The organism is Pantoea rwandensis (assembly GCF_002095475.1).
Classification (GTDB): Bacteria; Pseudomonadota; Gammaproteobacteria; order Enterobacterales; family Enterobacteriaceae; genus Pantoea; species Pantoea rwandensis.
In genome coordinates this window covers 57,672-112,506 of the sequence record NZ_MLFR01000018.1, presented here as the reverse complement: position 1 = coordinate 112,506, position 54,835 = coordinate 57,672, and the positions used below count along the sequence as shown (strand labels likewise).

Genomic DNA, 54,835 nt, shown 5'->3' with positions numbered 1-54,835 from the left:
CTCAGGGGCTGATGTTCAGGTGATAACGCAGTCTGGTGCCGCTCTGGGGCTGGTGTTCAGGTGATAACGCAGTCTAGTGCCGCTCTGGGGCTGGCTGTCCTCGCGCCGCTGACGCGGTACCTTCACTTCACTCGTCCGCCTGACGGACCGGTGCAGACGGGACTTTCCCTGTCCCGGCTGCACCTTTCGCCAGCATCCATGCTGGCTCTCCTGGCCTCCTCATTCCGTTCAGCGCTGCGAAATGCCATCCCCAGAGCGGCACCAGCCTGCTTACTAACATCTGTTTACGCTGTTGGAGAGGGCACGATGGTGAAGAGTTTAGCGCTTTTACTGCTACAAAGCGCACTGTGTCTGAGGCCACATCGCCCTTGCTTCTGCAAAGGGCAGAATGTCTGAGGCCACAGCGCCTCTGCTGCTGCCACGGGCTATTCGCAGCGCTGAGGCGGAGACGTTGTGCCAGGAGCCTGTCGCAGGGATGCGACAGGCAGTTCGGGTTGGCCTGGATGGCCTTACCCGAACGGTCGTCCGGCACGACGTTGCCGCCGAAGGCACCGCGCAGCGGCGCGAGGACGGCCCGTGGTGGCAGCAGAGGTGCTGCGGCCCGCACTCATACGAGCATGAAAAAAGGCTGCCATTCTCAAAAATGGCAGCCTCTCAATGATGGTCTTAACTATCAGGCACTAAGCACTCACTGCGCCCTAATCACAACGTGATTATTTCAAACGGAATGCAACTACGCTGTCACCGGCTTGGGTGCCAAGCGAACCGTGTCCACCTGCGGCAATCACCACATACTGCTTACCATCTTTACCCATAAAGGTGGATGGTGTGGCTTGCGCGCCTGCGCTCAGTTCGGTCTGCCACAGCAGTTCACCAGTGGTGCTGTCATAGGCACGGAAGAAGTTATCTGCCGTCGCGCCATGGAACACCAGGTCACCCGCCGTTAACAATGGACCACCGTGCGCCACCATGCCCATCGGGAAGCCAATCGGGAAACGGCCCGGCAGGAAGCTGGTTTTCAAGTTTTAGTCACACCCACACGACGTAACCACTCGGTTTTGCCGGTTTTCAAATCGACGCCCACCATACGCCCCCACGGCGGTGCGATACACGGAATACCCAGGCCAGACGCCAGCTGCTGGATATGAATCGCGTAGTCCCCCTGGAAGTTTTCGTTCCAGTATGGCTGACCGTCTTTGGTGAACAGACGTTGAGTTTCGGTCTGCGGTGTACGCTTGATCAGATTGTATTTGTAAGCCAGACGCACTGGCGCGGCAATCAGCATCTGACGCTGTGGATCAACCGCCACTGAACCCCAGTTGAACACCCCAATGTTGCCTGGGAAGATCAGCGAACCGGCTTCGGTGGCTGGTGTCCACGGGTTGCCATCGTAGCGCAGTGAACGGAAGTCCATACGGCATGACATCTGGTCAAACGGCGTGATACCCCACATCGATTTTTCGGTCAGTGGATCGGGAATAAAGTTCAGGCTCGATACCGGCTGCGTGGCGGCGAATTTCTCACCTGGCACACCGCCTTCGGTCGACACTTTCACTTGATTAACCGGATACACTGGCTGACCCGTCAAACGATTCAGCACAAACAGGTTGCCGGTTTTGGTCGGTAGGATCACCACGGGCTGTTTCTGGCCTTGATAATCGATGTCCAACAATGACGGCTGTGATGGATTATCGCGATCCCACAGATCGTGGTTGGAACTCTGATAACGCCATTTGAACGTACCGGTTTGCAGATCCAGCGCCACTAACGCGTCGCGGAATTTCTCGGTGTTGCTGTTGGCATCACGTTCAATGCCCACTTCATCTGGAGAAGCATTACCGAAAGGTACATACACCAGGCCATTTTTCAGGTCAGCACTTAGCGTACCCCAAGCGACCGGCGTATCCTGCGGATAGTTCTGTCCTGCCGCGACGGGTGCCGTATTGGCTGGGTTCGCCGGGTCGAAGTTCCACACCAGACGTCCTGTTTCGGCGTCATAGGCACGAATCACACCCGATGGGTTTCCGCTGTTGAAGCCGTTGTCCATCACGGAACCACCGACAATCACCAACTTACCTGCTACCAATGGCGCTGCAGTTTGCATCAGCGCATGGGGACGCACTTCGCCCATATTAGCATGCAGATCCACGACGCCGTTGGTGCCGAAATCAGCACAAGGCTTGCCGGTATCCGCATCCAGCGCAATCAGCTGCGCGTCAGTTGTCGCATTGAAGATACGCTTACGGCAGATAGCCGGGGCTGCGGCAGAATCCTGCGCGGCAACCGGGCTTTGCTCGTAATAGCTCACGCCACGGCAAGTTTGGTGCTGCTGCAGATACGAACGATCTTTATTCGGCGTGTACTTCCATTTCACTGCGCCGGTTTCTGGATCCAGCGCGTGCACCTCGTTGTGTGGGGTACAGAAATAGAGCATGCCATTGGCTTTCACCGGCGTGGCTTCGAAGGTGTATTCGCTGGCATCCGCATCCTGACGCAAATCACCGGTGTGATAAGTCCAGGCGACTTCGAGGTTTTGCACGTTCTCTTTGGTGATTTGATTCAGTGAGGAGAAACGCTGACCGTCAGTGGTACCACCGTACGCCGTCCAGTCATTGGCGGCACCCTGCTCGCTGGTTTGCTCGCGTGCGTTAGTGATGGTGCCTGCCTGCGGTAAGGGATCGTAGAAGCACAGACCGATCACCACCACAATCATCACGATCACCGTGCCACCCAGGAAGGTGTGGAAACGGCGCTGGCCTTGATACAGCGGTTTAACCACCCACGGCATAGCCAGCCAAAGACCGATCACACCAAACAGGTCACCACGCGGGATCCACTGCCACTTATCAAAGCCCACTTCCCAGATAATCCAGGCAAGGGTAATCCACATCAGAACCGCATACAGCGCTAAGGCGCTACGCTGGTTTCTGAAGAGTAAAATCGCGGTGATCAGTAAACCTACCGCCATCAGTGCATAGAACGCGCTCCCACCCAGCATTAGCAATTTTCCGCCCATATAGAGCAGTGCTAAAGCCAGGATCGCGAGCACGATGCTGGTTAGTTTGTTAACCATGCTAATCCCTCAACGTTTTTCATCATTTATCACCCAAAATAAACACACATAGTTTCAACAAAATTTTAACGTATGTCAGCAAAAGGTAAAAACCCGTTGCTGAGTGTGTCGTTAGCTCCGCTTATGAATGTAGCTGGGCTAATTGCTGATGAATCCCGCCACGCTTAATGTGTGACTGAAATCACGTTTTAATTTTCGTCGCGAGAATTAATCATTAGTGAGGATAAATCGCATTTTTTGATAACGCGAATTGCTTGGTTTAACCGCAACAGCGGCTTTTGCCACCTGCGCATAACGTTCTGCATATTTGTTACTACGCCTGATGTAGCGGAAAACTTACGCTGTTTTCTTTTTCTCAGGGAAACAAGATGAAACTTAAGCTTATCGCCAGTGCAGTACTGGCTATCACTGTCACGGCCCATGCTGCCAGCACCGAACTGGTGGTTGGCGATCAGAAAGGCAATGCCCGTGCGGTGATGTCTGCAGCCGGCGAACTCAACAATCTGCCTTACGAATTAAAATGGTACGAGTTTCCCAACGCCGCGCCGCTGCTTGAATCACTTAACTCACAACATTTGGATGCCGGCTTAGTCGGTGATGGTCCGCTGGCTTTTGCCGTGGCGGCTGGGGCAAACATTCGCGCCATACAGGCCTCGCAATATCTGGGTAATGGACTGCTGGTGAAGCAGAACAGCACCATCCAAACCATTGCCGATCTCAAAGGCAAAAAAGTCGCAACGGTGAAAGGCTCATCTGGGCAGAATATGGTGCTCAACGCGCTGCATCAGGCGGGTTTATCTGATGACAGCGTAAGCTTTGTTTTCACCACGCCGGCTGAAGCCACACTGGCGCTGGATAACGGTGCTGTTGATGCAGTGGCAACCTGGGAACCGTATGTCTCCTTTGCGGTAGCCCAGTCAGGTGATCGCATTGCCATCGACGGTAAAGACGCCCCCGTTTCCAACTATCTGGTGGCTACCGACAGTGCAATCAGTGAAAAGCGTGCTGCATTGCTCGATTTCCGCCAGCGCCTGATTCGCGCTAGAGCCTGGGGCGTGGCACATCCGCAGGAATACGCCAAGGGTATCGCGTCACTGCTGCGCCTGCCAGACGCCGTGGCATTGAGTAAAGTGCAGCGTGAAAACAATGCACCGGTTGAAGATTACGCGCTGGTGGCACAGCGCCAGCAGGCGGCCATTGATACCTTTGCACGCAGTGGCCTTATTAAGCCGGGCCTGCAAGCGAGCACGTTAGTGGATGCCTCCTTCTTTGGGCAGCAGGGAGCCGCGAAGCCATGATGAACCTGGCGCTTTACCTCGACTCCGGCATTCATCAGGGTGGCTGGCGTCATCCGCAGGCCGCCACGACCGGCGGCCGTAACTGGCCGCTGTACCGTAAAATTGCTCAGCGTGCTGAAGCGGCTAAGCTGGATATGATCTTTGTTGCAGACAAGTTGGCGATTGATGATGTGTATGGCGGGCACTTAGCGCACACCGTGCAACATCGTCAGGTTGGTTGGTCAGAACCGCTGACCTTACTGGCAGCGTTAGCCGCGGTCACCGATCATATTGGTTTGGGTGGTACCGTTTCCTCCTCGTACTCCGAGCCTTACACCACCGCGCGACAGTTGGCGAATATCGATCACATCAGTGGCGGGCGTGCCGCATGGAACGTGGTGACCTCACTAACCCATGCCGAAGCGCGCAACTTTGGCCGTAGTCAGCATTTTAGCCATGAAGACCGCTACCGCCGTGCGGCGGAATTCATTGAGGTGATGAAATCGCTTTGGGATAGCTTCGAAGAAGATGCGTTGGTGGTGGAGAAAAGCAGCGCACGCTTTGCCGATCCGGCGCGTTTTCATCGCTTTGACCATCAGGGCGAATCGTTCGAGGTGCAGGGGCCTTTAAACCTGCCCCGTCCGCAGCAAGGGCATCCGGTGGTGATTCAGGCCGGTGTTTCAGAGGCTTTTATCGACTTGGCCGCCCAGCACGCGGAGATGCTTTTTGTGGTGCAACCGAACCGAGAACGGGCGCAGCAATTTTATCAAACCATCAAGGAACGTGCGCAACACTACCATCGCCAACCCGATCAGTTACGTATTATGCCGGGATTGGTGCCCATCGTTGGCCAGAGTGAAAAGGATGCCATCGATCGCGCTGAATATCTCAAGTCATTGATCACCGTGGAATCCGGCCTTAGTTTTGTCTCTGCCAGCATGAACATCGACCTGTCACAGTATCCGGTAGATGGACCCGTGCCCGATTTGCGCGAGCAGATCACCGGCAGCAAAGGCCGTTTTCAATATGTTATTGCCAGCGCGATCGAGCAAAATCTGACGTTAGCCGAGATGGCGAAACGCTATGCGGAGAGTCTGTCGTTCCCTTCACCCACTGGCACGGCGGATCATATCGCGCAACAGATGATCGATTGGTATCAACATCAAGCCTGTGATGGGTTTGTGATCCTCCCCACTTATATTGATGAAAATGAAGATCTGTTCCTCAGCCAGGTGGTACCGCGTTTGCAGGATGCAGGGGTGTTTCATCAGGATTATGCTGCGGGAACACTGCGTGACCGTTTAGGTCTTGCTAAGCCGGCTAATCGCTTTCATTGATGAATTCGCTGATGATCGCAAGCAATCGCAAAAGTTATACTTTTTGCGATTGCTTGCGATATCTCAACGTTTTTTCAGCCACTCTTTGAGTTTCCATAAGGAGACCGGCGCTTGATACACCGTGCCCTTACCCTCTTTGATCGGTCTCAATAAGCCTTGATCAGCCAAATTTTTTAACCGACTGCGAGCGGTATTATCGGCAACACCGAGTCTTGATTTCACCCCTGCAGCGCTCAACAGCGAACCCGGCGCATGCAGCGCAATCGCCATGATATCCAACTCACCTTTAGCCAACGACATATTCTCTTCTACCCAATGGACCAGGCGCGCCCGTTCCTGATGCAGCGTAGTAATTTGCTCTGTGAAAGCGTGCACGGCGCGCATGACGACCTCACATTGGTATTGAACAAAATAGGTCAGATCGAGCTCATCCGTTTCGCTATAGAGGTATGACATACCGTATTTAACGGCGGCTGCCTTGAGGAGTTTACTGATCGATATATAGCGGAAAGCATGATAGCCACGACGAATCAGATGATGATAGAACAAGCCTCGCGCCGTGCGTCCATTGCCATCATTAAACGGATGGATATAACCAATGGCAAAATGTAAAACACAAGCCACCAGCAACGGGTGTGTACCCTGCTGTTCAAGAAACTCAACTTCAGCGCATAACGCATCCAGCATGCCATTCAATGCGGCATAATCGGGCGGTTGATGAATGATTTCGCCATCTCGCCCGGCGACAAATACGTCATTGTTGCTGCGCACTTCCCCGGGCCGATATTTTTCGTCATTGATGCCGGAACAGGCGATGTGATGCATATGCAGGATATCGGCACGGGTCAGTGGTCCCTCGCCCATAGCGGCAATATGCTGCATTAGCCGCCAATTCCCCATGATCATGCTCTCATCTTCGTTACGGGGTTCCCGGCCCACCGTCAGCAGTTCCATCGCCACGCGTGACGTGGTGGCAGCGCCTTCAAGCTGACTGGATGAAATCGCCTCTTCCATAATCAATTGGGACATCAGGTAGGAAGCCGCGTCTTCATCCGTGGGCTCACCATTACGCGCAAAGGTCATGCGATCAACAAGCGAAATCGCTGCGTTAACCTTGGCGGTGAAGTTAAAGCTCACTTCTTGTGACGCGATGACAAAATGATGCGCCGTGCTGCGCCGTTTAAATTTTAATGCACTCCACACGACCAACTGTTCGTCAGAATCCTTGATTCGACGACTGAGCTCGTCGAAATGCAGATAGCGCATATCCCACTCAGCATAGCGGCTCAGCAGTTCAACTGTTTCAGCGTTGGTCTGGGTATCAACCAGTTGTTTGGGTGGACGGCGTAATCTCATCTCAAGCAACCTCAAAAATAATAAATTTTGAGTTTACTTGAGATGTCCAGAGGTGGCAAATGTAAAAATTAAAAATATAAGATACTGATATTTATGATTAATTAACTTCGCTCCAGACTGATAATATTGACCTGGAAGTCATCAATTAAAGAAGTGTCAGTACGTTTTTTTTCGTGTCTGAATAGCGTATTCCAGCAGCGATCACAGAATCAGGATAAGTGTGAAGTAGATAAAATTGGTTTGTCTTTTTTGCCATAAAACGGTGTGGCTTTAATGAAAATTCCATGCAGATGACCGAGGCGCAACACAACTTTTATCGTCAGACTTGAATGTCAGGAAAAGTAAACTCCCCCTATAAGAGGTTGCCCTGCGATGTCTGAAAGTCACATCTTAATTAGAAATGCTGACGTTATTGATCCCGCCAGGAATATCCAGGAGCGCCAGGATATTCACATCCTCAATGACCTGATTGCCTCCCCCGATACGCCCGTTAGCGCCCATACCGAGATCATTGATGCTAAGGATTGCTACCTTTTTCCTGGCCTGATTGATTATCACGCACATGTCTTTTATGGCGGAACGCACAGTAGCGTACCGCCTGATCTCGCCTCGTTACCATTTGGCGTGACAACCATAGTTGATGCTGGATCTGCAGGCTCCGCTAATGTTGAAAGCTTTTTACGTGACCAGATTCCGCGCAGCCTGGTGCGCATCAAGGCGTTTGTGACGGCGTATCCTGGTGGACAACTTTGGCAAGAGGAAAACCACAACCCTGATTACTTTGATTTTCCCCGCCTGCAGCAGTTATTCCGCCTTTATCCCGATACTCTGCTGGGCCTGAAGCTGAAACAGGAGCGCGCTGTAGTGGGCGAACTGGGTTCCCGGCCCTTTCTTCGTGCGGTAGAGATGGCCGAGCAACTTAACTGTCGTGTGGCCGTTCACATGACCGATCCGATTCAAACCACTGAACAACTGCTGGAAATATTCCGCAGCGGAGACGTGTTCGCGCATTGTTTCCACGGTAAGGGTGACTCTCTGCTCGACGAGAATGGGCACGTCAAATCGGCGGCTCGACAAGCCCGTGCACGAGGAGTGATCTTCGATTGCGCACACGGGCGCAATAATTTCTCTCAGCGCGTCGCACAACTGGCAGTCAGCGATGATTTCTTACCCGACATCATTAGCAGCGACCTTTCCGCTTTGACGCTCAATCGTACACCGGTGTTTGGCCTACCCTGGGTGATGTCTAAATTTCTTGCCATGGGCATGTCACTGTTCGATGTGGTGGAGCGCTGTACCGCACGCCCGGCCGCGCTGCTTGGCATGTCTCAGCAAATAGGGACATTACAACCCGGCAGCTGTGCCGATGTTGCACTGTTCAGGCTCGAAAAGCGCAATGTCACCTTCACCGATGTCCATCAGCATACCCTTACGGGTAGCCAGTTGCTGGTGCCTCAACTCACCCTGAAAGCGGGCGTGCCATTGTGGCGCGCCAATTTCGGCCTTCACTGAGGTATTCCTTATGCGATCTCCCTGGCTTCGTATCGGCGGCACGTTGATGTTGGGTATGTTTATCTCCTACATCGATCGCACCAACCTTTCAGTCACATTAAAAGAAGTAGCAAGCGATCTTGGCTTTAGTGGCGCTGATTTTGCCACCACCTCTAGCCTGGTATTAACAGCGTTCTTGATTGGCTACATAGTGGCGAATATCTCTGGCGGTATTTTCACGACACGCTACGATCCAAAAACCATCGCCATTGGCATGATGGCACTTTGGTCAGTTGCCACCCTAGCGACAGGGTTTGCCAGCACCGTCGCCCTCTTGGTCGCCTGTCGCTTTGTCTTAGGTGTCGCCGAAGGGATTTACTGGCCGCAGCAGTCCCGCTTTGTTCGTCTATGGTTTACCCCTTCAGAACTGACGCGCGCCAACAGCCTGATTCACTACTATGGCCAGTTTCTGGCGCTGGGTCTGGGCTTCATCATTTTGACGCCACTGCACGACCTTATGGGTTGGCGTAATCTGTTCTTCCTGTGTGGCGGCATTGGACTGCTGATCATGGTGCCGTTGTACGCACGTGTACTGCTGAATACCCGCGATGCACCAATTCAACAGGAAAAGGTGGCCCCGCGTCAGGCGCGTCTGACACGCGAAGATTTTGGCGGACTCTCCTTTGTACTGCTGATCGTCACTTACCTCACTCAGGGAATGCTGTTTTGGGGCATTACCTTGTGGATTCCGATGGCGGTCAGCTCGCTGGGCTTCAGTGGATGGAATGCGGCATTAGCCAGTGCATTGCCTTATCTGCTCGCCGTGGTGTTGGCAATCCCGATGTCATGGCTCAGCGATAAAACCGGTAAGCGCATCCTCATCGCCTCGCTTGGATTGCTGATACCCGGCGCGATGTTACTGGTGCTGCCGCTAGTGCAGAGTGGCGTGATGAAAATGACGTTGATTACCCTCGCAATGGGCTATTACGCCAGCAGTTTCACGCCCAACATTTGGTCGATTATTCAATCTAGCGTGCGTCCTCACGCCGTGGGGGCTGCCGCAGGGATTGTCAACGGCTTGGGCGCAGGCGGTGGCGGCACCCTGGCAGGCTTTATGGTTGCGATCTTATATGCCCGCACGGGGAGCTACACATCCGGATTTGCCCTGCTCGGCGCACTGGTGATTATTGGCGGCGTATCGCTAGTGACCTTTGGCTGGTGGCGCAGCCGTCATCCTGTCAATCACGCTCAGACCGCCGCACTATAAAAGAACGCTTATGTGATCATTCTGGTGCAGAGAGTTTTACTTTGGGCGGCCTGCTGGTCGCCCTCGCTACAATTCTACCTTCCCTTGCATACACTCACTAATTGTTAGCAGCCTTACTATCTTGGCATCAGCTTTGCTTAATGATTCCTGTGTTAATTATTAGGAGTCGCGCTATGCAAGCATCCTCTTCTCGCTACACCATTTTCTCTCTACTGTTTTTGATCGCGCTGATTAACTACATTGATCGCGGCGCACTCTCTTTTGCTGCTAACGCCATCTCCCAAGAGTTTCAGTTCAGCAAAGTGCAACTGGGCGCGGTGCTGAGCTATTTCGGTTTCGGTTATCTATTTGGCTCGTTGTGCGGCGGTTTTCTTGCCGATCGGCTTGGCACCAAAAAGGTGTGGTTGATGGCGGGCATCCTGTGGTCATTGCTGGAAATAGCTACGGCTTGGGCCGGTGAAGTCGGCATGGCCATATTTGGTGGTTCAGCCATTATGGGGTTTGCCGCGTTACGTATCCTGTTTGGTTTTTCCGAAGGCCCGGCCTATGCGCTGATGAACAAAACCATTGCTCACTGGGCACCAGATAATGAACGCGGTTTTGCTCTGAGTATCGGTCTGCTCAGCACTCAGGTAGGTTCACTGCTTACTGCGCCGATAGCCGTGGGATTACTGCTATTAACCGACGATTGGCGCATGATGTTTATTCTGTTAGGCGTTTTCTCACTGCTGGCTATGCTGCTATTTGCGCGCAATTTTACCGATACGCCACTGTTACATCCGCGCACCAACGCCGCAGAACGTGAATTGATTATCAACGGACAAAAGCGCGAAAGCCCGCATGAAGGCGCGTTGCCATGGTGGCGCTTCTTCACCAGCCGCACGCTGGTGTGTAACGCTCTCGGCTACTTTAGCTTCCTCTACATCACTTTTACCTTGGTTACCTGGCTGCCAAAATATCTGCAGGATAACTTCCACTACGATCTGCACTCGTTGTGGTACGTGGCCATGATCCCCTGGAGCGGGGCCTGTATCACGGTGCTACTCGGCGGACGCATTGCCGATCGTTTATTGGCACGCTTCAACAATTTACGCCTGGCGAGAAATGTCTTTGCTTCCGTCACCTTGTGCGCCACCGCTTGCTGCTTTATGGCGATTCCCTGGGTGGGTTCAGCAGCAGGCATTATCGCGCTGATGACGCTGGGTAATGCCCTCAACGCGTTGGTGAATAACGTCTATTGGTCAGTGGTGATAGATGTGACCCCCAAAGCCTCGGTGGGGGCTTACAGCGGCATGACGCTGGCGATTGCCAATCTCGCCTCGATCATTTCCCCCTTGCTGTGTGGCTGGTTGGCAGAGCATTACGGCTACAACGCGATGTTTACCGTCACCGCCTGCGTTGCTTTTGGCAGTATGCTGGCGATGACGTTATTACAACCTGAAAAACGCCTGCAGGCCGATGCACCAGCAGTGACAGCCCAGCAAGCGCTCTAGCTTTTACACCGCGTGCCGCTGGCAGAAGGCCGCGATATCCGGCGACTGGAAATCCGCCAAATTCGCCATTAGCTTCTCCAGCGGCCAGTTCCACCATGCAATCGCCTGCAACTGTGCGGCGATCTCAGGCGTAAAGCGGCCCCGGATGGCTTTTGCCGGGACACCACCCACAATAGTGTAAGGCGCGACATCTTTGGTTACTACCGCGCCCGCCGCCAGTACGGCACCGTCACCCACAGTCACGCCCGGCAGCACAATCACGGCGTGACCAATCCACACGTCGTTGCCGATGATCACGCGGTCTTCTCGACGGTTGGCAAAAAAAACCGCATCACGCTGGGCCTGAGGGTCATAATATTCCGGGCAATAGGTAAAACGGTGCTGCGACGCACGATCCATCGGGTGATTTGGCGCGCCAATACGCACCTGATTGGCAATCGCGGTAAAACGCCCAATCTGCGCATCTGCCACGCAGCAGTGTTCGCCAAGATACGAAAAATCGCCCAACTCGCTGTATTCAAGATAACTTTCGGCTAAGATTTCACATTGTTGACCAATGTGGGTTTCGCGCATACGCACGCTGGGATCGATAATTGAGTGTTGCAGTTTAGCCGGTTGAACAGCGGCGAGTGCCATAAGAAGCTCCGATGTGGTCAGATGTCTGGATAACAAGATGTATTCGGTCAACTGCGAAGCCACAACACTAAAGCGGGAAGATGACAGAAATGCTATCGTAGCGCCCTTGATGCTGGTGATTGAAGGAAAGGGAATGAAAACACCGTGGTCACTGTTGGCCCTGTTATGGTCAGCCGGACAGGCCTCTGCTGCGCTGCCCGCTGATGTCAAAGCAGGTGATATTGTGCAAGTGCTGCTGGCACAATTGCATCCCACGCAAGCGGCGATTGGTTATCGTCAGCTGGATTACAAGCTGCACCGCTACCAGGCGGATCCGAAAAAACTGTTCGATGACTTCTGCGAAAGCATGGGACAGAAAGGCGTGGATAAATTCAGCAGTAAATCACGCATCTCTGACCTCGACAGTTTTACCTGCAAAGCCCCAGTCGGCACCCATCCCGGCCCGATGAAAACGGCGGTGATCGCCCCCGATAATGCGCTCTACCTCACCGATGGCCATCATACCTTCAGCAACTTTGCCGACATTGGCGGTTTAAAAACGCGCGTACAGGTGCGCATCACCAACGACTTCCGTAACCTGGGCAACATGAACGCGTTCTGGCAACAGATGGAAGCCGCGCATCTGGTGTGGCTGGATACGCCAAAAGGCAAAATCACCCCAGATGCGCTGCCGAAAGAGCTGGGCCGCAAACATATGCAGGACGATGAGTATCGCTCGTTGGTTTACTTCGTGCGCGATATTGGTTTCGAGAAGGAAGAAACGCCACCGCCATTCCTCGAGTTCTATTGGGGACAATGGCTGGAGACCGAACTGCCGTTGAAATCCTTCGACTTGCACGACCGCAAGGGCTACGGCGCTGCCGTTACTGCCATTGCTGAGAAAATCACCGACGTGCCCAAAGATACCGTGATAGCGCAAAGCGATACCGGTCCGCTGACCGCTGAAAAGCTAGGCGCCATGAAGAAAGTCAACGAGAAGAAACTAGAGAAGCTGATCTCTGAAGATGGCAAATTGGGTTGGGCGTTTAAACAGTAATGGCAAGCACGGGCGTACATTACACCCGTGCTTATCACCCTCTTTTACCGCGGTTAAATAATTAAACCAACTCGCAATCCTTCACATCTGCTGAAGGAGCTAAGAGATTTTTATCGAATGCACGCAATGGTTCTGCATCACGAATGCGCATCGGCCAGTCAGGATTGGCCAGCGCGCTTTTGCCCAGCGCCACAAAATCCGCCCCCTGCTCCAGCGCCTGTGAGGCACGATGGCAGTCTGACAGCGAGCCATTCGCCACAATAGTCAGGCCTGGTGCCGCTTCGCGAGCAAGCTGCACCAACGAGCGTGCATTGTCAGTAAAGGCGGGGTGCAACGCGTCATATTCTGTAAGGTGCAGGTAATCAATACCCGAATCCGCTAACAGACGGAACACCTGCTTTGCGCCCGCTTCTCCTTCCTGCCACTTATGATGGAAATCATTCACTTTGCCCTGTGAAATGCGCACACCTAAGGTGACATCCTGGCCAATGCGCTGGCGTACCGCTCGGATCACCGCCAGGGTCAGCGACAAGCGTGCTGCGATATCGCCACCCCAGCGATCGTGGCGCTGATTGGTGTAATCCGTGAAGAATTGGTCAAGCAGATAGCCATTAGCACCATGAATTTCAATGCCATCAAATCCGGCTACACCAATCGCGCGCGCGGCAGTCTCGGCAAAACTGTCAATTGCCTGCTGAATCTGCTCCTCGCTCATTTCTGACGGCAACGCATAGTCGCCATGACCATGGTAAAAGCCCAGCTTTTCTCCGCGCGGTTGCACCACTGAAGGTGCCAAAGTATCGTTTCGGTAGATATTGCCTTGGGAAATCGCGCCTGCATGCATCAGTTGTGCGATGATTTTGCCGCCATGCTGATGCACATCATCAGTGATGGCACGCCAACCCGCGACCTGTCGGCTATTCACTAAACCGGCTTGGAACGCGTAGGTCTGCGACCAGGCTTCATCGATATACAGCCCTTCCGTAATGATGGTGCCAAACCCGCCGCGAGCGAAACGCGCGTAATAGTGCTTCATGCGATCACCCGGTACGCCATCCACCGTGGCAGAGATGCGTGTCATGGGCGCGACCATGATGCGGTTCTTCAATGCGAGGCGATTTAACGTGCCGCTCTGAAATAAGTGTTTATCGGCCATTTTGCTTTGTTCTTCCTGATTATCGTCAGAGCGCAGTATAGTGTGTCGCATTAACCGCAAAAATGGCCGAAGATGATACGTCTGTATAACGGAAATCGTTAAAATGAACTCCAAAGATATTGAGGTTTTCCTGATGGTGTCGCAAACCCGCAGCCTCACGCAGGCGGCACGGCGGCTCAACACCACGCCCATGACCGTGTCGCGCAGGCTGGCATCGTTGGAGGAGGATCTCGGCGTACGTCTGATGCATCGCACCACGCGCGCTATCGCCTTAACGGATGAAGGTGAAGAGTTTCTGCCCTACGCCAAATCACTGGCCGAAACCGAGCAGAGCGCGCGCAACCTCTTTTCTCCACATCAACAAGGTGCAACCGGTCAGTTGCGTATCACTGCACCTTCGGGTTTTGGACGGCGGACCATCATTCCGCTGCTACCTGCGTTGATGGAAGCGAACCCGGAGCTGCGCATTGAATTTCAATTGAGCGATGACGTCACCGATTTGGTGGGGTTGGGCTACGATATTGCGATCCGTATTGCTCCATTACGTGACTCTCGGCTGGTGGCACATCGCCTTGCCGATAACCCGCGCATGCTGTGCGCGTCACCCGATTATCTGCAACGCTTCGGCACACCTCAGACACTTAACGACCTGCACAAACATAACTGCCTGCGTCTTTCCGGCGTGGTGCAATGGAGTTTTCTGATCGACGGGCATATTTCCAGCCTGAGTGTAGAAGGCCGTTTTAGCGGCAGTAACGTAGAGGGGGTGCGCACACTTTGTGTGGCCGGCAGCGGCATTGCGCAGTTATCCGAGTGGGATATCAGGGAAGAACTGGCGGCAGGCACACTGGTCGCCATCGATTTAATCGATGCCCAACCACAGATGCTCGGCGTTTGGGCGCTGTTCCCCACCACGCGCCAATTACCCGCACGCGTGACGGTATTTCTTAACGCGCTGAAGCAAGCAATGGAGAAAAACAGATAAATACCCTGTTCTCGCGCCGCAGTTATAGGCTTAAATCATTGATTCAATGATTCACTTCATGGAGGCCCATCTTGAAACCTGAAATTCACACCCTCGCATCGACAGAAATCTATCGCAATCGCTGGATGACGCTTAAAGAAGATAAGATTCAACGGGCTGATGGCAGTGAAGGCATCTACTCAGTGATTGAAAAGAATGATTTTGTGGTGATTCTTCCGGTAGAGCAGGACAGTATTTTCGTGGTGGAGCAGTACCGTTATCCCATCAGTGAACGCACCATTGAGCTTCCCCAAGGCAGTTGGGAACTTGATCCTGGCGCCACACCAGAAGCACTGGCCGCTGGCGAGTTGCAAGAAGAGACCGGATTAATTGCCGATCGCTGGCAGTATGTTGGCTACCAAAAACTGGCGCAGGGATACTCCGCGCAGGGATACCACATCTACCTTGCCAGCGAGTTGCGTTATCAGGGACAAAACCTGGATGCGGAAGAAGTTGGGCTGACCGCGCGAAAAATGAAGATCAGCGAGTTTCTGCAGTTGGTGTTAGCAGGGAAAGTCACCGATGCCACCTCCGTGACCGCGTTTTTGCTGGCGCGGGCGAAAGGATTGATAGATTAATCCCGGTTAATTCCATGGCATGACGGGATTTCGGTCGCCATAAATGGCGCCCCTACCACGATGACGTGGGGTTTTCATTGGATAGAGATTGATGAGCATCCTGGATTGAGTTGTTCACGTCGTTTTGAAAGGTGCGCACTGATGCGCACCTTTATCTCGGATTCTGCTGCTTAGTGGCTCACCACGTCCTCCAGCACCCGTTGCGCACCTGTCGCACTGACAGCAACGCCATCAATATACAACTGGCGCTGTTCTGCCGTCGGCAAGACAATCTGCAGCGTTTTCCAGGCTGGCTGGTAATGGCCTTTGCGCTTGAAGTTCAGGTGAATCGCCTCGGCATCGCTGCGCATTTCCCAGCTTAACCACAAGGCGTTGCCCTGCTGATAACCCCAGGACTCACCGTCATCTTCAAATACCAGACCTTTGCTCTCGCCTTTACCCTGTAATGGATAAAGTTGCAGCGTGCGACGGTCATCTGCTTGCGCATCCACATGACGCAAACGCTGACTCAGCGGCAATGCAGCGCCGGCTCGCACCAACATCGGCTGGGTTTCCAGTGGTGCTGGCAAGGTGATCCACTGACCGCCGCTATACCACTGCTGCGTTGCGAAGTCATACCAGCCAGTTTGGTTATCTGGCAGCCACAAACGGCGTTCACGCTGACCTGCTTCCACTACGCTGGCCACCAGCAAATCGCGACCCAGCATAAACTCATCGCACTCAGCGAAGGTCTGTTTATCCTGCTCATGGTCGAGGAAGGTTGGACGCAGCATCGGCTCATCATCAGCATGCGCTTGCCACAACAAGGTATAGAGGTATGGCAGCAGGCGATAACGCAGTTCAATCGCAGCACGAATCGCAGGCGTGGCTGTCGGATACATCCAGGGTTCATTCACCGTGTGATCGTCATTCCACGAGTGAATGGTGAAACGCGGATGCATCACGCCGTTTTGCACCCAACGCACGAACAATTCTGCATCCGGCTTATCACCCGAGAAACCACCCACGTCATGACCCACGTTGTACAGTCCCGACAAACTCATCCCCAAGCCCATGCGGATGTTGTAACGCAGTGACGTCCAGTTAGTACGGTTATCACCACTCCAGGTTTGCACATAGCGTTGCATGCCGGCGCAGCCAGAACGCGAGATCAGGAAAGGACGCTTCTCTGGGGCAAAACGCTGCTGCGCTTCCATTGACGCACGCATCATCAGTAATGGCATCACCGGGCGAATATGTTTGATGGCAATGGGTGTGCCGAAACCGTGGCAGCGCGCTTCACCATCCCACACTTCATATTCGTTGTTGTCGTTCCAGGTCGAGTCAATGCCCTTCTCCAGCAGTTGTTTGGTGACATTTTCCTGCCACCAAGCCACCGCCTGCGGATGGGTAAAATCGAGATGTGAACCTTCATCGTCCCAGAACACCGAGCGCTCTGGCGCATCCTGTTCCGAATCGCGGATAAACAAACCTTGCGCTGCAACTTCTTCGTAGCGCGGATGGTCCTGCAATAAGCAAGGCTTGATGTTGGCTGCCAAGCGTAAACCGGCATCGTGAAACGCCTGGCTCATCACTTCCGGTTGCGGCACCTTGTCGTAGTTCCAGTTGAACACATAACGTTTGTTATTAATTGAGGTGTAACCCGATGACAGCTGGAAGGAGTCGCATTGAATGTCGTGCTGTTCGCACAAACGGATGAACTTCATCAGCTGATTCTGCGCGTCCGGTGCATCGGTGTAGTGCATGGTGGATCCGCTGTAACCCAGGCTCCATTTCGGGCCAAACAGCGTTTTACCGGTCAGACGCACAAAGGCTTTAGTGACATCCAGCACTTTGCTGCCAACAAACAGATAGTAATCAATATCGCCGCTTTCAGCCTGCCAGCGGCGATAAGGCTGATGGTAGTTATCTAACTCATTGCCGAGATCGAACCAGCTGCTGCTGAGGTTATCGTAGTAAAGGCCAAAGCTCACTTCGCTACGGCGCGTAATGGTGAACGGCACATGCTTATAGAGGGGATCGGTTGCCGCCGCGTTGTAACCCATCGCATCCAAATTACGCATCTCGTAGCGCTTGCCGTTACGCTGCAAGTCCCCGGATTTTTCACCCAAGCCGTAGTAGGCATCGTCATTCATGCGGCGCTGGTAGTGCGCCACGCCATCGCCGTGCGCATTGATCAGATAGGCGCTGGTTGGGCGGTCGCAGGTCAGCAATTGCCATGCACCGGCGCTATCTCGATATTGCCACTCCAGCGCCAACGGCTGGTGCACCAACACGCGCAGCAAATCGGTGGACACCACCAACGTATCGCCCTCTTCTTCCAGCGTGAATCCTGGCAGGGTAAAGCCTGCCAGACTGTCACGTGGACGCCCTTCCCACGGCACATCGCTCTCTGGCGCAATGCTCCAGGTGCGATCCAGTGCGAATCCGCTCTGACGTTTTATCGCGACGCGGAACATGCCGGCTTCTAGCACATACAGGTTCAGCGTGTATTTTCCATCCACGGTTAATGCTACATGGTGTTGATCAGAATGTGTGAGTGACCAATTCTTTAACGTTTTCATTGTTACCTACTTTTTCAGGCGCGCTGCGCGCGACGTTCAGCAATAAAAGCAATCAGGAAGACCGCGCCAATCAAATCAAAGAAGCCCATCGCGACAAACAGCGGGTTGAAACCAATTTTGTCAGCGGTAACACCGATAATCAGCGAGAACAAGAAGCTGGAGATCCACGCGAAGGAACCGCGCATACCATTCACCGTCGCCATTTGGCCTTTATCAAACTTCTCCACCACCAGCGCACTCAGCATGCAGGAGATGATCTGGTGACCGAAGCCCCCGATTGAGATCAGTGCAATGGCGACATACGGATCTTTCGTCATCGCCACCAGCGCGAGGGAAAGCATCAGGAAAGCGCCGGTGACCGAGCTGGCAACGACCGAATTAACCAGTCTGAAACCAAACAAACGGGTGTAGAGACGCGTCAGATAGCCACTGGCCACACTACCGAGGTCCGCAGCGAGGAAAGGCATCCAGGCAAACATGGCGATCTGCTTGAGATCCATACCGAGATCTTTTGCCAGATAGAGCGGCACCCAGAAACTCAGCACACCCCACGCCGGTTCGGCCATAAAGGCAGGAATGGCGATACCGTAAAACCGTTTATTTTTTGAAACGCTTTTCAGTGCCTTGAAGAAAGGGAGTTTGACGGCAGGCGGTTCATTATCCTGACGAATGAATTCCAGTTCCGATGCAGACAGATTGGGATGGATTTCCGGATCGCGATACAGCAGCCACCACAGCACCACCCACGCCAGCGCCAGACAACCGGTAAACAGGAACGCACCCTGCCAACCGAAGGAAGCGTGAGCAAAATAGATGATCGGGGGCGCCAACATAGCACCAATCGAGAAGCCCACTCCGGCCCAACCCGCCGCGACCGGACGCTCTTTTTTCGGGAACCATTCGCCCAGCACTTTGGCGTTGGCTGGCGTGGCGGCAGCCTCTGCGCCTCCCATTACAAAGCGCAGAATGGCAAGATGCACCCAGCTCGCCGCCCCGGCATGGAACAGACAGGCAACCGCCCAGATCGAAGCACAAATCAGGAAGCCGACTTTGAGACCGATGACATCAATCAGCCAGCCACAAATTGGTTGAAAGAAGGTATATGCCAGCTGAAACGCACCGACGATCCATGAATATTGTTCAGTGGTGATGCCCAGGCTGGTTTTCAGCTCAGGCGCCAGAATGCCCAATGAGTTACGCGTGATGTAGTTGACGGTAACGCCCGCTAAGAACAACACCAATACCCACCAGCGCAAATTGCGGAAAGTGCGTTTGCTGCCAGCGGCAGCGATCCCAGGATTCAAACTGCGGTTCATCTGGTTCTCCATTCTTTATTAACATCATGAGCTTACAAATCCTGTGGTGAATACGCGGGCATGCGATAAACCGGAAATATCGTTGGCTGCCGCCCAGGAATTGTTGCTTGTTGTTGAGGAGCGACTTCAGTGAGTCATCTCTAACCATCCGCCAGGAGTGAACCACAGATGCTTGGGCTGGTCGCCAGTCAGATGCTGCAATTGTGATCTGGTTAACCAAAATGGTTTGTCAGGTTGACATGAGTGGCTAAAGAGCCGAATTTTAGAGCCAGAAGGCGCAAATTACGCGAAGAGCAGTGCGCTAACCGATAAATAGGTCAACCAATATAAGAATGGTCTTGAGTTGAATCTTCAGGACCCAAAAGAGGTAACAACATGAAGCAGACCTGGCGCTGGTATGGCCCGAATGACCCCGTTTCTCTTGCCGATGCACGACAAGCTGGCGCGACCGGCATCGTTACCGCCCTGCACCACATCCCTAACGGTGAAGTGTGGTCGGTGGACGAAATTATGCAGCGTAAAGCCATCGTGGAAGCCGCTGGTCTGGTGTGGTCAGTGGTGGAAAGCGTGCCGATTCACGAAGAGATCAAAACCGGCAGCGGTGAGTGTCAGAAGTGGATCAGCAATTACCAGCTGTCTCTGCGAAATCTGGCGCAATGCGGTATTAAAACTGTCTGCTACAACTTCATGCCGATCCTCGATTGGACGCGTACGGACCTTGAGTACCTGTTACCCGATGGCGCCAAAGCCCTGCGCTTTGATCAGATTGAATTTGCCGTGTTTGAACTGCACATTTTGCAGCGTCCCGGTGCGGAAAAAGATTACAGCGCCACTGAAATAGCGCAGGCAGCGGACCGTTTCGCCAACATGAGCGAAGCGCATAAAACCCGTCTGACGCGCAATATTATCGCGGGTTTACCAGGTGCAGAAGAAGGTTACACGCTGGACCAGTTCCGTGCTCAATTAGCCCGTTATGACGGCATCGGCAAAGCTGAGTTGCGTGAAAACTTCGCCACCTTCCTGCGCGCCATTATTCCGGTGGCAGAAGAAGCCGGCATTCGTATGGCAGTGCACCCGGATGACCCACCACGCCCTATCCTTGGCCTACCGCGCATTGTCTCCAATGCAGAAGACTTGCAGTGGATGATCGATACCGTTCCAAGCCCTGCAAATGGCTTCACCATGTGCAGCGGTTCTTATGGCGTATTAGCTGAAAACGATCTCGCTGGCATGGTGAAACGCTTTGGTCCTCGCATCTACTTTGCGCATCTGCGGTCAACCAAACGCGAAGAGAATCCAAACACCTTCCACGAAGCGGCGCATTTGGGCGGCGATGTCGACATGTTCGCGGTGATCAAAGCGATTGCTGAAGAAGAACATCGCCGTAAAGCGGCCGGTCAGGAGGATTTGATTCCGATGCGCCCGGATCATGGCCACCAAATGCTCGATGATTTAAGAAAGAAAACTAACCCCGGCTATTCGGCGATTGGTCGTCTGAAAGGATTGGCGGAAATTCGCGGTGTGGAGCTGGCGATCCATCGCGCTTATTTCTAAACACATCGCGCGTCTGTGGGCGCCATTAATGACGCCCCTACAATGCAGCAATACGCTGAAAATTGATGCCTAACCTACCGCACCCCGGCTCTTTGTAGGGTGCGCATTGATGCGCATCGGGTCGAATGGAGTTTACATGGAACACACCCTTGCCAATGGCGAGTTAAACGTCACCCGCCCAAGCTGGAATCATCAACGATTGGTGCCGCGTATTGTGCATATCGGCTGCGGTGCCTTTCATCGCGCGCATCAGGCACTGTATCTGCATCACCTGCTTGAAATCAGCGACAGTGACTGGGGCATCTGTGAAGTCAACCTGATGTCGGCGAGCGGCAAACTGTTGGTCGAACAACTGCGCCAACAAGACCTGCTCTACAGCGTGACGGAAAAAGGTGCTAAGCAAAACGACGTTCACCTCGTTGCGGCCATCAAAGAAGCCTTGCATCCTGCACTGGATGGACACGATGGCATTATCGCAGCGCTGGCTCGTCCGGAAACCGCTATCGTTTCATTGACGGTGACGGAAAAAGGCTATTGCACCCAAGGTGCCAACGGTGAGTTGGATGCTGACAATACGTTGATACAACATGATATTGCGCACCCCACTACGCCTAAATCCGCCATTGGTTTTATTGTCGAAGCATTACGTGTTCGTCGTGAACGCGGTGTTGGGCCGTTTACTGTGCTGTCCTGCGACAACCTGCGCGATAACGGCCATGTGGCGCGCGCCGCTGTGGTAGGCCTGGCGCAGTTACGCGATGCGGCACTGGCGCATTGGATTGATAAGAACGTGACATTCCCCAGCAGCATGGTTGACCGCATCGTTCCCGCGGTGACCGATGAAACCCAACAGGAAATTCGTGCGCTGCTGGGCGTCGAGGATCCCTGCGGCGTGGCCTGCGAGCCGTTTCGCCAATGGGTGATCGAAGATAACTTTGTCAACGGTCGCCCGGAGTGGGACCGCGTTGGTGCGCAGTTTGTGGCAGACGTTGCACCGTTTGAAATGATGAAACTGCGTATGCTCAACGGCAGTCACTCCTTCCTTGCCTACCTCGGGTATCTGGGTGGTTGTGAAACCATCGCTGACACCATGCAACTCCCGAGCTATCGCCAGGCAGCATTGGCACTGATGATGCAGGAGCAAGCACCGACGCTGTCGATGCCTGAAGGGATCGATCTGCAAGCCTATGCCAATCAGCTGATTGAGCGTTTTAGCAACCCTTCGCTGCGCCACCGGACGCAACAGATTGCGATGGATGGCAGCCAGAAGCTGCCACAGCGCTGGCTCGATTCCGTGCGCTATCACTTGCTGCAAGGCAGTGACTATCGCCACTTGATGCTGGGAATTGCCGGCTGGATGCGTTACGTGCTCGGAAAAAATGAGCGAGGTGAAGCATTTGACGTGGTTGACCCATTAAGTGCCACGTTGCGTGACATCAACCAGCACACGCCAGAAGGCGACGCGCGCATTAGCGCCCTGCTCGCTGTGAGAACCATTTTTGGAGACGATTTGCCTGCCAATTCAGGCTTCGTCAGCCATCTTCAACAGGTGTACGCGCAACTTTGCCAGTATGGTGCCCGTGCCGCCGTTGCATCTCTGAATCAGGAGCCGAAATGAAACGCTTTATGGATGATGATTTCCTGCTGCAAAGCGATATTGCTCGCCGCTTGTACCATGACTTTGCCGCCGATATGCCGATCTACGATTATCACTGTCATCTCAACCCGCAGGAGATCGCCGAAGATCGTCAGTTCGCGAACCTCGGTCAGATTTGGCTGGAGGGCGATCACTACAAATGGCGTGCGCTGCGAGCGGCCGGCGTCGATGAGTCACTGATCACCGGCAAAACCACTAGCGATTATGATAAATATCTCGCCTGGGCCCACACCGTACCGAAAACGCTGGGCAATCCGCTCTATCACTGGACACATCTGGAGCTGCGTCGCCCGTTCGGCATCACCAATACGTTATTTGGGCCGGACACCGCACAACGCGTATGGGACGAATGCGCCGAGAAACTGGCAACCCCGGCATTTTCTGCACGCGGCATTATGCGTCAAATGAATGTACGTATGGTCGGCACCACCGATGACCCGGTTGATTCGCTGCAATATCATCGTCAGATTGCCGAAGACAGCAGCTTTGATATTGATGTCGCGCCAAGCTGGCGTCCGGATAAGGTGTTCAAGATTGAGCTTGAGGGGTTTGTCGAGTACCTGGAACGGTTGGAGGCAGCAGCGGATGTGGCGATCACCGACTTTGATGCGTTGCGCACCGCGCTGTTGCGTCGTTTAGATCACTTCTCAACCCATGGTTGTCGTGCAGCGGATCACGGGATTGAAGTGCTGCGCTTTGCACCAGTTCCGGACGATAGCGTGTTGGACGCCATTCTGGTGAAACGTCGCCACGGCGACACGCTAAGCGAGCTGGAAATCGCACAGTTTAGCAGCGCGGTGCTGGTCTGGTTGGGTTCCGAGTACGCACGACGTGATTGGGTGATGCAGCTTCATATCGGCGCCATTCGCAATAACAGCACGCGCCTGTTCCGTCTGCTGGGTGCCGACAGCGGTTTTGATTCTATTGGCGATAACAACATCGCTTTGCCGCTCTCGCGCCTGCTGGATGCGATGGATGTAAACGATCAACTGCCAAAGACCATTCTGTATTGCCTCAATCCGCGTGACAACGAAGTGCTGGCGACCATGGCAGGCAACTTCCAGGGTGCGGGCATCGCCGGAAAAGTGCAGTTTGGTTCCGGCTGGTGGTTCAACGACCAGCGTGACGGCATGTTGCGCCAACTGGAGCAACTCTCACAAATCGGCTTGCTCAGCCAGTTTGTTGGCATGTTGACCGACTCACGCAGTTTCCTCTCCTACACGCGCCACGAATACTTCCGCCGGATACTGTGCAATTTGCTCGCGCAATGGGTACATGAAGGCATTGTGCCGCACGACGAAGCCGTACTCGGCAGCATGCTGCAAGATATTTGCTTCAACAACGCGCAGCGCTACTTCACCCTTAACCCAAGGTGAAAATCACGCCCTGTGCTATAGTGCAGGGCGCGAAAGATGGCCGCATCTGCAGTCCTAAACTCCTTAATCAGCAGAAAAGAGCTCTATGAAAACACAAGCTTCAGCACAGCGCCCTTATCAGGAAGTCGGGGAAATGTTGCGTAACATGATTATGCAAAAACAGTATGCCGTGGGCGAACGACTGCCGCCGGAACGCGAGTTGGCTGCCCTGCTGGATGTCACGCGTACACTGGTGCGTGAGGCCTTGATTATGCTGGAGCTGGAAGGTTTGATTGAGGTGCGGCGGGGTGCAGGTATTTACGTGGTCAATGACAGCCCAGCAACACGAAGCAGCGGGCAAACCGCCTGCAACGATGCGGGGCCGTTTGAGATGTTACAAGCACGCCAATTGCTGGAGAGCAATATCGCGGAGTTTGCTGCCCTGCAGGCAACCCGCGAAGACATCATCAAAATGCGTCAGGCGCTGGAGTTGGAGGAGAAAGAGCTGGCTTCCGGCGCGGTCAATGAAAGCGAGAACGGCGACCGTAATTTCCATTTAGCGATTGCCGAAGCCACCCACAACAGCATGTTGGTCGAACTGTTTAAGCAATCTTGGCAGTGGCGTGAAGACAATGTGATGTGGAGCCAATTGCATCGTCATCTGGTCAACACGCATTACCGCAAGCAGTGGCTCGACGATCACAAAAGAATCCTCGCCACCTTAATCAAGAAAGACGCGCGTGCCGCTAAGCAGGCCATGTGGCAGCATCTGGAAAATGTGAAACAGCGACTGCTGGAATTTTCAGACGTCGACGACATCTATTTTGATGGTTACCTGTTTGAATCCTGGCCGCTGGACAGTGCCAACGGCTAGGAACAACCCTTTCTGCAAAGGGCTTTTAGGTCGTTACTGCGGTAATGACGCTTTCAGACGCTGTGCGGCCAAGGCCAGGTTGGTTTCCGAGACCGAGGCATAGGAAATACGCAGCGTTGAGGTATCCGGATTGTCACAGTAGAAGAACTCACCGGGAACATACACCACACCATTGCTCAGCGTGGTTTTCAGCCATTCAGTGGTGTTGAAGGCTTCTTTGAAGGTTGCCCACAGGAACATGCCACCCAGCGGGCGATAGAAGTGCAGTCTGTCGCCCAGCTCTGTGTCCAGTGCCGTACACAGTGCATCACACTTCTGCTTGTAAGCCGCACGAATCAATTTAATCTGCTCCGGCAAGCGACCGGTTTCCAGATAATGACGCGTCATTGACTGCGACAATGAACTGGTGTGCAGATCCGTTGCCTGCTTCAGGTTCACTACCGACGACTTCAACCAACTCGGCATGGTAATCCAGCCAACACGCGCACCCGGTGCCAGAATTTTGGAGAAGGTCGAGGTATAAATGACATTCTCACTGGCACCCATTGCTTGCGCATGGGATTTCAATGGGCGGAATGTCTGATCGGTGAAATTGATCTCGCTGTAGGGGTCGTCTTCAAAAATCAGGAAATCATACTGTTTCGCCAGTGCAACAAGCTGCTGACGACGCGCTTCTGATAAGGTGACACCGCTTGGGTTGCCAAAGGTTGGCACGATATACACGGCTTTGATTGGCGTCTGTTTGACCAGTTCTGCCAACTCATCAACGATCATACCTTCGCCGTCGGTACCAACAGACTTGAACTGTGCTTCCGCCAGTTGGAAAACCTGTAATGCCGCAAGGTAAGTGGGACGCTCCACCACCACGATATCACCTGGGTTGATCAACGCACGGGCAATAATATCCAGTGATTGCTGTGACCCAGAAGTGACCACAACGTCGTCCGGCGTGCACTCAATACCACGATCGGCTGAAATGCGGCAGATCGCTTCACGTAACAGCGGATCTCCTTCACTCAAGCCATACTGAAACGCATTGTGGCCATCCTGCGATAACGCACGATCCATCGCGATTTGCAGACCTTCAGTATCAAACAGGTCCGGATTAGGGATGCCGCCACCGAGTGAGATCACCCCTTCCATTTTGCTGTGTTTCAATAAATCACGAATGGCAGATGAATGAATGCGTTGAACGCTTTTGGATAATTTTTGCGACGACATAAAACCTTTACCTGATTATATTTTTCTAAGGCTAAATTCATAACATAAGTTAGCTATGCTGATAATCACATTTTCACCCTTTGGCTAAGAGAATTTAGTACCGAAAGAAAACTATCAGTTTGAGTGAGTTTTCTTTCCCGAAGCAGAGTCGCATGAGCGTGGTTGACATGGGTTAATTCTTGTTAGCAACCGGGTTTGGTCTGTGGAGGGTTAACGCTGCGAAACGCCTTGTATGAAGAGATGGTCAACGCGGGATTGCCCCAACAATTCATCCCAGTCACTGGGTGGATGTCCACTCGCCAGCATTGTCGCAAACACTTTATAAGCATCTCTTTTGCTCCCATAAGCGCGTTTAGTTTCCGCGTCATTTATCCAGGCAAGAATAATGGTTTTGTGCGGCTCGCTGTAACGGAAAAAGAGACGATACTGCATGAGAAACTTGGCGCGGAACCAATGTTTATTGGCATCGCCAAGGGTACTGCCCTGCCGAAACTTAACTTGCGTGGGATCTGCGCAAATTTCTGAATGAATAACCTTTAGCACTGCCGCCAATAATTTTGTCGCTGCTTTCTTTTGGAAGCCCTCCGGATACTTTTCTTTCAAGACTTCAACTTCTTCTATCAACGCTTCAAGCTGAGAGGAAAAGCAAGGGTGAACGAATATTTTCCATCCATTGATTTCAGCATTTACATCCATGTATATCACTCGTCATCAGTAAGAGGAGCATCCAGATCAACGTCCACATCCGTTGTAAGCGATGCTGCACGCGCGATTAGAGTACGATCGAGTGGCTTAAGATTCGCCGGGTTGTTGCGCATATCTTCTGCGAGGAAATTAAGAAAATCGACGATCACCGGATCATCTTCACTGGCCGATTCTTGTCTGGACATTAAAACCTGTCCCCCTGGTAACACGGCGTACTCAATGTTCTCACCTGGCTGCAGATTCATTGCATCCCTCACAGAAGCTGGGATGGTAGTTTGGCTCCGCGCAGTGAGTTTTGATGTTGCACGTAGGGACACGCCCGCTGTCGTTATAAGTTGCATATGCCATTGCCTCAAGTCAAAACACGGCTTAAATCTAATGCATATGCATTGGCAATGCAAATGCATTGCATGAACATATCTTAGTCAAAACTCAGGCTCACTCCTTGTGAGAAAAAGGCGGAGGGGTTAGCTCCGCCTTGTTTCAAGTTCCGGTCAGTGCGCCTGACCGGTCAGTTGCATAAGGGCAACGATGATTTGCAAGACAACCCGGACTAAATCCATGAGTAGCCGAACAAGTTCCATCACTTTCCTTCTCCTCTGACAGGAGCGCGCCTTTCAGCTACCGGGGCTTTGACTCCACCCGCCGATGGCCTGAGCACAATTGTGAGGAGTGCTGAGCGCCACTCATTGTGGAAGCCACAGGCCAGCACCACCTGATACCTGCCGGGATTTGACTATCCGCGCCCCTGGGAGTCATCAGAAACAATGAGACTGCGCTCGCCACTCAACACCTGTATAACCATACAGTATTTTAGCGAAACTTGAAATATTTCCCCGCACATTTTATGATTTGCATTGTGAGGAGTGCTGAGCACCCCGTTCGCAACGCGGTTACCAGCCGGTGAGCGAACATAAAAAAAGGATTTGGCCACCCAGCCAAATCCTTTTTTATTGCCTGCAGTAATCAGTTTGCTGAACTGATTCGCCAAATGGCATCACCCGCATCGTCTGCTATCAGCACACCGCCTTGCTGATCAGCGGCGAGTCCAACCGGCAAGCCACGCACCTGTTTTTGATCATCCGTCAGGAATCCTGTCACCACAGGTTGCGGTTGCCCAACCGGTTTTCCATTTTCGAATTTCACCCACACCACCTGATAGCCATTCAGCGGTGTGCGATTCCAACTGCCGTGTTCGCTGATAAATGCCCCGCCACGATACTGCGGCATATTATCCGCACCATAGAACAGTAGACCCAGCGGAGCCACATGCGAACTGAGCGCGTAGTCCGGCTTGATAGCTTTCTCGACTAAATCGGGACGCTGCGGCTGGGCGCGCACATCCACATGTTGACCGTAGTAACTGTACGGCCAACCGTAGAAACCTTTGTCTTGCACTGAGGTCATGTAATCTGGCACCAGGTCGGAACCGATTTCATCACGCTCATTAACAATCGCCCATAGCTTGCCGCTTTGCGGCTCCCATTGCAGACCTGTTGGATTGCGCAGTCCACTGGCATAGATGCGACTGGCACCACTCGCCGTATCAACCTCCAATACCGCGGCACGGCGGTACTCTGCACCGATGCCGTTTTCCGTAATGTTACTGTTGGAACCGACACCGACATAAAGCTTTGTGCCGTCCGGGCTGGCAACCAGCGATTTAGTCCAGTGGTGGTTAATCGGCCCACCCGGCAACTCGGTTACCACCACGGGCGGCGTACGAATCTCGGTTTGGCCGTTCTCATACGGGAACTTCACCAGGCTATCGGCATTGGCAACATACAGCGTGTTGCCCACCAGTTGCATGCCGAACGGCGCAGTGAGGTTGTCGATAAAACGATGTTGCTCCCACTTGCCATCCACATTGCGCAGCAACGTAATGCGATTGCCACCCGCCCCACCCTTACCAGATGCATTCTTCACGATGCCGGTAATCAGATCCTTCGGCGCGGTAGTCGGTTTCGGTGTGCCATTGGACTCCGCCACCAGCACATCATTGTTTGGCAGCACCAAGACTTGCCGAGGATGCTGCAAATGTTCGGCAATCTTTTCAATTTTCAACCCCTCTGCCACCTTCGGCATTTCACCCGCTTTCCACGGCGTGGCTTGCGGTACCTGCATCGGGGGAACAAAGAAGTTTTGCGCTTGCGGTAATTCGGGATCGGGGCCAATTTGCTTTTGCGGATCAATCAACGCACCGTCATCGCAGGCGCTGAGTAGCATCGCGAGCGTTACTGCACCAAGAATCTGTTTCATACGTGACCTCCCTGTACGGTACGTCCACGCAGTGCGAGTTGTACATTGGCAAGTAACAGCAGAACGACGACCACCGTCGATAATGTCACACCGAGCGGTATTACGGCGTAGGCGTCGCGGCTGTGAATAAAGGCATTGATGATGGCTATGACAATAGCCAGTAGCGACAGCCAGAAGTGCGTTTTTTCACTGGGGTAAGGCCCACGAAATAGGTAAACAAGGCTGATAATTCTGGGCAGGATGGCTATCACCAGACCAATGGCAATCAACCAGCTGGCGGATTTGGTCCACATGATGACAAAGGTTTGCAGGTAAATGATGTCGAACAGCCAGGCGGCAACAAAAAAGCCCAGCGGCAAGGGTTCCAACAGTGCATAAAGCCCGACTAAAAACGCCGAACGTCCCGAGGTATACAACATTTGACTCTCCCTTTACGTTTATTTTTCAGACGCTGGCTGTGTTTCTCTTCCCCGAAACCGCAGCCAAACGCCTGTAATATATTAGTAAAGATGAAGAGTTATGCGCGGAAATGCCGCAAAAAGCCTAAAGATTATGACTTATCAGCAGGCAGTGTCACCCAGTAACCCGGCTGATACGGCAGAGGCAAAAACTTCTCATGGAATTCACGGAATGTCGCGTCAGGATCGAGATCCTTAAACAGATCCGGATGCAGCCATTTCGCCAGCGCCTGAATCGCAACAAACTGATAAGGGCTGTCATAGAACTGATGCCAGATGGCATGGGCATTACCATTGTGCGCCACTGGCAGGGTTTTGAAGGCATCACGCATCATCAGTAATTTCAAACGTGCAGTGGCTTCCTTGGTGTCCGCGCCTGGACCTACACCCACCCATTTGCCTACGGTGTTGTAGTTCTTCCAGTTTGCGCCCGTCACCACCACCACATCAGGACGGCTGGCAATGATTTGTTCGGGATTCAAAGTACCGAAGGTGCCTGGAATCAGGTCTTTGGCAATATTGCTCCCCCCTGCCAGTTCAACCATCTGACCAAAGTTCTCGTTACCGAACGACATGCAGCATTCATCGGTATAGCCGCCCGCACGGTCAATCATCACTTTTGGACGTGGGCCGGTGAAGTTTTTCAGGCGATCGGTCACCTTTTCAATTTCTGCACGACGGAACGCAACAATCTCTTCAGCGCGCTGTGGGTTATTTACCAGTTCGCCCATGATGCGAATGCTTTTCTCGGCGTGCTCCATCGGCTTCTCGCGGAAGTCGATAAACACCACCGGAACGCCCACCGCCTGCAACTTCTCAATCAGCTTGCCTTCATCTGTGGCGGCTTTTGATTCCAGGTTCATTAACACTAAATCAGGCTTCAGCGTCAGCGCTTGCTCAACATTAAAGGTGCCATCTTTCGCGCCACCAAACGTTGGCAGCTTTTTAATCTCTGGATACTTCTTTTCATACGCCATATAGCCGTCATAGTCGGCCTTGGGGAAATCATCGCGCCAGCCTACAACGCGATGGAAAGGGGCCGCGGTGTCGAAAGCCGCTAGCAGATACATCTGACGTCCTTCCCCCAGAATGATGCGCTTAGACTCCTCTTTAACCTCAACCTGACGTCCTGCGATGTCGGTAATGATTTTTGCCGAGGCGGAACTCGCTACCGCCACTAACCCCAGTGCTAACAGCCATTTTTTCATTTCGTCTACCCGTACAAATGATAATGATTATTATTAAATTTTCGCGGCGTCACTATCACCTGGCAGGCGCAAAATGAAAAGCCCCTGAGACACATTTTTTTACATCCTGTTATGTTCATTTTCAGTGTGCAATCGCTCACAAAACGCACCTCTTTCGTGAAAATGCTCACAGCACACCATGCAACTGCCCAATTAATCGTTCGCGCTTCCCGCACTTTGGCTAATGCGTAAACAAAATGTGAACGCTAAATTACGAATTGAAACGCTGTTTTATTTTTTAATTTGACGCTCAACCTGAGCATGGAAATCATTCTGGAGGTGTTAACGTGAAGATCAGTGCCATTGATGTCACTCTCTTTTCCTACCCTACTCGTCGTGTATCTGACAGCGCCGGACATTCGCATCCCGGCGCAGAAACGGATGCGCAAATGGCGCTGCTCACAATCACCAGTGAAGATGGCGATTGCGGCTACGCTTTTGCCCCTGCAGAAGTGGTGCGCTCGCACGTGGTTAACGCTTTTTTTCGCAAAGTGCTGATCGGGCAAAATGCCTTTGACCGCGAACGTTTGTGGCAAGATCTGGTGCACTGGCAGCGAGGCAGCGCGCATCAACTTACCGAACGCGCACTTTCCGCCGTCGAGCAGGCCATGTGGGATTTAATTGGCCGCAAGCTGAAACAACCCGTGCATAAATTGCTGGGCGGTTATCGCGAAAAAATTCCCGCCTATGGCAGCACCATGTGTGGTGATGAGCTGGACGGGGGCCTGTCAACGCCTGATGAGTATGCCCAGTTTGCTGAAAAGCTGGTGGCGCGCGGCTACAAGGCCATTAAATTGCATACCTGGATGCCGCCGGTCTCGTTTGCACCCAGTACCGTGATGGACATCAAAGCCTGTGCCGCCGTGCGTGAAGCGGTGGGCCCGGATATCGCCCTGATGCTGGATGGCTACCACTGGTACAGCCGCAGCGAAGCCCTCACCATTGGTAAAGCGCTTGAGAAACTCAACTTCGCCTGGTTCGAAGAGCCGATGGAAGAGGAAAGTATGTCCTCTTACGCCTGGCTGGCCGAGAACCTCAGTATTGATGTACTCGGCCCAGAGAGTCTGGGGGGCAAGCACCACAGCCGCGCCGATTGGGTTAAGGCTGGAGCCTGTGACATCTTGCGTGCCGGAGCCAACGGCGTTGGCGGCATCTCCGCCACCATGAAAGTCGCCAGCCTCGCAGAAGCCTTTGGCATGGATTGCGAAGTGCACGGCAACGGCGCGGCCAGCCTAGCGGTGGTTGGGGCAATCCGTAACTGCCGCTGGTACGAGCGTGGTTTGCTGCATCCGTTCCTTGACTACGAACAGCCGCCCGCCTATCTCAACACGCTAGTCGATCCGATGGATAGCGAGGGATTTGTGCACCTTCCCACTCGCCCCGGTTTGGGTGAGGACATCAACTTTAGTTGGATTGAAACGCACACGCTCAACCGCTGGTAAGCGTCGAACACAAGCAGTACGGCAAACAACAATAAACCTCTGACCTGCTGGACTTTGCTTATGAACATTTCTCGCTGTTGCAGAGCGTGGTGTACCACGCTGCTGCTGCTCACTTGCAGCCCGTCGCTGCTGGCCGCCACGCCAGACGATCAGCTGATTGTGGGCATGAACATGAATAACCTGCTGACGCTTGACCCCGCCGCCATGACCGGCAATGAAGTGGTGGGCATCGTGGTCAATCTTTACGATGGTTTAGTCGAACTCGATCCGCATCAGCTTACCGACGTGCGTCCTGCCCTGGCGGAACGCTGGGAGATCAGCGCCGACAATCGTCAGCTTACCTTCCATCTGCGGGACGGCGTGCATTTCCATTCCGGCAAACCGCTAACCAGCGAGGATGTGATTTGGTCGATGCGCCGGGTACTGCATCTCAATCTGGCGCAGGCCTCTGTGTGGAAATCCTACGGCTTCAGTAAAGACAACGTGGACCAGATGATCACCGCACCAGATGCGCGCACGGTGGTGATCCAGCTACCTAAAGCCAACGATCCCCAGCTGGTGCTCTACTCTCTGGCCGCGCTCGGCAGCATGGTAGTGCTGGACAGTAAAACCGTGCAATCCCACACGGTGAATAATGATTGGGGAAACCGCTGGCTCACCACCCACGAGGCCGGTTCGGGGCCGTTTCGTCTGGATGTGTGGCAGGCCAAAGATGTGCTGCGCATCAGCCGAGACGCCCACTATTGGCGCGGTCCGCCTAAACTGACGCGCGTGGTGTTCCGCCATTTGCAGGAATCACAAACTCTACGTTTGATGATGGAAAAAGGCGATATCGACATTGCCAGCAATATGGCGATCCCGGATGTGCAGGCATTGCGTCACGATCCCGATCTGACCATTGATGCGGTGCAAAAAGGCACGCTTTATTACCTGGCGATGAGCATGAAAGATGATCACTTCGCCAACCCGCAAGTGCGTGAGGCGGTGCGCTATCTGGTGGATTATCAGGGCATCAATAAAACGTTGATGGCCGGTTATGGCACGCTGCACCAGCGACCGATTCAATCGGGTATGCCGGAAACGCTACCCGATCCCGGTTATCACCTGGATGTACCGCGCGCCAAAGCCTTGCTGGCGGCGGCGGGCTATCCCAACGGTTTTGACACCACCCTGCGTGTACTGGCGGATCAGCCCTTCCTCAATATCGCCATCGCCATTCAGTCCACACTGATGCAGGCGGGCATTCGCGCCAAAATCATCACCGGCACCGGTAACCAAATTTATGGTGCGATGCGTGAGCGCCAGTTCAACCTGCTGGTGGGCCGCGGTGGCAGTGGCGTGGAGCCGCATCCGCACTCCAGCTTGCGTTCGCTGGTGTATAACCCCAATAACGCTGACAGCGCTCGCCTCACCAATTTTCAGGGCTGGCGCACCGGCTTCTACGATGCCCAACTCAATCAGATGATCGATCAGGCGCTACTGGAGCGGAACAAACAAAAACAGCAGCAGGATTACTTCGCCATTCAACGGCGCTATGACCTGTTAATCCCGGCGTTGATGCCGATTTCACAAATGACCGATTCCGTGGTGGTGAATAATCGGGTGCAGGATTACGTACCACACCCTTCTGCCACCACTTTTCTGCGCGATGTATGGAAAACGCCAGAGAGTCTGGCGGGAGGTGCTCAATGACCTTAACCCAACGTCACTGGCGGCGCATACGCAGCCGCGTGGTACAGGTAGCCATCACCTTGTTTGGCCTACTGTTGCTGACCTTCTTTATAGGCCGCGTGATGCCGCTCGATCCGGTGCTGGCGATTGTCGGCCCGGATGCCGATCACGCCACCTATCAACAGGTTTACCATCAGCTGGGCTTCGATAAGCCGCTGTGGATGCAGTTCTGGATCTACCTGCAAGGCCTGCTGCATGGCAATCTCGGCCTGGCACTGCTCACCGGTCAACCGGTGATCAACGATATTCTGCGCGTGTTCCCCGCCACCGTCGAACTCGCCACGCTGGCGATTGTGCTGGGAACCGGTCTCGGTGTACCGCTTGGTGTGTGGGCGGCCGCGCGCCGCAACAGTCTGGTGGATTATCTGGTGCGTATCATTAGCCTCGCCGGTTACTCCACGCCGATATTCTGGGTCGGCATGATCGGGCTGTTGCTGTTTTACGCGCATCTGGGTTGGGTGGGGGGTGCTGGTCGGCTCGATTTCAGTCTGGATGGCATTGTGCCCCGCCGCACCGGCTTCATGCTGGTGGATGCGCTGCTGGCGGGCAATATCACCGTGTTCAATAACGCGCTTAATCATCTGATCCTGCCTGCCTCATTACTGGGTTTTCACTCGCTGGCCTACATCAGCCGTATGACGCGCAGTTTTATGCTGGCGCAGCTGTCGCAGGAGTTCATCTTAACGGCTCGGGTGAAAGGCCTTACCGAGTGGCAAGTGATTTGGCAGCACGCCTTCCGCAATATTCTGGTACAGCTACTCACTGTGGTGGCATTGGCCTATGGATCCTTACTCGAGGGGGCAGTGCTGATTGAAACCGTGTTCTCCTGGCCCGGCTTTGGTTCCTATCTCACTGGCAGCCTGATGCTGGGTGATATGAATGCCGTGATGGGCTGTGTACTGGTGGTCGGCCTGATTTTTGTCATGCTCAACCTGCTCTCTGACCTGCTCTATCAGGTATTCGATCCGAGGACCAAAGTATGACTGTCTCTCTCGATCTGCTTCATGCCAGCAGCGCACGCGAGCGCCTGGCACGTTGTCGCCGCACGCTAACGCGCATTGGCCATTTCCTGTGGCAAATGGCCTGTAATCCCCTGACGGCCATCGGCGGTGGCATCATTTTATTGCTACTGATTGTGGCACTGTTCGCCCCATGGATCGCGCCCTATCATCCCTTAATTCAGGACCTGAACAATGCGCTTACCCCGCCAAACGCCCAGCACTGGTTCGGCACCGATGAGTTCGGTCGCGACATCTTCAGTCGTCTGGTTTGGGGCGCGCGTATCACCTTGTACATTGTGCTGCTGGTCTCCATCACCGTGGGGCCATTGGGACTGCTATTAGGGGTAACGGCGGGATATTTCGGCGGCAAAGTGGACAGCGTGCTGATGCGCGTGACCGATATCTTCATCTCGTTTCCGAGCCTGGTACTGGCGTTAGCGTTTGTTGCGGCACTCGGTCCGGGCCTGGAGCATGTGGTGATAGCCATTACCCTTACCGCCTGGCCGCCGATTGCCCGTCTGGCGCGTGCGGAAGCGTTGTCACTGCGTCAAGCTGACTTCGTTTCTGCCGTGCGCTTACAGGGTGCGTCATCATTGCGTATTTTGTGGAAGCACATCGTACCGCTCTGCCTGCCGTCAGTGATTATTCGCATCACCATGAACATGGCGGGCATCATCCTTACGGCTGCGGGCTTGGGTTTTCTGGGATTAGGCGCACAGCCGCCCGATCCCGAATGGGGAGCAATGATCGCCAGCGGCCGCACTTATATGCTGGAGTGCTGGTGGGTGGTGACCGTGCCGGGTTTGGCGATTCTGGTGAACAGTCTGGCGTTTAACTTCTTAGGAGATGGCTTACGTGACATCCTCGATCCCCGCAGCGAATAGCGCTGCTCCCTTGCTTGATGTGCAAGACCTGCAGGTTAATTTCGTTAACGGACGCCAGGTAACGCCGGCAGTACGCGGTATCTCTTTTCAGTTGGGTAAGGAGAAGCTGGCGATTGTCGGTGAGTCAGGCTCGGGCAAATCCACGGTCGGCCGCGCGCTGCTGCAGCTGCATCCGCGCACTGCACAAGTCACCGCACAGCGCATGCAGTTCGGCGATGTCGATCTGTTACGCGCCTCACCAGCTCAGATGCGTGCGGTGCGCGGCAAACGTATCTCAATGATTATGCAGGATCCCAAATACTCGCTGAATCCCGTGGTCCGTGTCGGTGAACAAATCGCTGAAGCCTGGCGTAGCCATCATCCCGGCCAAGGTGATATTGCACGCCAGCGCGCACTGGAGATGTTGGAGGTGGTGCAGATTCGCGATCCGCAGCGAGTCTATCAGTGTTACCCCCACGAGATTTCAGGCGGACAGGGGCAGCGAGTGATGATAGCCATGATGCTGATTACCGATCCTGAACTGCTGATCGCCGATGAACCGACCTCAGCGTTGGATGTGTCGGTGCGTTTGCAGGTGCTGACACTGCTGGATGAGCTAGTGCAACAGCGTGGGTTAGGTCTGATCTTTATCAGTCACGATCTTAATCTGGTCAGGCGTTTTTGCGATCGGGTGTTGGTGATGTATGCCGGACGTGTCGTTGAGTCATTAGCGGCCAATCAACTGGATCAGGCTCAACATCCTTACACCCAGGGATTGCTGGCGGCCCTGCCCGATATGGATCAGCGCCGCGTGCGTTTACCGGTGTTGCAACGTCAGGCCAGTTGGCTACAACCTTAAGGAGTGCACATGAACGAGATGATTCGCGTCAGTGACCTTAACCTGAGCTTTGGCGAAGACGAGCAGCGCAATCAGGTGCTGTTTAACGTCAATTTGTCGGTGCGCGAGGGTGAGGTTTTTGGTTTGGTCGGTGAGTCAGGATCGGGGAAAACTACGGTGCTGAAATGCCTCGCCGGATTGTTTACCCACTGGGAGGGCGAATTAGCCATCGCGGGCCAACCGCTTGAGCATCGCATTGCCCGTCAGCGTTGTCGCGAGGTGCAGATGGTGTTTCAGGACCCCTATGGTTCTCTGCATCCGCGCCACACCATTGGCGATATTCTGGAAGAACCGCTGCATATTCATGGCATCGGGCAGCGAACCCAGCGGGTGATTGCCATGTTGGAAAAGGTAGGACTCAATCGAGCCTGGCAAACCCGCTATCCGCATCAGCTCTCTGGCGGTCAGCGCCAGCGTGTGGCCATAGCCCGTGCGTTGATTCTCGAACCACGTGTGCTGTTACTGGATGAGCCCACCTCCGCGCTGGATGTCTCTGTGCAGGCAGAGATTCTGAACTTGTTGAGTGATTTGCAGCAGCAGGAGAATTTGACCTACCTGATGGTGACGCACGATCTGGGCGTCGTGGCGCATCTGTGCCATCGAGTGGCGGTGATGCAGCATGGCAAGCTGTTGGAAACATTAGATGTGGATACCTTGGTGGGGAATGGTGCGCAGGTGCCCTATACGCGAATGCTGGTGGAATCCAGCCGGGCTTAAATGATTTGGCCTGTTAAAGCGTTTAGCGCTTATCAATTAAGCATTTGGTGATAACGCGGTCTGGTGCCGGTTAGTGGCTGGCGTTACAGATGATAACGCAGTCTGGTGCCGCTCTGGGGCTGGCTGTCCTCGCGCCGCTGACGCGGTACCTTCACTTCACTCGTCCGCCTGACGGACCGGTGCAGACGGGACTTTCCCTGTCCCGGCTGCACCTTTCGCCAGCATCCATGCTGGCTCTCCTGGCTTCCTCATTCCGTTCAGCGCTGCGAAATGCCATCCCCAGAGCGGCACCAGCCTGCTTGCGAATCTCCGTTTACGCTGTTGGAAAGGGCGCGATGGCTCAGGCGATAGCGCTTTTAATGCCACAAAGGGCACAATGTCTGAAGCCACAGCGCCTCTGCTGCTGCCACGGGCTATCCGCAGCGCTGAGGCGGAGACGTTATGCCAGGAGCCTGTCGCAGGGATGCGACAGGCAGGTCGGGTTGGCCTGGATGGCCTTACCCGAACGGTCCGTTCGGCATAACGTTGCAGCCGAAGGCACCGCGTAGCGGCGCGAGGACGGCCCGTGGCAGCAGCAGAGGTGCTGAGGCCCGTACCCTTGCAGATGAAAGAAAACTGCCTTTTTGAAAAAGTCAGCTTGGACCGATTATAGACTTAACTAATTGATCTCAATATCATATCAACTAAATCATCATCGTAGGATTATTGGGTTCGATTTTGCAAGGCGCGCATTCAGGCGCACCTGCATACCGAGACAAAATTTTCTCGGCTTAACGCAATCCATCGTTACAGCAGATCACGCACAAAGCGCACGATGTCCTGATTCTGTCCATGTTCGAACAAACACGCCTGGAAACGAGAACCGCCAACGGCTGCTTTCACCAGTTCAGGATCCAGTGCGCGCAGTGAATCAAGGTAATCTTCTTTCAGCAACGTGGCTTTCACCTGGTTGAGAATGCCCGCATTACGTACCTGCGGTTCTTTGCGCTCTGGCGGATAGCCTAAGCCTTTTTCACCGGTGAAGGCTTTCTCAAAGATAAAGCGTAGATTCAGCTCGGCTCCCCAACCAAAACCCTTGGCGAAAGGCAGCGATAGCGCATTGCCGTTGTTAATTTGCGCAAACAGATAAGCATCGGCGGGATCGATACAGTAGCCGCACACGACACCGGGATGCAGGTTAAGCGACACCAACGCCCCTTGACCTGTACCACAACCTGCGACCACAAAGTCAGCCGCTTTGCTGTTCAGCAACAGCCCAGCCATGATGCCGAGGTGAATGTAAGTCAGATGATGATCTTGCTCGTCACTCATACCGACGTTAAACACCTGATGGCCGAGCGGTTGCGCGACGGTTTCCAGCTCTTTCCATACGGTTGCGTTCTTAGCGGCCTGGCTATTTTCCATCATCAAAGCAATTTTCATGATCCATCCTCAGATTAAATTGAAACACCGTTTCATTTTAATCAAGACGCGCTAAAATGCAGCCATGAAATGCTCTTTTCACTGTGATTCAGCTCACACATTAACGATGTCATGATTCAGGAGAATCCATGTTTATTTATAGAAACGCGACCACAGTAGAAGACTTGGGTGGTGGCGTAACGCGCCGAGTCATGGCCCATGGAGGCCGAATGATGGCCGTTGAGGTCACCTTTACTAAAGATGCCGTTGGCCCATTGCATCACCACCCGCATGAACAGCTGACCTATGTCTTGTCAGGACGTTTTGCTTTTACGATTGATGGCATCACACAGGAAGTCAGCGCGGGAGACACGCTTTATAAAGCGCCCAACATCGTACACGGTTGTGTCTGTCTGGAAGCGGGTACGCTGCTGGATACCTTTACCCCGCAACGTGAAGATTTTCTGGCGGCACGTTAATCCTGAAACGTATCAATGCGCTCCCTACGCCATCGTTCTCCATTAAGGACAGGAGATCGCACGACGTAGGGGCACTATTGATGGCGACCAGGCTTAAACCGACGGTTTACCCGCTAAAGTGTTCCGCCCACCACAGTCTCAGCTTCAGTCCCCACGCGCTGCTCCAACCGGTCGTGGTGCTGACCACTTTGCCGCGCTGTAGCACAATAAAGGTCGGCGTCACATTGATATCCCAGCGTTGACTCACCGTACCGTTTTCATCATTCACCGCAACGCCCTGTAGCCCTTTTTTCTCCAGCCACGTGGCGACACGGCTGTCGTCACCGGAGCGCAGTGCCACGCTGACCACCTGCGTGCCTTGCTGGCTTAACGCGGCCACGGTGGGCGCGGTGAGTTTACACACACCGCACCAGGTCGCCCAAACGTACACCAACACCGGACGATCCTGACTCAACGCGGCGAGATTAACCTCACCCTGTAACGACGTCAGTGGCTGCTGCGCCAAATCGGCAGGCAGTTGCGGTGCTCGCAACCAATCCATGCCCCAAAGGATTGCAGCCCCAATCAGCACCAGCCACAGAGCTTCACGCAGCCAGCGCTTCAGACGCTTCATGGCTTCGCCTGCAACGCGCCCTTCACTGCCGTTTCCAACTGGGCATAAGGCACTGCACCGCTGATCAACTCATTGCCCACCAGCGTAGCAGGCGTGCCCTGCACACCCAGTTGCTGTGCCAATGTCAGGTTTAAATTAATGGTATCGAGACTCGCTTTACTCGGATCCTTCAGCTTAATGCCTGTTTTATCCAATGCAGCCACAATACTTGCCTCGTCGTGGTTGCCCTTTTTCGCCATCAAGCGCTCATGCAATTTTAGGAAGTTCTGCGGTTGCTGTTCCCACACCGTCAACGCCAGCCGCGCTGATGTCAGTGATGTTTCAGCACGGTAAGGCAGTGGTTTTAAAACAACGGCCACTTGGGGATAGGTTTTCAGCAGCTTCTCAATATCCGCATCAAATTTTTTGCAGAAAACGCAGTTGTAGTCTGTGAAATAAACCAGCGTTAACGCCGGGTTTGCCGCACCAATACGCGGCGAACCCTTATCGTTAAACAGGGCATCGTGGTTTTTCTTCACCACCTGCGCGACAACATTCTGCTGCTGGCGTGACGCTTCTTTATCGAACGCATCAGCCGCTTCTGCCAGAATCGCCGGATTCTGTACCAAGGTTTCACGAATCAGTTCTTTGATACGTGCCTCCTGTTCTGGCGTAAACGGCGCAGCGGCCAGCGCAGGCAGAGTCAGAAACATCAAGGGCAATAACAGGGATTTTTTCATCATTTTTTGGCCTCAGAGAGTGTTGAAATCACCGCTTCACGACTCAGCAACGGTGACAAAATGTGGCCATGCGGCAGTGCCGGGCCATAAATCTGGTTAAAGGGGATGGCAACGCGGTCACGTCGACGCAGGAACTCACCGATTGCCGGATCGGGTTGCGTCCAGTCTCCGCGCAGCAGGACAACATCATCGGCTTTCAGCGCAGCACGCACGTCCGGTTGGTTCAACACGCGGGATTTGTTCACTTTGCAGGTGATACACCAGTCAGCGGTAACATCAACAAACACACGCTTATCTTGTTCCAGTGCTTGATTAATCGCCGCTTCGGTCAGGGGCTGCCAGTCCAGCGTCTCTTCCTCTGGCGCAATGCGCGTTATCAGGAACGCGGCACCGACCAGCGTCAGACTGATAAATACCACAGCGGCTTGGTGCAGCGCGCGACGCTGAACCAACCACGCACACATCACCAGCAGCAAAATCCCGCTCAATATCAACGCGAAAGTTTCCCCCCAATGTGGGATTAACAGCGTGATCAACCAGAATGTGGCGAGCAGCATGAATAGACCGAGCAAGGTGCGTAGATGCACCATCCAGCGCCCCGGACGCGGCAAACAACGGGCTAAACCGGGAAGCGCCGCGACCAAAAGCCAAGGCAAACTCATGCCGATGCCTAGCGCAGCAAACAATACCCACAGCTGTGGCAAAGGTGCGGTTAATGCATAGGCCACTGCCGTACCGAGGAAAGGTGCACTGCATGGCGTCGCCAGCAAGGTGGCAAAAGCGCCCTGCCCGAAGTGCCCGAGCAACCCATTCCCGCCTTGCGTAGCCAACCTGGTGTTGAGGCCCGAAGGCAAACGAAAATGGAGCAAATCGAACAAACTGGCGGTGAACAGGAACATCACCAGCACCATCGCCAGCAGGAAGCCACTACTTTGGAATTGAATGCCCCAACCCAGCGCTTGACCGCTCAGCCGTAAGCCTGTCATCACTGCCGCCAGCAGCAGGAACGAGAACAGAATACCGGCGCTGGAGGCGAGGAATTGCTGGCGGGTTTGACGGCGAGTTTGCCCCTGTTGCTGCACCAGACTGCTGAGTTTTATCGCCAGCACGGGCAGCACGCAGGGCATAAGATTGAGGATCAATCCCCCTAACAAGGCCAGCAATACCACCGACCACAGAGTCTGCGCTCCGCTGTCTGCGACAAGGGGCTGTGCCCCAATGGTCACCGAGCTTTGTTGTGCCATACCTGCATCAGCCACCACCAGTGACAAGGTTTTACCACGCAGATCGGGCGCGGCTTCCCCCCATTCATCGGTCACCGCCACCCGTGCGCTCAACGTATCGCCCTGCACATTGATTTGTGGTGCAGCCAGCATGCTGCCTTGTGGATAGTCAAAGAACAGCGCGGGTTGGGTCCAACCGCCCTGACGTTGCGCGCGAATCTGTAGCTCGCCATTGATAAAACTGGCGTCAAGTTGGTCGGTCAGGCCGCGCTCAGCAGGAATCTGTCCCATCGCCAGCGCGTAGTCACGAGCGAAATCGCTACTCGCAGCTTGCGTGAGGTCAAGACGGAACGGGAAGTCGGTTAGAATGCAAACATCACTACAGGTTGACAACGTCAGCGTGCCAGCCAGGGTCGCACCTGCCACCTTATCTAGCATTATCGGCAGAGTAATATCGCCTTTGTAGCCTTGCGTGGTCAGTCCGCTCACATCAAAACGTGCTGGCGCAGGCCAGAACCAATTGGCCTTTACATCGGGGGTTTGCCAGCGGATTTCCGGCGCTACGCCGCCTTCACCCGGCGTGCGCCAGTAAGTTTTCCAGCCCGGCTGTAAGCGGATATCCAGCAACAGCTGTTGCTCATCACCAAGGCTTGCGCTGCGCAGGCGTACTTCAGCATGGCTATTTTGCGCATTGCGCAGCCAGCCAGTGTCGGCAGCTTGGGTAAGACTTGCACAGCACATCAACAGGAGCATCAGGCTCCTGATAAACATCTTCATGTCGATTTCTCCAGTAAATAACAGGGTTACGCGATGGAGCGCGCCGTGTTATTCCCGGAAGACACAGAAAGTGAGGTGCCGCCGTTGGACGGGCGGAAAAAGAGCTTCACGGCGAAAGCCAGTCAGCGTTCGGCATGACAATAAGGTGGTGATCAACGCCATCACCATCAACAAAAACGGCATGACGCTATCGAGTAGCGGTGCGGCAGCGTGCAGAGATTTGGCGCTAATAGAACAGATTTTGTCGCCACCGACGCTTTCAACATCACTGAAGGATGAACTGCTGACGGATACCGGCGATGGGGCGGGTAGATTAAAGCTACGCTGGGCGAGACAAAACGCCAGCACCAGACAAAGCAGTGCCAGAATCCATTTTGCGCGTTGTGCTGATTTCGTCATGCCACCGCCCCAGAGAAAAGTGCGGGCATTTTATGCAGATGAAGCAGAAACACCAAGCATTGCTGTGTAAACTTTTGTCTGGGCGCACACGCCCAGTGCGAACACCGGGCGTGCTAAACATTACGCTTTGTCAGGTAAGGCGTAGGCGATCAGATAATCACCCACATCCGGTGAGTGCGCTGCGCCACCCGCCGAAATGACGATGTACTCCTTACCCGTCTTAGGGGACTGGTAGATCAGCGGTGAAGCGGTCGCCCCAACCGGCAGGCGTGTTTTCCACACCTCTTTGCCCGTTTTACTGTCCAGCGCACGCAGGTAGTTATCTTGGCTACCCGCAAAGAACACTAAACCACTTTTCGTCGAGGTTGGACCGCCTAACGTTGGCATACCCACTGGCATCGCCAGATGCGTTTTAATCCCCAGTGGACCGGTGTCTTCAACCGTACCCATCGGTACCTGCCAGACGATTTTCTTACTGTGCAAGTCGATAGCTGTCATAGTGCCGAACGGTGGATGCTGGCAAGGAACCTGCAGGAAGGAGGCAAAGTTATCCATTCTCACCCCAACGTACGGCCCACTGATCTGCGGACGCACGGTACCAGCCCACTGTGGCACTTCGTCCAGAGAGATTTTCTGTCCTTTGGCAGCCTCTTTGCTCTTAAGCGCCATCAGCGTACCCAAGCGGATATCATTGACGTAAAGAATGCCGGAGGTCTCATCGATTGATACGCCCCCCCAGTTCATACCGCCCATGGTCGCCGGGAATTCAAGATAGGTTTTTTCGCTGTTCGGCTGGAAAATGCCTGAGTAAAGCGCCGATTTAAACAAGATGCGGCAGTAAAGCTGGTCAAACATACTGACGCCCCACATCTTTTTCTCGTTTAACTGCTCAAGACCAATCGTTGGCATATCCACCGAGAAGGGCTGTGTCGGGGAAAGATGTTCGTCTTGTGCCGCTGGCGAAGTAGGCACCGACTTCTCCACCACCCTACTGACCGGTTTACCCGTACGGCGATCAAGAACAAAGATCTCGCCCATTTTACTGGTTTGAATCAGGGCAGGAACCACTTCACCCTGCTCATTCTTCATGTTGTACATCACAGGTTGTGACGGTAAATCATAGTCCCAGACATCGTGATGCACCGTCTGGAAGACCCATTTGGTTTTACCGGTGTTGACGTCTAACGCAATCACTGAAGAACCAAATTTCTCTTTTGCCGCGTTACGATTGCCGCCCCAATAATCAGGTGGACCGTTGCCAGTAGAAACATACACCAGACCCAGATCTTTATCGTAAGTTGGAATGGCCCAGACGTTAGGCGTACTCAGTGTGTAGTGTTCATCACCCTGTTTCGCACCCTCAACGTTGCCCACATCCCACGCCCATGCCAGTGAACCGTCACGGACATCATAAGCACGTAACACCCCTGATGGTTCATCCTCTGTGATATCACGCACCCATGATCCAAAGACCGTCAGGTGCCCCATCATCACAGGCACACTGGTCGGGTGATAACGACGACTTTCTGCGGTATCGCCCATGCCCTGTTGCAGATTCACAGTGCCATTTTGACCAAAATTCGGGCACAACTCACCGGTGTGTGCATCCAGTGCAATCAGACGCGCGTCCACGGTTGAAGCGATAATTCGCTGACGGCAAGATGTGTCGATGTAAGCCGCTTTCTGATCCGCGCTCAGCGTTTCATCTGTGTCGTAATCGTAATAACCCACGCTACGGCAGGTCACATGCTCATAGGTGTGAGCATGTGGGTCGAACTTCCAGATCGGTTTGCCGGTATCGGCATCGACTGCAGCGATCAGGTTCTCAGGTGTGCAGGTATAAAGTACCGAGCCGACCTGGATAGGGGTATTTTCATCGACGCCAGCAGCATTACCCGTCAGACGGCGCCCCGTGCGGTAGGTCCAGGCGACCTGCAGGTCTTTGACATTATCGGCATTGACCTGATCAAGCGGAGAAAAACGCGTTCCGCTGGCATTACGACTTATATAGCGCCAATCCTGATTCTCTTGTGCGGCATCATTTTCGCTGGGCTTAAGCGGCTCAGATGAAATGGCTTCAGGATTATAAATTGTATTGTGTGGGAAGAAACCGCCAATAAACGTGGCGATCAACGCCACAAACACCACCAAGCTGGCGCTGCCAGAAAGCCGGCGCTGCTTTGGCGCGGCAGCCTTATCAGTGAATGTCACCAGCAAGCTGAGCAGGAATAACAATGCAGGGACAACAAGACGCGGCAAAAGATCCCAATAATTAAGACCACCAACTTCAATCAGCGACCAGATTATTGTCAGTACAAAAATGATGCTGGAGAAATAGAGCCCAACACTCGGCTTTTTGAAATAAAGCACCACTAAAATAAGGTAAGCTACACCGGCAATCAAATAATAAGCCGATCCACCCAATGAAAGTAATTTACCCCCTCCAAGAATAATGGCGACGGCGGTCGCCACTGTTAATACAGCAAAAACAATGCTTAACACGAATGATAAACCGGAACGATGCCGCGGTTTTCCTTGCTTAATTTCCATACACTCCCCGACTGTGTGAATGTGTAACAATAAAGTCAAAATCGGACGGACTGTATGTTTGTGTTAATAAAATGTCAACAATTGTAAATCCACACACTTTTAACCACTACTACGGAACATTTGATTAACAAATTTGGCAATGAAGAAACAAACCATTAACTGGTTAATTGACTTCAGTGAGTAACTACATCCTTTTAAAATAGGCTTCTTTATTTATTAATCACTTGAGCGATACCCACTAAAAAAATGCAGATTAATAGTGTTACCATCCGCTTATTAATAACTCACAAATACAGTGCTTATATGTAATTATAACGGGGTGGAGGGACGAATAAATTATCAGCATTTTTTATTCATCAAAGGAGAGAAAGCGTGAATATCAGTTTTTGACCCCTATTCACGCCGTTTAAATGGAGCACCATTATGCGCAGTTAAACGATATCGTCCACGACACCGCCATCAACACGAAGCGCTGCACCAGAGGTGGCAGAAGCCTGTTTAGAACAGACATAAACCACCATATTCGCCACCTCTTCCACCGTGGCAGCGCGTTGAATTACCGAGCTAGGACGCTGTGCCATGACAAACTCTTTTGCCAATACTTCCAGTGATTTTCCGGTACGCTTCACCTCATCTTCCATCATCGCGGCAAAGCCATCCGAAATCGTTGGACCGGGCAACACACTGTTTACTGTCACCCCGCTGCCTGCTGCAACTTTGGCTAAACCACGCGCCAGGGAAAGCTGCGCGGTCTTGGTCACGCCGTAATGCACCATATCAGCTGGGATGTTACGCGCGGACTCTGATGAGATAAACACCACTCGACCCCAGCCACGCTTGACCATATCTGGCAACAAGGCGCGAGACAGTCGTACACCCGACATCACATTGGTTTGCCAGTAAGCTTCCCAGGTCTCATCATCTGTCGCGAAGAAATCTTGCGGTCCATAAATGCCTGCGTTGTTGACCAGAATGTCGATCGGCGGCAAACCCTTCAGCAACTGCTCCACGCCCTGCGCACTGCCAAGATCGGCAATAAAAGTGTGAATTTTGGCACCCACAACGCGTGCATTTAGCTGCTCACGCGCACGGCTGACCGACGCTTCACTGCGTCCGTTGAGTACCACTTCAGCGCCGCTCTCCGCCAACCCCTGAGCAATCGCGAAGCCAATACCACCGGTAGAGGCGGTCACCAGTGCCGTTTTGCCATGCAAATCGATTTTCATAAAGGTTTCCTTAGTTGATGCGCAATAAACATGAAGAACATCGCTAAAGTGTGGTCAACACTGACCAACATGCCTTGCCAAATCATGCGGTTACTATCACGTCTGGGGATTAAAGCTGGCCCGCCCGGCGCGCTTTCTGCCAAGCCATATCACCCACAACGCCACCGCCAGCAGGAGAAAGCATACTGGCGCAAACAGGCTGACACCGAGGCTTTGCAACAGCATCCCGCCGATCATACCTCCACCCGCAATCGCCAAATTCCAGACGGTGACCAGCATTGACTGCGCCACGTCAACCGCCTTCCCTGCATGATCGACCATCGCGGTCTGAAATAATGTCGGCACCCCGCCAAATGCCAGCCCCCACATCACCACCGCCAGCCATATCGCGGCGGGCTGGGTTGGCAAGAGTTGTAGCAGCAGCACCGATGCCATAAATAATACAATGCTTATTAGCATCATGAGATGCAGGTGGCGATCGACCCATATTCCGGTGATAAATATGCTGAACAACGAACTGATACCGAAGAAGAGTAGCGCAGAATCTGCGCGCTCTCCCAACCCGGCAGGCTGTAACAAGGGCACGATATAGGTGTAGAGAATGTTGTGCGCCAGCACGAAACAGAGCACCAGCACTAACACACGCCCAACTCCTGGCAGCATGAGCACTCGGCGTAAGGATAAACGCTGTTGTGCAGATTGCCCCGGCTGCTCAGGAGCAGTCAGCCGCAATATCAGCATCAGTAATAATGACAAACCACTCAATGCAGCAAAACTCATGCGCCAGCCAATCAGATTTCCGACGAAGGTACCCAATGGAACCCCGATCGCCAGCGCCAGCGGTGTGCCAGCCATGGCAATCGCAATCGCTTTGCCCTTTTGCTGTGGGGCCATGGCAGCAGCGTAGCCCGCCAGCAGAGCCCACAACATACCCGCAGCAATCCCGGCTACCACACGTGCCAGCAGTATCAAGAGGTAATTATCGATTAGCGCCGTTGCGCCATTGGCGAGGGTAAATCCTGCCAGTGTACACAGCAACAGGCGGCGGCGCGGCATCGCCTGTAACAGCGACATCAGCGGTATTGCCGCAAGGAAAGAACCGAGCGCATACACTGACACGCTCTGACCTGCCGCCGAAACCGAGACCTGTAGATCTTGAGCCATCGGGACTAACAGTCCAGCAGGCAGGGCTTCAGTGACGATGGTGATAAACGCCGCTAGGCTGAGCGACAACAAGGGAAGAAGAGGTAAACGCGTGCTCATCGCGCCTCCTGTAACGCATACGGGCTCACTTGATCGCACACCCTTTCCGCCACCCTCCGTCCAGTCACCTCCATCCCCACCAAACGCTGTTCATCTAACGCCGTTTGCATCACCCGCTGAATGATTTTCTGCATTGTTATCGCTCCTGAGAAATTGTCCTTCTCAAGGTAGCTATTTCGCGATTGCGGAAAAAGTGGGGTACATTTCAGGACTAACCGGACATTGACTTCCGCAATGGTGAGACGTTATGGACAGCCTTAATGGTTTTATGGTGTTTGTGCAGGTCGCGGAAACGCGCAGTTTTGTTGCGGCAGGTCGACATCTTGGTGTCACCGCCTCAGCCGTCGGAAAGAGTATCGCCCGGCTGGAGGATAAGCTGGGGGTGCGGTTATTTCATCGCAGCACACGCAGCATCACATTAACGGCTGAAGGCATGCTGTTTCTGGAGCGCAGCAGGCGTATTCTTGCCGAAATTGAAGCCGCCGAGAGCGAGCTATCGCAGGCGGCGCAGCGTCCTACCGGAAGATTGAAATTGAGTTTGCCCATCGTTAGCTCATTGATTTTACCGGCTTTGGGCGATTTTATGGCGGCCTACCCTGATATTCAGCTCGACCTCGACTTCAGCGATCGCCTGGTGGACGTGATAGCCGAGGGGTATGACGCGGTGATGCGCGGCGGTCCGCCAACCGACTCCCGTCTGTCAGCGCGCAAACTCGGCTACGCATACTCCATTGCCGTAGCGTCACCCGACTATCTGGCTCGTCAGGGTACGCCACAGACTCCTGAAGCGTTACAACAGCATGCCTGTTTGCATTACCGCTTCAACACCACCGGCAAGCTTGAACGGTGGGTGCTGCGCGGTTATGAGGATGAGCATGAACTGGAATTGCCGGTTAGCATGGTGTGTAACAACATTGAGACTCGCGTCTGTTTTGCCCTGCGCGGTTTAGGTATCGCCATGCTGCCTGACTTCGCAGTACGTGAAGCACTGGCACAGGGCACGCTGTGTGAGGTCCTGAGTGATTACGCCTGCCATCGCAATGTGTTCCATCTGCTGTGGCCCGCCAGTAAACACCCCTCGCCTAAAGTCCGTGCGTTGATCGATTTTCTGAGCACACGCGTCTTTGCCGCTGACTAACAGTTGTATTTGCTTGCACTTCCCTGAGTACGCTATTGGCAAGGCGTTCCATACTGACAGTCTGATGATTTAAGGAGATGCCAGTATGAAAACCATCGCTATCGCCGCCCCTGGCGCCATGGGTGCGGCTGTGGGGGGCGTGCTCGAACAGCACGGTGCGCGCGTTATTGCGGCTTTAAGCCAACGTTCGGCTATATCGCAGCAGCGCGCGCAGGCAGCGAATATTGTGGATGTCGACGAGAAGACGCTTTGTGATGCCGATATTATCCTGTCCATTCTGCCACCAGAATCAGCGTTGAGTTGGGCGCAGCACATGGCCCCGCTGCTGCAATCCGCCCAGAAAAAACCGCTGTATGTGGATTGCAACGCCATCAGCCCGGAAACCCTAAAACAGGTTGCACGGGTTATTGAAAGCACCGGGGCGCCCTTTGCCGACGCCGCCATTATCGGCTTGCCACCGGGTGAACAGAATCCCGAGGGTCCACGCTTCTGGTTTTCGGGACCTCATGCAGCGCAGCTGGCCACATTGAGTGACTGGGGTTTGCGGGTGCGGGTGATGAATGCCGAAAATGGCGCTGCGTCTGCGCTGAAAATGGCCTACGCCGGGATCAATAAAGGCATCACGTTACTCACCTCGGCGATGTTGATTAATGCCAGTCGGGTCGGTGCGGCCGATGCGCTGCGTGAAGAGATGCAGGAGAGCCAACAGGCGCTGCTGCAAAGGATGGCGAAGGCCACGCCCGATATGTTGCCAAAAGCCTGGCGCTGGGCGGCAGAGATGGATGAGATTGCTTCACTGAATCAGGGCGAACTCGCCACCGATAGGCTGTATCAGGCACTGGGCGAAATCTGCCGCCAGCTGGCTGAAGATCGTCAGCACGATCAACAGTTCAGCACATTGCTGGCGGCCTTCTTTCAGCCTGAAGCGGATAAAGCGGGTTGAGCACTTACCGGCAAACGCAGTTGACGCTGCAACCATGCACAAGCGGCGGCTTCGTCAGGATCGCTGGCGTCCAGTTGTAATACCGGACCCAGCGCCATTGGCTGCGCCGTTTCTGCCAGTTTACGCAGTTCTGGCAGATACTCAGCACCCGGATGGCCCGGCATACGCTGCGTCAACCGTGACTGATAACGGGCTACCGCCTCGTCTGGGGTTATCGCCATCCACACTTCCAGCACCCGCGTAATGCCAGCCTGCTGCAATCCCTGCTGCAGTACCTCTTTGGGTTGGAAACCAAACCAGGCATCTATCAGATAAACACAGCGCGTGGGCGCCTGACCCACCACTTTCCAGATCGCCTGATAAGCAGCACATCCCAGCTGACGATTTCGCAAGCGGTCTACTGGCGCGAAACTGGCCATAAACGGCTCTTTCAGGCAGTCGAGCGTCAGCACAGGAAAACCAAACTGCTCTGCCAGTGCGCGAGTTAGCGTGCTCTTGCCCGAAGCCGGAATACCGTTAATCAGCACCGCGTACTTCTCTTCAGTGTGGGAAGTCATAAGATTTCTATTACCTCCGCAACACTGCTGGCTTTGCGTAACCGAACCAGCGTCTCTTCGTCCTCCAATAGCGAGACGATGGCACGAATGCCCTCTTCAATGTGAGCATTGCTGTCGCGCGCGCCAAACATGATCACGATGTCAGCTTTGTCACTGCCGTCAAAGGAAATCGGTTCGTCCAATACGATCATGCTGAAACAATCTTTCATTACCCCGGTTTCTGGGCGGGCATGAGGTATGGCAATCCCCTCTTCAAACACGTAATAGGCACCGTGCGTCAGTGTGTTGGCGATCACCGCCTCGGGATACGAGTCCTTAACGTATCCGCCGTCTACCAGCGGTTGCGCCGCCAGCGCAATGACTTCGCGCCAATCCGTGGCCGTGATCCCCACCTGAATCGCGTTCGCTTCTTGCAGCAGTCGCTTGATACTCATACTGCCTCCTTAAATCGATTTGCGGATGGTATTACGCAGCTCATCAATTTTAATGAACAGCGGATCAATTTCCTGACGAAAACGGCGACTCTTAGCAAAAATATTTAATGCACGATTATATTCCAACATCAATTGTTTTTGCGTATCGACGGCCTGCGGATTATTTGCGAGCTGTTGCTCCAGCTCGCTTATTTTTCCGCTAATCGTTTCAGCCTGAAGATCTATTTCTTGTGAATCCTGGCTCTTATTATCAGAGCCCTTTTTCAAGAATCCAAACATAGCGTCTCCTGCCCCGAATGGCGCCAGGGCACCTCAGGTTATTACGTCATGAGAGAGTCGTACTTAACGGAACAGTGAAATCTTTTCTACCAACACATTGGTAACGGCATCGTTAGCGGGCACCAGGAAGTTACGCACACTGTCGTTCACTTTGCCTTTTTCAAACGTCTGCTTGCAGTTTGCCACCCACTGCACATTCATTTCCGTGCCCACGTTCACTTTTTCAATCCCGCTGCGCACGGCCAGGCGCATATCTTCATCACTGACGCCTGTGCCACCGTGCAACACCAGTGGCGTCTTCGTCGCCTCAGTGATATCGGCCAGGCGCTGATGCTGAATGTGCGCTTTACCGGTGTACAAACCGTGTACCGTCCCGATGGAAATCGCCAGCATGTCCACGCCAGTTTCGTCGACGAAACGTTTGGCATCGTCTACGGTGGTGAAGGAAGCATCGTTCATTTCCACTTCTTTACCGTCTTCAGAGCCACCAATCGCCCCCAGTTCTGCCTCTACCGAGACAGCTAATGGACGCGCCATATCAATTACGCGGCGCGTGTTGGCAATATTCTCTTCAATCGATAAATGCGAGCCATCATACATAATTGAACTGAATCCCGCGTCGAGTGCAGTTTGAATCGCCTCTAAATCTGAACAGTGATCAAGATGCAAACAGGTCGGCACATTCCGGCTTTCCGATAATGAACGGATCGCATCCACTAATAATTTATGTCCCAGATATTTTGCGGTGCCGGTAGAGATTTGAATCATTAATGGACTATTGGTTTTTTCTGCTGCTTTAAAAAAGGCCGGTAGCATTTCCAGACAGTGCAAATTAAAGGAACCGACCGCTTTAAATTCACGTTGTTTAGCCACCTGTAACAGATCGGTAAAGTTATAAAGTTTCATGGAGTTTTTCCTCATGGGATTTAGTGGGTTTTCCGTTAACAAACCAGGCGATTAGGGTGATAAAGGCAATAAACAGTGCGACGAACAGCCAATTACCCTGGAACGCATGTCCCAATACCAGTCCGGTACTGATCACGTCAGAGTCACTGAAGGTCACGCCGGTGAAACCGTAGCTTTCCAGCATCGGCACTAGAATGGCCGGTAAGAAGGTAATGAACAGGCCGTGAACAAATCCGCCAATCATCGCGCCGCGACGTCCGCCCAGCGCATTACCAAATACGCCTGCAGTACCACCGGCAAAGAAGTTGGTCAGCAGCCCTGGCAGAATCATCGCCAGACCAAACATCGGGAATACCAGCATGCCGACAACAGAACCCAAGGTGGTGGCGAGGAAGCCCACAATTACCGCATTCGGGGCGTAGGGGAACATCACCGGACAGTCGAGCGCTGGTTTTGCATCTGGCACCAAGCGCATCGCAATGCCACGGAACGCTGGCACCAACTCGTTGAGCAATAAACGCACGCCGCTATACAGCACGAACACACCTGCCACGAATTGAATCGACTGCATAAAGGCATACATTAGATAGTTCATGCCGTTACTGTACTGGCCGATAAATTCTGGGCCTGCTGCTACTGCTGGGATCAGGTACATCGGGACCATCACCACCGCCATCGACAGATAGGTGTCCTGCAGGAACTTGAAGTTGTCTGGCAGCTTGAGATCTTCCGTTGAGCGCGAGCCTTTACCGACCACCTTCGCCACTGCCGCTGTCAGCAAGTAACCAATGGTGCAGAAGTGCCCCAGTGCAACATCATCGGAATCCGTGATACGGCGAACCACCGGTTGTGCCAGTGCTGGCATCACCACCGCCATAATGCCGCCAAAGATGCCGCCGGTAAGGATCAGAGGTAAACCTGTTAGCCCCGCTTTATAGCCAATCACCGCACCGATTGTCGCCATCCACAACAGCGCCTGCCCGGTCAGGAAGATGTATTTGAACGGTGTCAGACGCGCAATGATGATGTTGACGATGAAAATCACCAACAGCGTCAAAGCCACTTCTGAACCCAGCTCGCGGCTCGCTAACCCTGCAATGGCTGCCACATCAGTGATATAGCCTTTCATGCCAAAGCCGTGGGTGAAAATGGTGTTCAGGAAGGTCAACGCACTCACAATAATGTTGATACCTGCCATCATAATTAAGAAGCCCAGCAGAGTTTTAAAGGTGCCTTCCACCACCTTACCTGCCGATTTTTTCTGCAGTAACAGACCAATCAGGGCAATAAAGGCGATCAGAATGGATGCCTGCCCTAATAGATCTTTTACCAGGAAGTTGAACACACTATTCATGGTTGGCAACCTTTAAGTTACGTTCTTTCATAAATGCCACGATTTTTTCTTCAATTTCCGCTTTATCTGTCAGCCTATTGAGAATAATCACCCGCTTGATCTGTTCTGGGGTAGCATCAGCATTCAAGACGTCGGCAAACGCCTTTTGGGTTAGAATCATGTCGGATTTAAAAGCATTGGCTTCTGAAATTGTGGTGTGATCAATATCCGCTTCAATTTCGAGTTTCTTTAATACGGATTTGGCACTCATTTCGATAGCGAAACTAGAACCCAGACCACATCCACAGACACATAATATTTTCAGCATGGTGTTTTCCTCACAGAATATGCAGTTGTTTAGCGAGTTTGTAATGATGCCCTTCGGTATCAACCAGGCGTTTTTTCATGCTTATAAGATCAATCGGTATCGGTCGATGACTGCCATTAATAATCACCGCTTTATTGCGCATTCCCGACTGAATACAACGCGCGACTTCACTGGCCATAATGGTGCCCTGATAAATTTCTTCACAGGTTGGATCACCACTTCGCAAGCCGTAACCGATGATGGTTTTACGAATACGTACCCCAATCAGCGGTTCAATCTGTTTTATCAGCGTATCTATCGCCCCCTGAAAACCTGGCGAATACTCTCGGGTGTACCCTTCAGAGCAGAGGATGACGACACTGTTTTGCGCGGCCAACCGCTGGGTGATGCGCTCTGCCAGCTCCTGCGGCGGGATCTGACATTCTGGGATCAGCGCAAAATCAGCGTTGGATTTAATTGCCGACTGGAGTGTAAGTTCACCACAATAGCCGCCCAGCAATTCCACCATAAATACGCGACCGGTTAATGCACGCCCGGTATTTCTTAGCTTGGAGACTTCTTTTAATACTTGTTCGCAGGCAGTGGAGAAACCAATGGTATAGTCGCTGCCAAAAACGTCGTTATCGATGGTCATACCGACGCCAAAACAATTCACGCCGAACTCACTTAACGTGTGTAGAA

48 protein-coding genes and 1 pseudogene (1 of these 49 running past the window's edge) are annotated in these 54,835 nt (G+C 53.4%); 21 read left to right on the top strand and 28 right to left on the bottom strand.

What is annotated here, in order from left to right; all coding sequences use genetic code 11:
* Positions 1 to 713: 713 nt before the first annotated feature.
* Positions 714 to 3,073, bottom strand: a pseudogene (locus tag HA51_RS17015) (membrane-bound PQQ-dependent dehydrogenase, glucose/quinate/shikimate family).
* A 368-nt stretch (positions 3,074 to 3,441) separates the two neighbouring features.
* On the opposite strand from HA51_RS17015, the gene HA51_RS17010 reads away from it, so the two are divergent.
* Positions 3,442 to 4,371, top strand: coding sequence for an aliphatic sulfonate ABC transporter substrate-binding protein (locus HA51_RS17010; protein WP_084935794.1), 930 nt, complete (start codon positions 3,442 to 3,444; stop codon positions 4,369 to 4,371).
* Positions 4,368 to 5,687 carry an NtaA/DmoA family FMN-dependent monooxygenase gene (locus tag HA51_RS17005; protein ID WP_084935793.1) on the top strand — a complete coding sequence of 440 codons (1,320 nt, stop codon included), beginning with the start codon at positions 4,368 to 4,370 and terminating at the stop codon, positions 5,685 to 5,687. Before HA51_RS17010 ends, HA51_RS17005 begins: the two co-directional genes overlap by 4 nt.
* A gap of 63 nt (positions 5,688 to 5,750) precedes the next feature.
* On the opposite strand, the gene HA51_RS17000 is transcribed toward HA51_RS17005, so the two are convergent.
* On the bottom strand, positions 5,751 to 7,043 hold the full coding sequence (locus HA51_RS17000; protein WP_084935792.1) for a Fic family protein: 1,293 nt from the start codon (positions 7,041 to 7,043) through the stop codon (positions 5,751 to 5,753).
* Between the two features lie 372 nt (positions 7,044 to 7,415).
* Between HA51_RS17000 and HA51_RS16995 the strand changes: the two genes are divergently transcribed.
* The 3 genes from HA51_RS16995 (at position 7,416) to HA51_RS16985 (ending at position 11,294) form a co-directional block, all read left to right on the top strand.
* Positions 7,416 to 8,555: a metallo-dependent hydrolase gene (locus tag HA51_RS16995; protein ID WP_084935791.1), complete on the top strand. Its 1,140-nt coding sequence runs from the start codon at positions 7,416 to 7,418 to the stop codon at positions 8,553 to 8,555.
* Positions 8,556 to 8,565: 10 nt separating this feature from the next.
* On the top strand, positions 8,566 to 9,801 hold the full coding sequence (locus tag HA51_RS16990) for an MFS transporter (RefSeq protein ID WP_084935790.1): 1,236 nt from the start codon (positions 8,566 to 8,568) through the stop codon (positions 9,799 to 9,801).
* A 173-nt stretch (positions 9,802 to 9,974) separates the two neighbouring features.
* Positions 9,975 to 11,294 (top strand): MFS transporter, encoded by a 1,320-nt coding sequence (locus HA51_RS16985; RefSeq protein ID WP_084935789.1) that lies wholly within the window; start codon positions 9,975 to 9,977, stop codon positions 11,292 to 11,294.
* Positions 11,295 to 11,297: 3 nt separating this feature from the next.
* Here HA51_RS16985 and HA51_RS16980 read toward each other — a convergent pair whose 3' ends face one another.
* Complete coding sequence (locus HA51_RS16980) at positions 11,298 to 11,930, bottom strand: DapH/DapD/GlmU-related protein (RefSeq protein ID WP_084935788.1); 633 nt, start codon at positions 11,928 to 11,930, stop codon at positions 11,298 to 11,300.
* Between the two features lie 133 nt (positions 11,931 to 12,063).
* Here HA51_RS16980 and HA51_RS16975 point away from each other — a divergent pair, with 133 nt between their 5' ends.
* Positions 12,064 to 12,966 (top strand): ParB/Srx family N-terminal domain-containing protein, encoded by a 903-nt coding sequence (locus tag HA51_RS16975; protein WP_084935787.1) that lies wholly within the window; start codon positions 12,064 to 12,066, stop codon positions 12,964 to 12,966.
* A 61-nt stretch (positions 12,967 to 13,027) separates the two neighbouring features.
* On the opposite strand, the gene HA51_RS16970 is transcribed toward HA51_RS16975, so the two are convergent.
* Positions 13,028 to 14,122: an oxidoreductase gene (locus tag HA51_RS16970; protein WP_084935786.1), complete on the bottom strand. Its 1,095-nt coding sequence runs from the start codon at positions 14,120 to 14,122 to the stop codon at positions 13,028 to 13,030.
* A 103-nt stretch (positions 14,123 to 14,225) separates the two neighbouring features.
* On the opposite strand from HA51_RS16970, the gene HA51_RS16965 reads away from it, so the two are divergent.
* The gene (locus HA51_RS16965; protein WP_084935785.1) at positions 14,226 to 15,107 is read left to right on the top strand and encodes a LysR family transcriptional regulator; all 882 of its coding nucleotides are present in this window, start codon (positions 14,226 to 14,228) and stop codon (positions 15,105 to 15,107) included.
* Positions 15,108 to 15,178: 71 nt separating this feature from the next.
* Positions 15,179 to 15,724 carry an NUDIX domain-containing protein gene (locus HA51_RS16960; RefSeq protein WP_084935784.1) on the top strand — a complete coding sequence of 182 codons (546 nt, stop codon included), beginning with the start codon at positions 15,179 to 15,181 and terminating at the stop codon, positions 15,722 to 15,724.
* Between the two features lie 170 nt (positions 15,725 to 15,894).
* On the opposite strand, the gene HA51_RS16955 is transcribed toward HA51_RS16960, so the two are convergent.
* Entirely contained in the window at positions 15,895 to 18,288 is a 2,394-nt protein-coding gene (locus HA51_RS16955) for a glycoside hydrolase family 31 protein (RefSeq protein ID WP_084935783.1), read from the bottom strand.
* A gap of 14 nt (positions 18,289 to 18,302) precedes the next feature.
* Positions 18,303 to 19,604, bottom strand: coding sequence for an MFS transporter (locus tag HA51_RS16950; protein WP_084935782.1), 1,302 nt, complete (start codon positions 19,602 to 19,604; stop codon positions 18,303 to 18,305).
* 375 nt (positions 19,605 to 19,979) lie between these two features.
* Here HA51_RS16950 and uxuA point away from each other — a divergent pair, with 375 nt between their 5' ends.
* The 4 genes from uxuA (at position 19,980) to uxuR (ending at position 25,044) form a co-directional block, all read left to right on the top strand.
* Positions 19,980 to 21,158: a mannonate dehydratase gene (gene uxuA / locus HA51_RS16945; protein ID WP_084935781.1), complete on the top strand. Its 1,179-nt coding sequence runs from the start codon at positions 19,980 to 19,982 to the stop codon at positions 21,156 to 21,158.
* Positions 21,159 to 21,294: 136 nt separating this feature from the next.
* A complete protein-coding gene (locus HA51_RS16940; RefSeq protein ID WP_084935780.1) occupies positions 21,295 to 22,776 on the top strand; it encodes a fructuronate reductase in 1,482 nt (493 codons plus the stop codon).
* A complete protein-coding gene (gene uxaC, locus HA51_RS16935; RefSeq protein WP_084935779.1) occupies positions 22,773 to 24,191 on the top strand; it encodes a glucuronate isomerase in 1,419 nt (472 codons plus the stop codon). The genes HA51_RS16940 and uxaC overlap by 4 nt, the downstream gene beginning before the upstream one ends.
* A gap of 85 nt (positions 24,192 to 24,276) precedes the next feature.
* Positions 24,277 to 25,044 (top strand): Uxu operon transcriptional regulator, encoded by a 768-nt coding sequence (gene uxuR / locus HA51_RS16930; RefSeq protein ID WP_084935778.1) that lies wholly within the window; start codon positions 24,277 to 24,279, stop codon positions 25,042 to 25,044.
* Between the two features lie 33 nt (positions 25,045 to 25,077).
* On the opposite strand, the gene HA51_RS16925 is transcribed toward uxuR, so the two are convergent.
* The 6 genes from HA51_RS16925 to HA51_RS16895 all read right to left on the bottom strand — a co-directional run bounded on the left by HA51_RS16925 (position 25,078) and on the right by HA51_RS16895 (position 30,895).
* Positions 25,078 to 26,265: an aminotransferase-like domain-containing protein gene (locus HA51_RS16925; RefSeq protein WP_084935777.1), complete on the bottom strand. Its 1,188-nt coding sequence runs from the start codon at positions 26,263 to 26,265 to the stop codon at positions 25,078 to 25,080.
* Between the two features lie 210 nt (positions 26,266 to 26,475).
* Positions 26,476 to 26,961, bottom strand: coding sequence for a type II toxin-antitoxin system YhaV family toxin (locus HA51_RS16920; RefSeq protein WP_084935776.1), 486 nt, complete (start codon positions 26,959 to 26,961; stop codon positions 26,476 to 26,478).
* A 5-nt stretch (positions 26,962 to 26,966) separates the two neighbouring features.
* Positions 26,967 to 27,311 carry a type II toxin-antitoxin system PrlF family antitoxin gene (locus HA51_RS16915; protein ID WP_084935775.1) on the bottom strand — a complete coding sequence of 115 codons (345 nt, stop codon included), beginning with the start codon at positions 27,309 to 27,311 and terminating at the stop codon, positions 26,967 to 26,969.
* A 625-nt stretch (positions 27,312 to 27,936) separates the two neighbouring features.
* Positions 27,937 to 29,229, bottom strand: a complete 1,293-nt coding sequence (locus HA51_RS16905; protein WP_084935773.1) for a PQQ-dependent sugar dehydrogenase — start codon at positions 29,227 to 29,229, stop codon at positions 27,937 to 27,939.
* Positions 29,226 to 29,648 (bottom strand): DUF2231 domain-containing protein, encoded by a 423-nt coding sequence (locus HA51_RS16900; protein ID WP_084935772.1) that lies wholly within the window; start codon positions 29,646 to 29,648, stop codon positions 29,226 to 29,228. The genes HA51_RS16905 and HA51_RS16900 overlap by 4 nt, the downstream gene beginning before the upstream one ends.
* Before the next feature lie 131 nt (positions 29,649 to 29,779).
* On the bottom strand, positions 29,780 to 30,895 hold the full coding sequence (locus tag HA51_RS16895; RefSeq protein ID WP_084935771.1) for an ABC transporter substrate-binding protein: 1,116 nt from the start codon (positions 30,893 to 30,895) through the stop codon (positions 29,780 to 29,782).
* Positions 30,896 to 31,221: 326 nt separating this feature from the next.
* Here HA51_RS16895 and HA51_RS16890 point away from each other — a divergent pair, with 326 nt between their 5' ends.
* Genes HA51_RS16890 through HA51_RS16865 form a run of 6 tightly spaced genes read left to right on the top strand, consistent with a single transcriptional unit; the run spans position 31,222 to position 37,586 of the window.
* A complete protein-coding gene (locus HA51_RS16890; protein WP_084935770.1) occupies positions 31,222 to 32,376 on the top strand; it encodes a mandelate racemase family protein in 1,155 nt (384 codons plus the stop codon).
* A 60-nt stretch (positions 32,377 to 32,436) separates the two neighbouring features.
* Positions 32,437 to 34,068 (top strand): ABC transporter substrate-binding protein, encoded by a 1,632-nt coding sequence (locus tag HA51_RS16885; protein WP_084935769.1) that lies wholly within the window; start codon positions 32,437 to 32,439, stop codon positions 34,066 to 34,068.
* Positions 34,065 to 35,090, top strand: a complete 1,026-nt coding sequence (locus HA51_RS16880; RefSeq protein WP_084935768.1) for an ABC transporter permease — start codon at positions 34,065 to 34,067, stop codon at positions 35,088 to 35,090. Before HA51_RS16885 ends, HA51_RS16880 begins: the two co-directional genes overlap by 4 nt.
* Entirely contained in the window at positions 35,087 to 35,992 is a 906-nt protein-coding gene (locus HA51_RS16875) for an ABC transporter permease (RefSeq protein ID WP_084935767.1), read from the top strand. Before HA51_RS16880 ends, HA51_RS16875 begins: the two co-directional genes overlap by 4 nt.
* A complete protein-coding gene (locus HA51_RS16870; protein ID WP_084935799.1) occupies positions 35,964 to 36,830 on the top strand; it encodes an ABC transporter ATP-binding protein in 867 nt (288 codons plus the stop codon). The genes HA51_RS16875 and HA51_RS16870 overlap by 29 nt, the downstream gene beginning before the upstream one ends.
* Positions 36,831 to 36,848: 18 nt before the next feature.
* Positions 36,849 to 37,586, top strand: coding sequence for an ABC transporter ATP-binding protein (locus tag HA51_RS16865; RefSeq protein ID WP_084935798.1), 738 nt, complete (start codon positions 36,849 to 36,851; stop codon positions 37,584 to 37,586).
* Between the two features lie 786 nt (positions 37,587 to 38,372).
* Here the strand turns inward: HA51_RS16865 and HA51_RS16855 are convergent.
* The gene (locus tag HA51_RS16855; RefSeq protein ID WP_084935766.1) at positions 38,373 to 39,008 is read right to left on the bottom strand and encodes an RpiB/LacA/LacB family sugar-phosphate isomerase; all 636 of its coding nucleotides are present in this window, start codon (positions 39,006 to 39,008) and stop codon (positions 38,373 to 38,375) included.
* A 128-nt stretch (positions 39,009 to 39,136) separates the two neighbouring features.
* Here HA51_RS16855 and HA51_RS16850 point away from each other — a divergent pair, with 128 nt between their 5' ends.
* Positions 39,137 to 39,466 (top strand): cupin domain-containing protein, encoded by a 330-nt coding sequence (locus tag HA51_RS16850; RefSeq protein ID WP_084935765.1) that lies wholly within the window; start codon positions 39,137 to 39,139, stop codon positions 39,464 to 39,466.
* 106 nt (positions 39,467 to 39,572) lie between these two features.
* Here HA51_RS16850 and HA51_RS16845 read toward each other — a convergent pair whose 3' ends face one another.
* From HA51_RS16845 to HA51_RS27125, 8 genes are all read right to left on the bottom strand, one after another.
* Positions 39,573 to 40,079, bottom strand: a complete 507-nt coding sequence (locus tag HA51_RS16845; protein WP_084935764.1) for a protein disulfide oxidoreductase — start codon at positions 40,077 to 40,079, stop codon at positions 39,573 to 39,575.
* A complete protein-coding gene (locus HA51_RS16840) occupies positions 40,076 to 40,798 on the bottom strand; it encodes a DsbA family protein (RefSeq protein ID WP_084935797.1) in 723 nt (240 codons plus the stop codon). The genes HA51_RS16845 and HA51_RS16840 overlap by 4 nt, the downstream gene beginning before the upstream one ends.
* Positions 40,798 to 42,798 (bottom strand): protein-disulfide reductase DsbD family protein, encoded by a 2,001-nt coding sequence (locus tag HA51_RS16835; RefSeq protein ID WP_084935763.1) that lies wholly within the window; start codon positions 42,796 to 42,798, stop codon positions 40,798 to 40,800. Before HA51_RS16835 ends, HA51_RS16840 begins: the two co-directional genes overlap by 1 nt.
* Positions 42,799 to 42,846: 48 nt before the next feature.
* Entirely contained in the window at positions 42,847 to 43,197 is a 351-nt protein-coding gene (locus HA51_RS16830) for a hypothetical protein (protein WP_084935762.1), read from the bottom strand.
* 120 nt (positions 43,198 to 43,317) lie between these two features.
* A complete protein-coding gene (locus tag HA51_RS16825; protein ID WP_084935761.1) occupies positions 43,318 to 45,747 on the bottom strand; it encodes a membrane-bound PQQ-dependent dehydrogenase, glucose/quinate/shikimate family in 2,430 nt (809 codons plus the stop codon).
* A gap of 431 nt (positions 45,748 to 46,178) precedes the next feature.
* A complete protein-coding gene (locus HA51_RS16820; RefSeq protein ID WP_084935760.1) occupies positions 46,179 to 46,973 on the bottom strand; it encodes an SDR family NAD(P)-dependent oxidoreductase in 795 nt (264 codons plus the stop codon).
* Between the two features lie 96 nt (positions 46,974 to 47,069).
* Positions 47,070 to 48,236 carry an MFS transporter gene (locus tag HA51_RS16815; protein WP_084935759.1) on the bottom strand — a complete coding sequence of 389 codons (1,167 nt, stop codon included), beginning with the start codon at positions 48,234 to 48,236 and terminating at the stop codon, positions 47,070 to 47,072.
* Positions 48,233 to 48,370 carry a hypothetical protein gene (locus HA51_RS27125; RefSeq protein WP_158087378.1) on the bottom strand — a complete coding sequence of 46 codons (138 nt, stop codon included), beginning with the start codon at positions 48,368 to 48,370 and terminating at the stop codon, positions 48,233 to 48,235. The genes HA51_RS16815 and HA51_RS27125 overlap by 4 nt, the downstream gene beginning before the upstream one ends.
* Positions 48,371 to 48,483: 113 nt before the next feature.
* On the opposite strand from HA51_RS27125, the gene HA51_RS16810 reads away from it, so the two are divergent.
* Together HA51_RS16810 and HA51_RS16805 are read left to right on the top strand one after the other, a co-directional pair.
* The gene (locus tag HA51_RS16810; RefSeq protein WP_084935758.1) at positions 48,484 to 49,374 is read left to right on the top strand and encodes a LysR family transcriptional regulator; all 891 of its coding nucleotides are present in this window, start codon (positions 48,484 to 48,486) and stop codon (positions 49,372 to 49,374) included.
* A gap of 85 nt (positions 49,375 to 49,459) precedes the next feature.
* On the top strand, positions 49,460 to 50,317 hold the full coding sequence (locus HA51_RS16805; protein WP_084935757.1) for an NAD(P)-dependent oxidoreductase: 858 nt from the start codon (positions 49,460 to 49,462) through the stop codon (positions 50,315 to 50,317).
* Here the strand turns inward: HA51_RS16805 and HA51_RS16800 are convergent.
* The 7 genes from HA51_RS16800 to HA51_RS16770 form a co-directional block, all read right to left on the bottom strand.
* Entirely contained in the window at positions 50,290 to 50,874 is a 585-nt protein-coding gene (locus HA51_RS16800) for a P-loop nucleotide/nucleoside kinase family protein (protein WP_084935756.1), read from the bottom strand. The genes HA51_RS16805 and HA51_RS16800 overlap by 28 nt on opposite strands.
* On the bottom strand, positions 50,871 to 51,308 hold the full coding sequence (locus tag HA51_RS16795; protein ID WP_084935755.1) for a PTS sugar transporter subunit IIA: 438 nt from the start codon (positions 51,306 to 51,308) through the stop codon (positions 50,871 to 50,873). The genes HA51_RS16800 and HA51_RS16795 overlap by 4 nt, the downstream gene beginning before the upstream one ends.
* A gap of 9 nt (positions 51,309 to 51,317) precedes the next feature.
* Positions 51,318 to 51,587, bottom strand: coding sequence for a hypothetical protein (locus HA51_RS16790; protein WP_084935754.1), 270 nt, complete (start codon positions 51,585 to 51,587; stop codon positions 51,318 to 51,320).
* A 63-nt stretch (positions 51,588 to 51,650) separates the two neighbouring features.
* Positions 51,651 to 52,493, bottom strand: a complete 843-nt coding sequence (locus tag HA51_RS16785; protein ID WP_084935753.1) for a class II fructose-bisphosphate aldolase — start codon at positions 52,491 to 52,493, stop codon at positions 51,651 to 51,653.
* On the bottom strand, positions 52,480 to 53,847 hold the full coding sequence (locus HA51_RS16780; RefSeq protein ID WP_084935752.1) for a PTS sugar transporter subunit IIC: 1,368 nt from the start codon (positions 53,845 to 53,847) through the stop codon (positions 52,480 to 52,482). The genes HA51_RS16785 and HA51_RS16780 overlap by 14 nt, the downstream gene beginning before the upstream one ends.
* The gene (locus tag HA51_RS16775) at positions 53,840 to 54,154 is read right to left on the bottom strand and encodes a PTS sugar transporter subunit IIB (RefSeq protein ID WP_039329129.1); all 315 of its coding nucleotides are present in this window, start codon (positions 54,152 to 54,154) and stop codon (positions 53,840 to 53,842) included. The genes HA51_RS16780 and HA51_RS16775 overlap by 8 nt, the downstream gene beginning before the upstream one ends.
* Positions 54,155 to 54,164: 10 nt before the next feature.
* On the bottom strand, positions 54,165 to 54,835 hold the 3' portion of the coding sequence (locus HA51_RS16770; protein ID WP_084935751.1) for a 6-phosphofructokinase. 310 nt of this gene lie beyond the right edge of the window; only the last 671 of its 981 coding nucleotides appear in the window; its start codon lies beyond the right edge, outside the window; the stop codon is at positions 54,165 to 54,167.

What these genes read in the sequence shown, in the direction of transcription:
- HA51_RS17005 (WP_084935793.1), top strand. Translation starts at nt 4,368, where the DNA reads ATGATGAACCTGGCGCTTTACCTCGACTCCGGCATTCATCAGGGTGGC.
- HA51_RS16970 (WP_084935786.1), bottom strand. Translation starts at nt 14,122, where the DNA reads ATGGCCGATAAACACTTATTTCAGAGCGGCACGTTAAATCGCCTCGCA.
- HA51_RS16825 (WP_084935761.1), bottom strand. Translation starts at nt 45,747, where the DNA reads ATGGAAATTAAGCAAGGAAAACCGCGGCATCGTTCCGGTTTATCATTC.
- HA51_RS16920 (WP_084935776.1), bottom strand. Translation starts at nt 26,961, where the DNA reads ATGGATGTAAATGCTGAAATCAATGGATGGAAAATATTCGTTCACCCT.
- uxuR (WP_084935778.1), top strand. Translation starts at nt 24,277, where the DNA reads ATGAAAACACAAGCTTCAGCACAGCGCCCTTATCAGGAAGTCGGGGAA.
- HA51_RS16810 (WP_084935758.1), top strand. Translation starts at nt 48,484, where the DNA reads ATGGACAGCCTTAATGGTTTTATGGTGTTTGTGCAGGTCGCGGAAACG.
- HA51_RS16845 (WP_084935764.1), bottom strand. Translation starts at nt 40,079, where the DNA reads ATGAAGCGTCTGAAGCGCTGGCTGCGTGAAGCTCTGTGGCTGGTGCTG.
- HA51_RS16795 (WP_084935755.1), bottom strand. Translation starts at nt 51,308, where the DNA reads ATGAGTATCAAGCGACTGCTGCAAGAAGCGAACGCGATTCAGGTGGGG.
- HA51_RS16865 (WP_084935798.1), top strand. Translation starts at nt 36,849, where the DNA reads ATGATTCGCGTCAGTGACCTTAACCTGAGCTTTGGCGAAGACGAGCAG.
- HA51_RS16785 (WP_084935753.1), bottom strand. Translation starts at nt 52,493, where the DNA reads ATGAAACTTTATAACTTTACCGATCTGTTACAGGTGGCTAAACAACGT.
- HA51_RS16815 (WP_084935759.1), bottom strand. Translation starts at nt 48,236, where the DNA reads ATGAGCACGCGTTTACCTCTTCTTCCCTTGTTGTCGCTCAGCCTAGCG.
- HA51_RS17000 (WP_084935792.1), bottom strand. Translation starts at nt 7,043, where the DNA reads ATGAGATTACGCCGTCCACCCAAACAACTGGTTGATACCCAGACCAAC.
- HA51_RS17010 (WP_084935794.1), top strand. Translation starts at nt 3,442, where the DNA reads ATGAAACTTAAGCTTATCGCCAGTGCAGTACTGGCTATCACTGTCACG.
- HA51_RS16925 (WP_084935777.1), bottom strand. Translation starts at nt 26,265, where the DNA reads ATGTCGTCGCAAAAATTATCCAAAAGCGTTCAACGCATTCATTCATCT.
- HA51_RS16980 (WP_084935788.1), bottom strand. Translation starts at nt 11,930, where the DNA reads ATGGCACTCGCCGCTGTTCAACCGGCTAAACTGCAACACTCAATTATC.
- HA51_RS16900 (WP_084935772.1), bottom strand. Translation starts at nt 29,648, where the DNA reads ATGTTGTATACCTCGGGACGTTCGGCGTTTTTAGTCGGGCTTTATGCA.
- HA51_RS16955 (WP_084935783.1), bottom strand. Translation starts at nt 18,288, where the DNA reads ATGAAAACGTTAAAGAATTGGTCACTCACACATTCTGATCAACACCAT.
- HA51_RS16840 (WP_084935797.1), bottom strand. Translation starts at nt 40,798, where the DNA reads ATGAAAAAATCCCTGTTATTGCCCTTGATGTTTCTGACTCTGCCTGCG.
- HA51_RS16905 (WP_084935773.1), bottom strand. Translation starts at nt 29,229, where the DNA reads ATGAAACAGATTCTTGGTGCAGTAACGCTCGCGATGCTACTCAGCGCC.
- HA51_RS16855 (WP_084935766.1), bottom strand. Translation starts at nt 39,008, where the DNA reads ATGAAAATTGCTTTGATGATGGAAAATAGCCAGGCCGCTAAGAACGCA.
- HA51_RS16880 (WP_084935768.1), top strand. Translation starts at nt 34,065, where the DNA reads ATGACCTTAACCCAACGTCACTGGCGGCGCATACGCAGCCGCGTGGTA.
- HA51_RS16915 (WP_084935775.1), bottom strand. Translation starts at nt 27,311, where the DNA reads ATGCAACTTATAACGACAGCGGGCGTGTCCCTACGTGCAACATCAAAA.
- HA51_RS16940 (WP_084935780.1), top strand. Translation starts at nt 21,295, where the DNA reads ATGGAACACACCCTTGCCAATGGCGAGTTAAACGTCACCCGCCCAAGC.
- HA51_RS16975 (WP_084935787.1), top strand. Translation starts at nt 12,064, where the DNA reads ATGAAAACACCGTGGTCACTGTTGGCCCTGTTATGGTCAGCCGGACAG.
- HA51_RS16800 (WP_084935756.1), bottom strand. Translation starts at nt 50,874, where the DNA reads ATGACTTCCCACACTGAAGAGAAGTACGCGGTGCTGATTAACGGTATT.
- HA51_RS16780 (WP_084935752.1), bottom strand. Translation starts at nt 53,847, where the DNA reads ATGAATAGTGTGTTCAACTTCCTGGTAAAAGATCTATTAGGGCAGGCA.
- HA51_RS16895 (WP_084935771.1), bottom strand. Translation starts at nt 30,895, where the DNA reads ATGAAAAAATGGCTGTTAGCACTGGGGTTAGTGGCGGTAGCGAGTTCC.
- HA51_RS16875 (WP_084935767.1), top strand. Translation starts at nt 35,087, where the DNA reads ATGACTGTCTCTCTCGATCTGCTTCATGCCAGCAGCGCACGCGAGCGC.
- uxaC (WP_084935779.1), top strand. Translation starts at nt 22,773, where the DNA reads ATGAAACGCTTTATGGATGATGATTTCCTGCTGCAAAGCGATATTGCT.
- HA51_RS16830 (WP_084935762.1), bottom strand. Translation starts at nt 43,197, where the DNA reads ATGACGAAATCAGCACAACGCGCAAAATGGATTCTGGCACTGCTTTGT.
- HA51_RS16995 (WP_084935791.1), top strand. Translation starts at nt 7,416, where the DNA reads ATGTCTGAAAGTCACATCTTAATTAGAAATGCTGACGTTATTGATCCC.
- HA51_RS16820 (WP_084935760.1), bottom strand. Translation starts at nt 46,973, where the DNA reads ATGAAAATCGATTTGCATGGCAAAACGGCACTGGTGACCGCCTCTACC.
- HA51_RS16965 (WP_084935785.1), top strand. Translation starts at nt 14,226, where the DNA reads ATGAACTCCAAAGATATTGAGGTTTTCCTGATGGTGTCGCAAACCCGC.
- HA51_RS16950 (WP_084935782.1), bottom strand. Translation starts at nt 19,604, where the DNA reads ATGAACCGCAGTTTGAATCCTGGGATCGCTGCCGCTGGCAGCAAACGC.
- HA51_RS16985 (WP_084935789.1), top strand. Translation starts at nt 9,975, where the DNA reads ATGCAAGCATCCTCTTCTCGCTACACCATTTTCTCTCTACTGTTTTTG.
- HA51_RS16835 (WP_084935763.1), bottom strand. Translation starts at nt 42,798, where the DNA reads ATGAAGATGTTTATCAGGAGCCTGATGCTCCTGTTGATGTGCTGTGCA.
- HA51_RS16805 (WP_084935757.1), top strand. Translation starts at nt 49,460, where the DNA reads ATGAAAACCATCGCTATCGCCGCCCCTGGCGCCATGGGTGCGGCTGTG.
- uxuA (WP_084935781.1), top strand. Translation starts at nt 19,980, where the DNA reads ATGAAGCAGACCTGGCGCTGGTATGGCCCGAATGACCCCGTTTCTCTT.
- HA51_RS16790 (WP_084935754.1), bottom strand. Translation starts at nt 51,587, where the DNA reads ATGTTTGGATTCTTGAAAAAGGGCTCTGATAATAAGAGCCAGGATTCA.
- HA51_RS16990 (WP_084935790.1), top strand. Translation starts at nt 8,566, where the DNA reads ATGCGATCTCCCTGGCTTCGTATCGGCGGCACGTTGATGTTGGGTATG.
- HA51_RS27125 (WP_158087378.1), bottom strand. Translation starts at nt 48,370, where the DNA reads ATGCAGAAAATCATTCAGCGGGTGATGCAAACGGCGTTAGATGAACAG.
- HA51_RS16885 (WP_084935769.1), top strand. Translation starts at nt 32,437, where the DNA reads ATGAACATTTCTCGCTGTTGCAGAGCGTGGTGTACCACGCTGCTGCTG.
- HA51_RS16850 (WP_084935765.1), top strand. Translation starts at nt 39,137, where the DNA reads ATGTTTATTTATAGAAACGCGACCACAGTAGAAGACTTGGGTGGTGGC.
- HA51_RS16775 (WP_039329129.1), bottom strand. Translation starts at nt 54,154, where the DNA reads ATGCTGAAAATATTATGTGTCTGTGGATGTGGTCTGGGTTCTAGTTTC.